Annotated in this window: 38 protein-coding genes (2 of these 38 only partly in view); 14 read left to right on the top strand and 24 right to left on the bottom strand. The window is 40.0% G+C overall.

All coding sequences use genetic code 11. The features are described 5' to 3' along the window. From B9A58_RS16620 to B9A58_RS16600, 5 genes are all read right to left on the bottom strand, one after another. Nucleotides 1-1,443: the 5' portion of a CRTAC1 family protein gene (locus B9A58_RS16620; RefSeq protein WP_084373987.1), read on the bottom strand. It extends 777 nt beyond the left edge of the window; only the first 1,443 of its 2,220 coding nucleotides appear in the window; the start codon lies at nt 1,441-1,443; its stop codon lies off the left edge, out of view. Then, a complete protein-coding gene (locus B9A58_RS16615) occupies nt 1,440-4,739 on the bottom strand; it encodes a VCBS repeat-containing protein (RefSeq protein WP_084373986.1) in 3,300 nt (1,099 codons plus the stop codon). The genes B9A58_RS16620 and B9A58_RS16615 overlap by 4 nt, the downstream gene beginning before the upstream one ends. Before the next feature lie 83 nt (nt 4,740-4,822). Next, nucleotides 4,823-6,337, bottom strand: a complete 1,515-nt coding sequence (locus B9A58_RS16610) for a RagB/SusD family nutrient uptake outer membrane protein (protein ID WP_084373985.1) — start codon at nt 6,335-6,337, stop codon at nt 4,823-4,825. A gap of 21 nt (nt 6,338-6,358) precedes the next feature. After that, the gene (locus B9A58_RS16605; RefSeq protein WP_176214819.1) at nt 6,359-9,478 is read right to left on the bottom strand and encodes a SusC/RagA family TonB-linked outer membrane protein; all 3,120 of its coding nucleotides are present in this window, start codon (nt 9,476-9,478) and stop codon (nt 6,359-6,361) included. Between the two features lie 167 nt (nt 9,479-9,645). Next, on the bottom strand, nt 9,646-13,788 hold the full coding sequence (locus B9A58_RS16600) for a two-component regulator propeller domain-containing protein (protein ID WP_084373983.1): 4,143 nt from the start codon (nt 13,786-13,788) through the stop codon (nt 9,646-9,648). Between the two features lie 165 nt (nt 13,789-13,953). Between B9A58_RS16600 and B9A58_RS16595 the strand changes: the two genes are divergently transcribed. The 3 genes from B9A58_RS16595 to msrA all read left to right on the top strand — a co-directional run bounded on the left by B9A58_RS16595 (nt 13,954) and on the right by msrA (nt 18,695). After that, nucleotides 13,954-16,215 (top strand): glycoside hydrolase family 3 N-terminal domain-containing protein, encoded by a 2,262-nt coding sequence (locus B9A58_RS16595; protein WP_084373982.1) that lies wholly within the window; start codon nt 13,954-13,956, stop codon nt 16,213-16,215. A 162-nt stretch (nt 16,216-16,377) separates the two neighbouring features. Further along, nucleotides 16,378-17,967, top strand: coding sequence for a sodium:solute symporter (locus B9A58_RS16590; protein ID WP_084373981.1), 1,590 nt, complete (start codon nt 16,378-16,380; stop codon nt 17,965-17,967). Between the two features lie 197 nt (nt 17,968-18,164). Continuing rightward, on the top strand, nt 18,165-18,695 hold the full coding sequence (msrA, locus tag B9A58_RS16585; protein ID WP_394334435.1) for a peptide-methionine (S)-S-oxide reductase MsrA: 531 nt from the start codon (nt 18,165-18,167) through the stop codon (nt 18,693-18,695). Nucleotides 18,696-18,899: 204 nt separating this feature from the next. On the opposite strand, the gene B9A58_RS16580 is transcribed toward msrA, so the two are convergent. The 3 genes from B9A58_RS16580 to B9A58_RS16570 form a co-directional block, all read right to left on the bottom strand. Next, nucleotides 18,900-19,949: a S66 peptidase family protein gene (locus tag B9A58_RS16580; protein WP_084373979.1), complete on the bottom strand. Its 1,050-nt coding sequence runs from the start codon at nt 19,947-19,949 to the stop codon at nt 18,900-18,902. 58 nt (nt 19,950-20,007) lie between these two features. Continuing rightward, a complete protein-coding gene (locus B9A58_RS16575) occupies nt 20,008-22,266 on the bottom strand; it encodes a TonB-dependent receptor (RefSeq protein WP_084373978.1) in 2,259 nt (752 codons plus the stop codon). A 120-nt stretch (nt 22,267-22,386) separates the two neighbouring features. Continuing rightward, nucleotides 22,387-22,818 (bottom strand): Fur family transcriptional regulator, encoded by a 432-nt coding sequence (locus B9A58_RS16570; protein WP_221407874.1) that lies wholly within the window; start codon nt 22,816-22,818, stop codon nt 22,387-22,389. 167 nt (nt 22,819-22,985) lie between these two features. Here B9A58_RS16570 and B9A58_RS16565 point away from each other — a divergent pair, with 167 nt between their 5' ends. Both B9A58_RS16565 and B9A58_RS16560 read left to right on the top strand, forming a co-directional pair. Continuing rightward, nucleotides 22,986-23,363, top strand: coding sequence for a BlaI/MecI/CopY family transcriptional regulator (locus B9A58_RS16565; RefSeq protein ID WP_084373976.1), 378 nt, complete (start codon nt 22,986-22,988; stop codon nt 23,361-23,363). Next, nucleotides 23,356-24,606 carry a M56 family metallopeptidase gene (locus tag B9A58_RS16560; protein ID WP_084373975.1) on the top strand — a complete coding sequence of 417 codons (1,251 nt, stop codon included), beginning with the start codon at nt 23,356-23,358 and terminating at the stop codon, nt 24,604-24,606. Before B9A58_RS16565 ends, B9A58_RS16560 begins: the two co-directional genes overlap by 8 nt. A 51-nt stretch (nt 24,607-24,657) precedes the next feature. Here B9A58_RS16560 and B9A58_RS16555 read toward each other — a convergent pair whose 3' ends face one another. Genes B9A58_RS16555 through B9A58_RS16540 form a run of 4 tightly spaced genes read right to left on the bottom strand, consistent with a single transcriptional unit; the run spans nt 24,658 to nt 28,767 of the window. Then, on the bottom strand, nt 24,658-25,365 hold the full coding sequence (locus B9A58_RS16555; protein ID WP_084374028.1) for an N-formylglutamate amidohydrolase: 708 nt from the start codon (nt 25,363-25,365) through the stop codon (nt 24,658-24,660). Continuing rightward, entirely contained in the window at nt 25,344-26,600 is a 1,257-nt protein-coding gene (locus B9A58_RS16550; protein WP_084373974.1) for a carboxylate-amine ligase, read from the bottom strand. Before B9A58_RS16550 ends, B9A58_RS16555 begins: the two co-directional genes overlap by 22 nt. Before the next feature lies 1 nt (nt 26,601). Next, complete coding sequence (locus B9A58_RS16545; RefSeq protein WP_084373973.1) at nt 26,602-28,038, bottom strand: RimK family protein; 1,437 nt, start codon at nt 28,036-28,038, stop codon at nt 26,602-26,604. A 3-nt stretch (nt 28,039-28,041) separates the two neighbouring features. Continuing rightward, nucleotides 28,042-28,767: a C39 family peptidase gene (locus tag B9A58_RS16540; protein WP_221407873.1), complete on the bottom strand. Its 726-nt coding sequence runs from the start codon at nt 28,765-28,767 to the stop codon at nt 28,042-28,044. Between the two features lie 69 nt (nt 28,768-28,836). Here B9A58_RS16540 and B9A58_RS16535 point away from each other — a divergent pair, with 69 nt between their 5' ends. Continuing rightward, complete coding sequence (locus B9A58_RS16535; protein WP_084373972.1) at nt 28,837-29,403, top strand: RNA polymerase sigma factor; 567 nt, start codon at nt 28,837-28,839, stop codon at nt 29,401-29,403. A 1-nt stretch (nt 29,404) separates the two neighbouring features. Here the strand turns inward: B9A58_RS16535 and B9A58_RS16530 are convergent, their stop codons facing one another. Next, the gene (locus tag B9A58_RS16530) at nt 29,405-30,193 is read right to left on the bottom strand and encodes an RMD1 family protein (protein ID WP_221407872.1); all 789 of its coding nucleotides are present in this window, start codon (nt 30,191-30,193) and stop codon (nt 29,405-29,407) included. 91 nt (nt 30,194-30,284) lie between these two features. Between B9A58_RS16530 and B9A58_RS16525 the strand changes: the two genes are divergently transcribed. Next, nucleotides 30,285-31,082 carry a hypothetical protein gene (locus B9A58_RS16525; RefSeq protein ID WP_084373971.1) on the top strand — a complete coding sequence of 266 codons (798 nt, stop codon included), beginning with the start codon at nt 30,285-30,287 and terminating at the stop codon, nt 31,080-31,082. After that, nucleotides 31,072-31,587, top strand: coding sequence for a DUF350 domain-containing protein (locus B9A58_RS16520; RefSeq protein WP_084373970.1), 516 nt, complete (start codon nt 31,072-31,074; stop codon nt 31,585-31,587). Before B9A58_RS16525 ends, B9A58_RS16520 begins: the two co-directional genes overlap by 11 nt. A gap of 776 nt (nt 31,588-32,363) precedes the next feature. Here the strand turns inward: B9A58_RS16520 and B9A58_RS16510 are convergent. The 8 genes from B9A58_RS16510 to infC form a co-directional block, all read right to left on the bottom strand. Next, nucleotides 32,364-33,005 (bottom strand): hypothetical protein, encoded by a 642-nt coding sequence (locus B9A58_RS16510; RefSeq protein WP_084373968.1) that lies wholly within the window; start codon nt 33,003-33,005, stop codon nt 32,364-32,366. 154 nt (nt 33,006-33,159) lie between these two features. Next, the gene (locus B9A58_RS16505) at nt 33,160-34,857 is read right to left on the bottom strand and encodes a hypothetical protein (protein WP_139793942.1); all 1,698 of its coding nucleotides are present in this window, start codon (nt 34,855-34,857) and stop codon (nt 33,160-33,162) included. A gap of 11 nt (nt 34,858-34,868) precedes the next feature. Then, the gene (locus tag B9A58_RS16500; RefSeq protein ID WP_084373966.1) at nt 34,869-35,075 is read right to left on the bottom strand and encodes a response regulator transcription factor; all 207 of its coding nucleotides are present in this window, start codon (nt 35,073-35,075) and stop codon (nt 34,869-34,871) included. Nucleotides 35,076-35,194: 119 nt separating this feature from the next. Next, nucleotides 35,195-35,824, bottom strand: a complete 630-nt coding sequence (locus B9A58_RS16495) for a response regulator (RefSeq protein WP_084373965.1) — start codon at nt 35,822-35,824, stop codon at nt 35,195-35,197. Then, nucleotides 35,824-37,881, bottom strand: coding sequence for a tetratricopeptide repeat-containing sensor histidine kinase (locus B9A58_RS16490; protein WP_084373964.1), 2,058 nt, complete (start codon nt 37,879-37,881; stop codon nt 35,824-35,826). The genes B9A58_RS16495 and B9A58_RS16490 overlap by 1 nt, the downstream gene beginning before the upstream one ends. Before the next feature lie 164 nt (nt 37,882-38,045). Beyond that, entirely contained in the window at nt 38,046-38,390 is a 345-nt protein-coding gene (rplT, locus tag B9A58_RS16485; protein WP_084373963.1) for a 50S ribosomal protein L20, read from the bottom strand. Between the two features lie 100 nt (nt 38,391-38,490). Next, nucleotides 38,491-38,685, bottom strand: a complete 195-nt coding sequence (rpmI, locus tag B9A58_RS16480; protein WP_084373962.1) for a 50S ribosomal protein L35 — start codon at nt 38,683-38,685, stop codon at nt 38,491-38,493. 21 nt (nt 38,686-38,706) lie between these two features. Next, on the bottom strand, nt 38,707-39,267 hold the full coding sequence (infC, locus tag B9A58_RS16475) for a translation initiation factor IF-3 (protein WP_084373961.1): 561 nt from the start codon (nt 39,265-39,267) through the stop codon (nt 38,707-38,709). 314 nt (nt 39,268-39,581) lie between these two features. Here infC and B9A58_RS16470 point away from each other — a divergent pair, with 314 nt between their 5' ends. Genes B9A58_RS16470 through nadE form a run of 4 tightly spaced genes read left to right on the top strand, consistent with a single transcriptional unit; the run spans nt 39,582 to nt 43,724 of the window. Beyond that, entirely contained in the window at nt 39,582-39,818 is a 237-nt protein-coding gene (locus B9A58_RS16470) for an acyl carrier protein (RefSeq protein WP_084373960.1), read from the top strand. 32 nt (nt 39,819-39,850) lie between these two features. Further along, a complete protein-coding gene (fabF, locus tag B9A58_RS16465; RefSeq protein WP_084373959.1) occupies nt 39,851-41,104 on the top strand; it encodes a beta-ketoacyl-ACP synthase II in 1,254 nt (417 codons plus the stop codon). A 24-nt stretch (nt 41,105-41,128) separates the two neighbouring features. Beyond that, nucleotides 41,129-41,845 carry a ribonuclease III gene (gene rnc / locus B9A58_RS16460; protein ID WP_084373958.1) on the top strand — a complete coding sequence of 239 codons (717 nt, stop codon included), beginning with the start codon at nt 41,129-41,131 and terminating at the stop codon, nt 41,843-41,845. 16 nt (nt 41,846-41,861) lie between these two features. Next, a complete protein-coding gene (nadE, locus tag B9A58_RS16455; RefSeq protein ID WP_084373957.1) occupies nt 41,862-43,724 on the top strand; it encodes an NAD(+) synthase in 1,863 nt (620 codons plus the stop codon). Here the strand turns inward: nadE and B9A58_RS16450 are convergent. Next, nucleotides 43,721-44,212 carry a hypothetical protein gene (locus B9A58_RS16450; protein WP_084373956.1) on the bottom strand — a complete coding sequence of 164 codons (492 nt, stop codon included), beginning with the start codon at nt 44,210-44,212 and terminating at the stop codon, nt 43,721-43,723. The genes nadE and B9A58_RS16450 overlap by 4 nt on opposite strands. A 389-nt stretch (nt 44,213-44,601) precedes the next feature. Here B9A58_RS16450 and B9A58_RS16445 point away from each other — a divergent pair, with 389 nt between their 5' ends. Together B9A58_RS16445 and smc are read left to right on the top strand one after the other, a co-directional pair. Continuing rightward, a complete protein-coding gene (locus B9A58_RS16445) occupies nt 44,602-45,747 on the top strand; it encodes a N(5)-(carboxyethyl)ornithine synthase (protein ID WP_084373955.1) in 1,146 nt (381 codons plus the stop codon). Between the two features lie 219 nt (nt 45,748-45,966). Continuing rightward, entirely contained in the window at nt 45,967-49,515 is a 3,549-nt protein-coding gene (gene smc / locus B9A58_RS16440; RefSeq protein WP_084373954.1) for a chromosome segregation protein SMC, read from the top strand. A 75-nt stretch (nt 49,516-49,590) separates the two neighbouring features. Here smc and B9A58_RS16435 read toward each other — a convergent pair whose 3' ends face one another. Together B9A58_RS16435 and priA are read right to left on the bottom strand one after the other, a co-directional pair. Further along, nucleotides 49,591-53,811: a CHAT domain-containing protein gene (locus tag B9A58_RS16435; protein WP_084373953.1), complete on the bottom strand. Its 4,221-nt coding sequence runs from the start codon at nt 53,809-53,811 to the stop codon at nt 49,591-49,593. Between the two features lie 199 nt (nt 53,812-54,010). Beyond that, nucleotides 54,011-55,070, bottom strand: the end of a protein-coding gene (priA, locus tag B9A58_RS16430; protein ID WP_084373952.1) for a replication restart helicase PriA. It continues 1,466 nt past the right edge of the window; the window shows 1,060 of its 2,526 coding nt (coding positions 1,467-2,526); its start codon lies off the right edge, out of view — the gene reads right to left on this strand; it ends in the stop codon at nt 54,011-54,013.

The raw sequence follows: 55,070 nt of genomic DNA, 5'->3' as shown, positions 1-55,070 counted from the left end.
AATTAGATGCGACTCTCGATTGTCATAGCCCATTACCATAATGTCTTGCCAGCCATCTTGATTGTAGTCCCAAAACCAGGTCGGAAAGCTCATTAAGGGTTCATCTACACCCGCTACTTTACTTATCTCTTCAAAAATCCAATTTTTAGCATTGGTTTCTCCTTTATTAACAAAGAGTTTATTGGGTCTCCCATAAATGGAAAGGTACAAATCAGGCCAACCGTCATTATTGATATCTCCCCAAGTGGCTCCTTTTACAAATTGATTGATTTCAAGACCTAATTGCTCGGCAACATCCATAAATGTGCCATCTCCATTATTCATAAACAACTGGGATGGGAAAACTGCTTTGCGGCCAGATGACTCATTGCCCACAAATAAATCTAAGTGGCCATCCAAATTGAAATCAGTCACGGCAACAGTACCTGTTGGTTGTTTTTGATAAATACCAGCAGATCTAGTCTCATCTGAGAAGTACCCTCCTTTATTTAATAACATGGAGTTTGGTACCAGACCATTTCGAGCTAGCCAAGCTCCTCTCATAATATAGATGTCTGTCAGTCCATCATTATTAAAGTCTGCGTGGATATTGTTGAGACCACCCACCATTCCGGTAAGGCCATAGTGCTCAGTACTATCTACAAATCCTCCCATGCCATCATTAAGAAACAAAGTAGACTGCTCACCTAAACTATAGGATGTGGTGAAAATATCGAGTAGACCATCATTATTGAAGTCTTCAATACTTGCTCCTCCTGCATGATTATTTAGATCAACTCCCGTCTCCATACTGATATTAGGAAATACAGGAAATTCTATTTCGGATTGAAATGCTTCAACTGGAATTAGAAATTGCTCTGGAACTGCATCTGGATATTGACCAACTGCCTGATAACACAAATTAAGAAACCATCTGGACTGCATATCAGTAGTGTCATAGGCCAAAAGTTTTTGATAAACATTTAAAGCACTTTCTGCTGAGCCGACCTGTACATGAATGCCTTTTTCTTTGATGGGCATAATACAAGACTGACCCGAGTGATTCTGAATACAATTTTCAATTTCTCCTTTTCGCAAATGAGCCAATGCTTTCATCTTATAGAAATCAACATTGTCTTTGTTGATTTTATCAAAGTGATTGCTATCCAAAAACTTATCGATAACTGCTATACACTTATCATTGTCCCCCTTGAGCATCATCACCAAAACATAATCCAGCCACTGCCCAAACTTCATGGTATACGGCAAGCCATGAACATTGATCTCCAGCTTGTGCAGTAGATTATCTGTAAAATATGGGTAGTTGTTGTTCTTACGAGCCTTCTGCTCCAATGAATCCAACTCCGCTGCCATTTGAATGGTTGAAGCTGTTCTTCTTTCTATGTTGTCATTGCATGAACCTAGAGCGACACAGACCATCAAAACTATAAACCAGTGTCTCATTTTTGTTCTTTGTAAATCACGATGGGCGCATCATTAGAAATGAAAGCTGTCAGGTATGAATCACTGGTTTTCATCCTAGTTATATGTCGAATATCATAAGGAACATAGAGCCCAGTCCGGTTGTACGCCATATACTCAAATTGTCCAGAACCATTGCCTACCAATAACCAGCCGTAACAAGCATCATTTCTTGGAGTTTCTATCTCTGAGTTGAATTGATTACCTCCTGCCAAAATATCCAAATGGCCGTCTCCATTGAAATCGGCTATTTCCATGGTATTGAATGATGAGGTCTGCGCTTCGAATGGCAACGGATTGAATGTGAATTTACCATCTCCACCATTCTCTATATAAAGGCTCGAAAAATCAGATACCTTATAATGTATGCTGTTTTCCAAATTTTGATTTCCATAAATGTCTGCCAACGTAGCCTGAGCAAATGCATTGTATTTGTTCTTGTACTTTTTCTTGATGTCAGGAATCTGCTGAGAACTACATTGCATTCCTCTCACGGGAAACTGTCTTTCATCTTGGTAGTAGCTTAGCACAATATCAATATGGCCATTGGCATCATAATCGCCAACATAGATATCAAATGTCTCCTCAGGAGTCGCCTGATACTTATAGTTTGCTCCAAGGTTGCCTACGACCAAATCTTCATCCCCATCTCGATCAAAATCTGCTCTTTGAATCACATTCCACCAGCCCACTGTTTCACTTAGTCCATAGCTCTCCGTTTCATTAATGAAAATCCCATCCGTCAATGAGAAAACAGAAATTGGCATCCACTCTCCTACGACTACTAGTTTTCCTTCGCTCAGCCAAGTTGCATCTGTCACCATACCTAAGTCATGGAAGGCAGGCTGTTCATTGATTTCAAAATTGACAGAACCTCCTTCTGATTTATTTTCCAACAGGTAACTAGAAACGGGAAGAGGGTATTTTCTTGGTAATTGGCGTCCGCCAATGAATAGGTCTAAATCTCCATCCTGATCAAAATCAACAGGTAGTACGACTCCTCCACTTACCAAATAGTCGGGCAGTACATTGCTTTTTGTAAAAATCCCATCATCATTGATATAGAGTCTGTCCTCATACAATCGAGATGCCTCTTCAGAATCATTGCCTCCACTGACTACAAACAGATCCATATCACTGTCACCATCAACATCAAAAAAAACTGCAGAAACATCTTCATAGACACTGTCGGTAGATAGAAAATAAGAGCTTGAGAATGTGCCATCTACCTGTTGTACAAACAATTTGCTGGGTATCCCTTTTGCACCTCCAACAAATAAATCATCTAAGCCATCTTTGTTGACATCTGCCTTGGCCACAGCTGGCCCCAAACGAGACATTCTATGTGGCAATAAGATCTGATAGTCAAAGTCATCAAAATCGTTTTCTTTGTTTTTATAATCTATAAGTCCTTCTGCTTCTGCAAACAGTTTTGAGTCATCCGTCTCGCTTACCCCAGTGTCTGTGGCTTGGTTTACATCCACAGTTATGGTTGTTCCTGATTTTATGACATTGACGTTTGAAACTTTACCATTAGGCCAAATGACTTCGAGTTTCCTGGGTTGATCATGGCTTTTTAGACCAAAATGAAGGGTAGGCGCCACAGATGACTGATAGCCACGCACGAGAGTCTGTTCCTTATATTGGACACCAGCATCTGTATATAGTCTCACTTTTGCTCCCAATCCCAGTGGATTCTCAGCTGTTCCTTTGAGGTTTATTTTTAGGAAATTCTTGTTGCCATTTTCAACACTTAAGTTCTTGAATATAGAGGCCACTGAATCAATGTTGTTTATTACTAACTCTATATCACCATCATTGTCCAGATCTGCATAGGCTGCTCCATTGGAGAATCCTTCGAATTGAATACCCCAATCTTCATTGGTACGTTCGAACTGCTGCCCATCTAGATTCTTGAATATGTAATTGTCAATTTTCTTGAATGGCAACTTCTCAGTCACATCAGCAAAAGTCAGTTCTTTGTATTTGATTTTCATTTTGATATCCAGACGATCCATCCATTTAAAAAAGTCCTTATTGTTGATATCCCTTCGCGTACCATTGGTGACATATAGGTCATTCAATCCGTCATTATTATAATCAGCAAAGAGACACGCCCAACTCCAGTCCGTTTTGTCGATACCTGACATCTTAGCCACATCTGCAAAAAACGGTTTGCCATCTGGTCTGATTCCTTGGTTCAGCTGTAAGGCATTATACATATATTGATAATGAAATCCGGCATCTACATTTTCCCAAAAGCCATCTATATTCATACTGGCCATGTTGGCTTTAGATCTGAAGTTGTCAGCAGGTGTCATGTCCATTTGAGCAAAGTCCATGAGTCCATCATTGTTGATGTCGGCAGCATCTACCCCCATCCCATAAAAAGATGTGTGTTGGGTAGTTTCTTTAGAAAGGTCTGTAAATGTGCCATCTCCATTGTTGAAGTAGAAGTTGTCTGGCGTATTGAAATCATTGGAGACATAGAGGTCTGTGAGGTTGTCATTATTAAAATCCGAAGCTAAAACGCCAACTGCCAGGCCAAAATTGAGCATACCAGCTGCTTCAGTACCATCTGTGAAATATCCAGTCCCATCATTGATATAAAGGTGATCTGAAGACTTCCATTCTGGGTTGTCAACTTTTTGTTTGTATTGCTGGATCAACGTACCAAAAGACGTTTGCTCATAGTTGGCTACATACATATCAATATCTCCATCCTGATCTGCATCAAAAAAAGCAGTTTGAATAGTAAGTCCTTTGTCAGCCACGCCACGTGCCTCTGCTTCATCTATGAAAGTAGGAATTCCCTGATCATCCAATCCTTGATTGATATAAAGTATATTTTTAGTTGAAGACCAAATACCTGCCACAGACACTGAAATATCCATCAAACCGTCAGCATTTATATCGTGCATGGCAACACCAGTAATCCAGCGATCATCTGCGGTCACTCCAGCTGATATGGTAATATCTTCAAATTGAAGATTGCCTTTGTTTAGATAAAGCTTGTTGGATATCTGATTTCCAGTAAAATAAAGATCCACCAATCCATCATTGTTGATATCACCAGTAGATACACCTCCTCCCATGTAGAAATATCCATATTTGAAGAAGTTAACCGAGTCGCTCACTGTTAATTCATTAGAAAAGGTCACTCCAGATGTTTTAGGAATGATACTTTCAAATATCTTTTTCGTTTTTTCTTGGGTAGTTGTACTACAGGAAGTGATAAAAAAGGTCAATAAGCCAACAAGTGTAAAAATTCTTCTCATAAAAATAGTTTTAAAAACAAAGGCTACCTATATAAGAGGTAGCCTTTGTAAACAACAATTTATTTCATATTAAAAACTTCGGATCAATAGCCGTCGTTTTGTGTCATGTTAGTCGCTGCGGCCAATTCAGAAGCAGGAATAGGGAATACGGAATGTTTTGATGTATATCCTAGGCTTCCAAGCTCTTGATCTGCCAGTCCCCAACGTATCAAGTCAAAGTATCTATGACCTTCGAAAGCCAATTCCAATTGTCTTTCTTTCACGATAGCATTGAATAGGGCATTTCCTGTAACTGTTACATCAGGTAGACCAACTCTGTCTCTTACTTCATTTAATGCCGCCTGAGCTGCTGGTTCATTTCCATCAAAATAATGGGCCTCGGCCAATAACAACAAAATGTCAGCATATCTAATCAGCCTCCAGTTTGTACCATAGTTAAGCTCTGGCGTAGAAGCAGGATCTGTTAAGATAGTTTCTGATACGTAAGGTCCATACTTCAGTCTGAAGTAGCCATCATAATCCCACCACGCACTTGGATCAAACTCAGTATCTCCAGAGATAGTGAGATAATCAGCCTCAGAAAGAATAGTTGCGTTGTATCGTTCTGTATCACCTTCGTCTAAAAAAGCCTGAGCCATCTTAGTAGACGGGTAGTTGAATCCCCAACCGCCAAGCATACCTAGTCCATCTATGTTTCCAGATCTTGGCCCCATCAATTGGATATGAATATTATCTTCATGTCTTACCCCCCAAGGGTAATTGTCCCAATTTGACTTGCCCAGAGAAGAATATGAAGCTTCAAAAATTGACTCTACACCAAACTCACCACTTTCTACAAATATATCTGCATAGTTCGGCTCCAAGCTATACCCTGTCACATTATTGAATGAACTTACCGCTTCAGAGTACTTCTTCTGATACAATTGAGCTTTTCCTAAAATAGAATAGGCCGTTCCTTTAGATACTCTGAACTTATCACCAGCTGCGTATTGAGCCTTAGTTGGCAACTCGGGAATTGCTTCTTTCAAATCCGTTTCAATCTGTGCATATATATCAGCAGCGGGCACTCTTGCTTGATTGTACTCAGCAGGAGTCAACCCTGTCAATACAAGTGGCAAATCACCAAACTGCGTCACAAGCTCCAAATAAAAGAATGCTCTTAAACCTTTAGCTTCAGCAACAATTCTCTTTTTCAAGTCATTCTCAGGAACGATGTTTTCAATCACCATATTGGCACGAAAAACACCATAATAATTGACGTTCCATGTCCCCAACAGTGCGTTGTTTGTCGCATCCCATTCATAATCGTCCAAAGCCTGATAAGGTGGCTGATCTGTATCGTTTGCTCCACCACATGTTCCTTCATCAGAAGGTAAGGTTTTTATAAATGTAGGACTTGCCCATCCCCAGCTGTTTTCGTGCCAGGTCAAAATATCATAGGTGGCAATAATTGCCAACTCAGCATCTTCATCGGTCTGATAGAAAGTCTCGATCGAAGAAACGCCATTTACGTCGGTGTCTAGGAAGTCTGAACATGCTGTAACCACTACAGTCATGATTAATCCTACCATACCTAATATTGCTAATTTCTTATTCATCTTTTTTAATTTTAATAATGATTAAAACTGTACGGTTAAACCAGTAAGGAACGTCTTTGGCACCGGATACGAGCCTCTATCAATTCCAAGACTCGAAGGTGTAGTGCTTCCACCCACTTCAGGGTCAAACCCTTTGTAATCAGTAAAGGTGAAGAAATTGTCCAGTGAAACATAAACTCGAACTTTTGAGACTCCAATGTTTCCAAGCATGGCTTTTGGTAAGTTGTAACCCAACTGTACTTGTCTGATTTTTAGAAAAGAGCCATCAAAAACCATTAGATCACTCGTATATGCTTGGGTAGCCGTTCCAGCTCTAAACCAGCTGTTTGTACTACCTGACTCTGTCCATCTATCTTCATAAAAGAAAGAAGGTTTGTTAGATTCAATTCTATCAGATCTATTAAAGCCCATGATCACGTCATTGCCAAAAGAGCCTTGCGCAAACACCTGAAAATCAAATCCTTTATATTCTAATTTAATTCTAGTGCCTAACATAAAATCTGGATGTGGAGAACCAATCTCAACAAAATCTGCCTCAGAAATGATTCCATCAGTTGCATCTGGCGTACCATCTCCATCTGTATCTACTGTCAGTTGATCTTTAATGATTGGATCGCCTGGTGAAGGGGTATATCCACTCACACCACTGGTATAAGCATCAACTTCAGTTTGATCCTGAAAGATTCCTGCGGTTTCATAACCTCTGAAAAACCAAATTGGTTTGCCTTCCTGCATGGCAGTAGCACTGTTCCAATCAATACCAATATTTGATCCTCGCTCATAAAGTTTATTAGGATCAACCGCAGTCACCTCGTTATTTATTTTAGTAAAGTTGAAATCAATTGCATATTTAAGTGGTCCAGATTCATCTTGGTAGCCTAACTCTATCTCAATACCTTTATTTTCCACAGTACCATTATTGACCAGGCCTGAAGGGTTACCCACAAATGATGGAGGTGTTCCAGGTACAAGCAAATCTTCTGTAGTCTTTATAAAGTAATCAAAAGTACCTGTGAGTTTGTCATCAAAGAAACCAAAGTCCAAACCGATATCGGTTTGCGTGGTAGTCTCCCAAGTCAAATCTGGATTAGCTACTGTAGTTGGTTCTGCTCCGATTTGGAAATTACCCAGGTCATCAGTATAAATAAATCCAGCTGACACTTTTGCCAATGATTCACCAGGGTTCACATTTGATAGACTACCATTGATACCCCAACTTGCTCTTACTTTCAAGAAGTTGAATGGCCCTGCAGAGAAGAAATCTTCGTTGGATACTACCCAACCCCCGGATATTGAAGGGAAGTATCCCCACTGCTTTCCTTCAGCCAACAGTGAAGATCCATCTGCTCTCATGGTTACGCCTAAAAGATACTTGTCGTTAAAATTATACTGAAGTCTACCGAAATAGGAATTCAGAGTTTCCACCTGTGAGTTCCCAGTTGCGATGGTATTGCTTTGTGCATCTGGAATAGCATCTAAATAAGCTAATTCCTCTATTTCATTCAAAAGAGGCGCTCCATAGCCAGAAACATACGAATCTTCCTTGCTATAAATGGAAGTACCTGCCATTACATTGATTTTATGTTCTCCCATCTTAATATCATAGGATGCAAAATTTTCCCATTGGTAATTAATCCTTTCGAACATAGTCTGAGAAACACCATTTGTCCCTATGGCTCTCGGATTAAGGAAATAGGAATTACTCCATGAACGATCTTTTCCGTTACCAATAAACAAACCAATTCTTGAAGTAATATTTAATCCTTTTAATGGACTAATCTTTGCATAACCAGACCCTGAAAAAAGATTTTGGTTTAACCCACCATGAGCCTGATTCATTCGAGCTATCGGATTAGCCATTTCCCCTTGCATAAGCGTAGATACACCATAGTATTTTCCATTTTCATCCATCGGATAGTTTTGATCTCCATAATCAGTGTTGTTTAACACCCATGATGGGATACCATTATTATAAACAACTGGAGTGGCAGGATCCATCAAAATACCACTTTGTACTATACTTCCGAATTCTGTATTTTCTTGAATGGATGAACGATTGAAATGTGCAAAAGAGAACTTATTGCCAATCTCTAACCAATCATTAACCTGATGTTTTACATTGAACCTTAAAGACAAACGATCAAACTTCGCTTTGTCTCCTCCTACTATACCCTCTTGGGTAAAATAGTTGCCTCCGATCAAATAAGTTGTCTTATCCGTACCACCTGAAAATGAAATGGCATGCCTCTGCATTGGCGCTGATTGAAATATTTCATCTACCCAATCCGTTCCTGATGATGGTACTATCTCATTGGCACCTCGATTAATACCAGCCTCGGTATTATATGCCTCAAATTGTTGCAGATTCATTACTTCTAATTTGGAATTGAAGTTTTGAACACCATATTGAAAGTCGTAATTAATCTGGCCTTTACCTTCTTTTCCTTCTTTGGTAGTAACTAAGACTACTCCATTGGCTCCTTCAGCACCATATATAGCTGCAGATGCTGCATCTTTAAGTACCTCTACTGATTGAATTTCAAATGGGTCTAGATAATCCATAAACTCCATTCTCATACCATCTACAATATATAATGGCTGTGTACTACCATTAGATCCTGCACCTCTAATTTTGATATTGAAACCACTTCCTGGCGAACCTGAACTTGGTGTGATTTGCACACCAGACATTCTACCCTGTAATGCCTGATCTATAGATCCAGCGGAATAATTGGCTAAGTCTTCCGCTTTTACACTAGAAATCGCTGCAGTCAATACGCTCTTCTTTTGCTCACCATATCCAACTACTACAATCTCTTCTAACGAAGTGATATCATCATCCATGCTGACATCTATGGTAGACCTGCCTCCAACGGCCATTTCTACCGGCTTCATTCCAATAAAAGAATACACTAGTACATCACTATCTGAATTTACAGAAATAGTATACGAACCTTCGAGGCTAGTAACCGTACCAGTAGATGTACCTTTAATCAGTACACTCACACCTGGGAGAGTTTCCCCAGTAGTGGATGACGTTATCTTACCCGTCACCGTTCTGTTCTGAGCCTGGGCGCTAAATGAAATTAGCGCTACCAGTATCAGAGACATTTTCATCAAACCTTCCAGTCTGATCTTCATTTGTCTAAGTTTTATCATGCCTTTCAATTTTTTTGATTTTAGTGAATAGTTTTAATAAAAATTGAGTCTCAAACTTCTTGAAACTCTGCCCATATTGCGCTGGGCATTTATCACAAAGGCGGATGGTAATTATTTCAAATAGCCATAAAGCAGCTTAAACAGCCATTTTATGATGTTTTTTCCTCTGTATCACTTGCATATTCAGAGGGGTTTACTCCAAACTGTTTTTTGAAGCAATCTCTAAAATACTGCAAATCATTGAAGCCCACCTGATAGGTGATCTCTGAGATGGTGAGTTGGTTTTGTCGGATAAGCTGTGCTGCTCTTTTTAATCTGATAGATCGCACGAATTCATTGGCAGACTGGCCGATCAATCCTTTCAGTTTTCTGTAGAGTTGCATTCTGCTCAATCCTAATTCTCTGCCTAGATCATCTACATAGAATTCAGAATTGGACATATTGTCCTCCACGATCTTTACCGCCTTTTTAATGAAATCCTCATCTCTTGAGGCAATCTTTACATTAGTGGGCTCTATATTTAGCGTCTTTCTGTTAATGATATTATTCTTAATATGGTCATGGATGTTGAGCACATTGCGCACTCTCAGTGCCAACAATTTTGGATTGAATGGTTTGGTAATATAATAATCAGCTCCTTTTTCAAATCCTTCTAAGGCACTGTCGTTGGATGCCTTGGCCGTGAGCAGAATCACTGGGATATGACTTGTCTTGGTATCATTCTTCACTTTTTTACAAACTTCGAATCCATCCAAACCAGGCATCATAATGTCGGAGATGATCAAATCAGGAATACGCTCCAAGGCCAACTCTGACCCATCCATACCATTGTCCGCTTCGATCACCCTGTAGTCTGGCTCTAGAATTTGCTTGATGTACCCTCTAATATCGTTGTTATCTTCAATCACTAGAATCAAGGGTTGCTTTTCCTGATCTTCTAAGCTCTCCAGACTTTCCGTCAATGGCTGTGCGTTGGCTTGTTGGTCAGACTTGAAGAGCTCTTGGTTTTCATATTTGAATTCACTTTCTACATTTGAGAAGTCTTCTGGGTTCAAATGGTCTGTCCCTTTTTTTAGATGTACAATAAAGACCGAACCTTCATTTTCTTTGCTTTCAAGCGCTATCTCTCCCCTATGGAGTTCGACCAATTCTTTGGTCAGAGAAAGACCAATGCCAGTTCCTTTACTTTTTTTGTTTTTCGCATCCCGCACACGATAATAGCGATTGAAGATATATTCCATTTCATCTTCTGGGATACCGATTCCATCATCCTTCACGATCAAAGTCACTTTGTCCTTTGACTCTACCAGTTCGAAATCTACATGACCAAACTCAGCCGTATATTTAAAGGCATTGGATAACAGATTGACCACTATCTTTTCCAATTTCTCCCTATCAAAAAACAAGGCAATCTCCTTCTTTGGAACCGTGACCTTATAGCTGATATTCTTTCTCGCTGCAAATGAAGAAAAGGAGTGAATAACAGGCTTGAGAAATTTACTCACATCTTGCTCTACTGCCTCCAGTCGCATCTTACCTGATTCGAGCTTGGACAATTCCAGCAACTGATTGATGAGGTTGAGCAGGCTCTCAGCATTTCTAATCATCATGCTCACTTGATCTTTAATGTTACTGAATTCCACATTTTCGTACATCGCTTTGAGTGGCCCAAGGATAAGCGTAAGAGGCGAACGAAATTCATGAGAAATATTGGCAAAGAAGCTGGATTTCATTTCATCCAACTCCTGCATTTTTGAAAGCTCCATGTGCTCCACCTGAAGCTGGGTTTGTAGTCTCTCTCTGTTCACAATGGTTTGAATTCCCCAGACCAATAAGGCCGTAATAATCACTATATATATGGAGTACGCCCAGTAGGTATTGTACCATGCTGGTGATATCACTATTTCTACTGCAGATTCATAACTACTCCAAATGCCGTCATTGTTCGTGCCCTTAACTTTAAACACGTAATACCCAGGGGGCACATTGGTATAATAGGCCTCTCTACGATTACCTACCTTTTGCCAGCCCTCGTCATAGTTGACCAACTGATAGGCATATTCATTTTTTGTAGTCTGTGAAAAGCTTAGTACTGCAAATTCAAAACTGAAATCATTTTGATCATAATCCAGATTGATTTTTTCTGTCTTACGGATGTTCTTTTTGAGCGGAGAGGTATCTCCCACTTTGACTGATTGATTGTACAATTTGAAATCACTAAAAAAAACTTTAGGCTCATAGTTGTTCTTCTTGATTTGGTTTGGGCTAAATCTATTGAAGCCATCTACCCCTCCAAAAAGCATCTCTCCTGTACTTAATGTATAGCTTGAATTTTTGAAAAACTCCATACCCTGCAATCCATCCGCTTTGGTGTAATTCTGGATTTCTCCAGATGTAGGGTTGTATTTGGACAAACCTCTATTGGAACTGAGCCAAATGTTCTTTTCTTCATCCTGCTCCATGCCATAAATCACTTCATTGGGCAGTCCTTGTTTTTTACCAATCTTAGTGAATTCCTCTGTTTTTGGATCCAGCCTATCCAAACCAGAGAAAGTTCCCACCCAAATCATGCCTTCATTATCTTGCATCAAAGAAATCACAGTATTACTGGAAATCCCTTTTTCATTCGTTTCATCAATCATATATCGTCTGAAACTATACTGGCCATTCGTTTCAAACATTTGGTTCAAGCCTCCTCCTTCAGTTCCAATCCAAAGCGTGCCATTTTTATCTTCAAGAATAGCTCGTACATAGTCCGAACTGATACTATGCGGATTGCCATGATCGTGATTAAAACCTATGAAAGATCTATCAGATGGATCGTAGGCAAACAGTCCGTCTCTAAAGGCACTGAACCAAATCCGCCCCTTCCTATCCTCGTGAATAGCAAATACATTTTCAAATCCCTGGCTGCCATTCAATGGATGATCTAAAGTGAAACTTTCAAACTTCTCGGAACCTTTTCTTTTCAGGTTTATTCCTCCATCCCAGGTTCCAATCCATAAATTTTCATTGCTATCCAGGAGCAAGGACAGAATGGCATCCTTGGTGAGCGGATTAGACTTGTTTTGTGTGGTAAAGGACTTGAATGTATTTTTTTTCACATTCCAATAATTAAGACCTCCTCCATCAGTACCTATCCAAACATTGTGGAGCTGGTCTTCTACAAAACAGCTCACTGCATTATTGCTCAAGGAATTGGAAAAGTGTGGATTGTGCTGAAAATGCTCAAACTTACTGGCGTTTCTATCAATTTTGAAAATACCCTTATTGAAAGTCCCTACCCAAATGATTCCTGTATTGTCCTGATACAAACTCCAGATAGAATTGTTCTGAAGTGAGTATTCTCTACGAGGGTCAAAAGTGTATAAGATTGAATTTCCTGTTTGTGGACTTATTACATTCAAACCTCCATTTTCAGTGCCAATCCATAGTTGATTGTTGTTGTCTTCCAAAATAGAAAGTATGACGCGCGTACCTGATCTTCCTAATTCTGTATCCAGTTTTTGGTGATGAAACACGAATCTGCCACTTTCATGATATTCCAGCTTGTCCAGGCCTCCGTGTGTACCCAACCAAATATCTCCATTCTTGGTTTTGTATAATTTTCTAATAATGTTGGAAGCGATAGACTCTGGTTTGTCCTTATCATGCTTATAAACAATAAATCTTTGACTGTTGTGGTCAAACAGATTCATACCTCCTCCCCATGTAGATATCCAGAGATTTCCAATATTATCTTTTACAATGCCCGTAATGTGATTGGCTGAAATACTAAAAGGATCATCAAGATTTTTTTGATAGGATTTGATCTCTCCAGTGATCCGGTTATAATAATGAAGACCATACTTCTCTGTACCAAACCAAATGTTTTTATACTCATCTTCTAAAAAGGACTTGACACTAGCCTTTTTTAGGTATTCAGGCATGCCTTTTACTTTAAATCTTTCAAACGAATCCAAATCTTCGTTATAGAGACAGATGCCTCCCCCCATGGTACCAATCCATAATTGATTGCCTGAATCCTCGAAAACCAACCGAATGTAGTCATTGCTCAAACTTGTGCTATCTGACTCATCATATTCGTATGAAATCATATTAACTCCATCGTAACGGTTGAGGCCGTTGCGGGTACCTATCCATAAATAACCATTATGATCCTGAACAATAGAAGCCACTGTATTTTGTGACAACTCTGCTTTGATAGAAATGAACTTACTTCCTCGGCTTTGACCCAAACAAGCAAAACTGTGCCAGACCAGCACCCATACCAGTAACTTATACATTTTCATACCGCTCACATTAATAAGTGTAAATATTTCAATAATATTTTACACCAGCCTACCCCTGATACAATTACCCCTGTTCATTGAGAGATATGCCTAGTGATCTAGGGGATAAATAAATGAGTTTTGTATAGTGACACAACACGTCATTTTTTTAACATATCTGAATCAATGAAGCTTTATCAAATACAAAATTACATCTTTTCAATTCTAGCCATTGGCGTCATCTACGCCTGCAACCCATCTGCAAGACCAAATCAAGGGAAAGATCCTCAGATTCTTGAACTTATGAGCAAGATGTCTGTCGAACAAAAAGCAGGACAGATGACTCAGATCACTTTAAGCAAATTTCATGAAGATGGGAACTTAAATCTCGATCTACTGAGAGAGGCCATTATTGATAAAAATGTAGGTGCTATACTCAATACCAATGGCAGCCCACTCACTGTGGCAGAATGGCACGAATTATTGACTGCCATCCAAGACATTGCAACTAAGGAAACTGAACTTAAAATACCTGTTTTATATGGGATTGATGCTATTCATGGCACTTCTTATACCAAAGGTTCCACGCTCTTCCCTCATAATATTGGCATGGGAGCAAGTAGAAATTCTGATTTGGTAAGTCAAGCAGCTAAAGTTACCGCCAATGAAGTTCGAGCTTCAGGTATTCGCTGGAATTTTGATCCAACCCTCGGCATTGGTCGTCAGCCCCTGTGGTCCAGATTTGAAGAAACTTTCGGAGAGGACGTCTATCTCACTTCTAGCTTAGGAGGATCCGCGATCAAAGCTTACGAAGAAGACGGGTTAAAAAATATCACTGCTGTAGCAAGTTGTATGAAGCACTTTATTGGCTATTCCACACCACAGAGCGGAAAAGACAGAACACCAGCTTATATCCCTGACATTCAGCTCAGGGAGTACTATTTACCACCTTTTGAAACAGCTGTAGCCAATGGCACTTCTACTGTAATGATCAACTCGGGAGAGGTAAATGGTGTACCTGTGCATGCCAGCAAATACTATCTACAAGACATCTTAAGAGGTGAATTGGGATTTGAAGGCTTGGCAGTTTCTGATTGGGAGGATATCATCAGGCTTCATATTCGTCATCAGGTTGCTGCTACACCTAAAGAAGCCGTGAAAATCGCAGTAAATGCTGGAATAGACATGAGTATGGTGCCTACGGACTTTTCATTCTACAACTACCTGGTAGAACTGGTCAATGAAGGAGAGGTAAGCCTGGAGCGTATAGACGAGGCCGTATACAGAATATTGAAACTTAAGTTTGATGTGGGGCTTTTTGACAATGCCTATCCTGAAGCAGAGGCTATTGCCAACTTTGGCAAGCCAGCATACGCAGATGTCGCCTTGAATGCTGCATTAGAATCCATCACGTTATTAAAGAATGAAGATAATGTCTTGCCATTGAGCAAAGATGCAAAAGTATTGTTCACAGGCCCAGGAGCCAATAATATTGGTGCCTTGCATGGTTCGTGGTCATACACTTGGCAAGGCGATAATGAATCTGCTTACAACATAGGCACGCTGACATTGAAAGAGGCAATGATTGAAAAAATTGGCGCAAGCCAAGTCATTTCCAATGCGGTAGCAGACTACAACAATCCTACCAATACAAACACTTCATTTGTGAAAAACAATGCCATAAAAGCAGACGTGATTGTTTTAGCTATTGGGGAAAAAGCATACGCAGAATCACCTGGAGGTATTGATGATTTGACTTTGGACGAAAATCAATTGCAGCTGGTAGAGGCAGCAGTTGCTACAGGCAAGCCTGTTGTTTTGCTTCTAGCCCAAGGACGCCCAAGGATAATCTCATCTGTAGAGCCAGGTGTAAAAGGTATTCTAAATCTCTATAGACCTGCCAGCCAAGGAGCAAAAGCAACTATGGAAATACTATTTGGAGATTACAATCCTAATGGCAGACAGCCATTCACCTATCCTAAAAACACAGGAGATGTCGTGTTGTATGATCGCAAACACTCTGAGAACTACAAAGAATCAGAACCAGACACTTATGGTCTGGGCGGCTTTTCACCCCAGTGGGCTTTTGGTCATGGACTGAGCTATACCACATTTAGCTACAGCGACCTCAAACTTGATAAAACCACGCTCGATGCCAATGGAAAAATCAATGTGTCAGTGACAGTGAGTAATACTGGAAGTAGAGAGGGTAAAGTAGCTGTAGAGTTGTATGTAACTGACTTATATGCTTCTGTAACACCAGGAGAGAAGAGATTGAAAAAATTTAAGAAGGTAGGGATCAAACCAGAAAATTCTACACAGCTAGATTTTCAAATAGCTGCGGCTGATCTGTCATTCATAAATCAGAATAGTGAGAGAGTGACTGAAGAAGGTGAATTCACCTTGATGATTGGGGATCAGCAGGAAAATTTCTTTTATAAGAAATAAGGTCTTAATACCGTTCACGATGTCGCCCCGAAGGCTAAGCCTTAGTTTTTCTAAGGCAGCAAATGACTGATAACGAAAAGGTAGAGGTATTAATTTCTTTAACTTTTCAAATCAATTCATTGGTAGAGGGGCGGCATCTATTTTAAACACTCGATTACCAAAATGCTCGACTTAGAACTATTAGATATAGCCGTCATTGGTGTCTACTTTTTTTGCATCTTCTGGATCGCGATTAGAGTAGCCAGAAAAAACAAGAATGGAGACGATTCCACTGGCTATTTCCTTGGTGGAAAAGACATGGGCTGGTTTGTGATCGGTGCCTCACTTTTTGCCTCCAATATTGGCTCCGAACATTTGATTGGCTTAGCTGGTACTGCCGCTAGCAGTGGCGTAGCCGTTGCGCAGTTCGAATTGTTGGCTGGAATTATACTGCTGCTTTTGGGATGGGTTTTTGTGCCTTTTTATATTCGCAGTGGTGTATTCACCATGCCCGAGTTTCTGGAAAAGCGCTATTCTAAAAACACCAGAGCCTATCTATCTGTCATTTCTATTGTAGCATACATTCTCACCAAAATTTCAGTAACCATTGCAGCAGGTGGTATCATATTTCAAGCCATGGGTATGGATTTCTGGACGGGTGCCGTCATCATTGTTTTAATCACTGGAATCTACACTACTGTTGGCGGGTTGAAGGCCGTCATTTATACAGACATGATTCAGATGTTTGTGCTGATTGCTGGCTCGCTGGTAGTGACTGTAGTAGGACTTTTTCATTTGGGTGGCTGGTCAGCTTTTACTGCTGGGCTTGATGCTAGCTATTTTAGTCTATGGAAGCCCATTTCGAATCCAGATTTTCCCTGGACAGGTATCATTTTTGGCGCACCTATTTTGGGCGTATGGTACTGGTGCACGGATCAGTTTATTGTGCAGCGCGTGCTGGCTGCCAAAAACATCCAACAAGCAAGGAAAGGCAGCATATTTGGAGGCTACCTCAAAATGCTCCCACTGCTTATCTTTGTCATTCCTGGAGTGATCGCTTTGGCTTTGAGCCAAAAAGGTGAATTGCTGCTCAACACGCCAGATGATGCCCTACCTATGCTCATCAAAGTATTGATGCCTGCAGGATTGAAAGGATTGGTGTTGGCCGGGCTATTAGCTGCATTGATGAGTTCGCTCTCTTCTGTATTTAATTCCTGCTCTACCATTTTCACACTCGATATTTATAAAAAGATCAAACCCGAATCCACGGAGAAGCACTTAGTACTGGTTGGAAGAATCGCGACGGTTGGTTTGGTGTTTTTTGGCCTGCTATGGGTGCAGTTTATCGACAATATCTCAGATCAGCTATTTAAGTACTTGCAGAGCGTGCAAGCCTACATTTCACCACCTATAGCTGCGGTATTCCTATTAGGCATCTTCTTCAAGCGTCTCAATTCCAAAGGAGCCATGGCTTCTATGGTGACAGGATTTGTACTAGGGATTGCCAGACTGATAGGTGAAGTGAACAAGACTGACCTACAAGGGGCGTTCTTCTACTTTTGCGATATCAACTTTCTGCATTTTGCCATTTTCCTATTTGTGATCTGTGTGGCAGTTTTGATCTTAGTAAGTCTGCTCACGCAGCGTCCTAACTACGCTCAAATCGAAGGCGTCACCTTCCACAAGATGTCGATGATAGATACGCGACAAGACTTAATCCTCTCAGGTATTCTGGTCTGTATTCTGACTTCTATTTGGATTTACTTTAGTTAATTAGAAAACTCAACAGGTGGTGAAAAGTCGATATGGATTGCCGTATGCGAAATGACGGATTTTATAGAAACAGTGAACCATTTACAATCCAGCCTTGTTAAATTCCCGTATCAGCAACAAACACTCTGATTATGCGTATTCAAATTTTCGTTTTATTATTCATATTTGCTCAATCTCTAACAGCACAAAACAAGAACATGGAAATAGCAACTTTTGGGAATGGTTGCTTCTGGTGTACAGAAGCCATTTTTCAAGAATTAAATGGGGTATCAAAAGCCGTATCTGGCTATATGGGTGGGGAAGTCAAAAACCCAACCTACAAGGAAGTTTGTTCTGGTACTACAGGACATGCAGAAGTACTTCAGATTACTTATGACCCATCAGTTATTACTTTCGATGAACTGCTAGAAGTATTTTGGAAAACTCATGATCCTACCACACTCAACCGACAAGGCAATGACGTAGGCACACAATACCGTTCGGCAGTATTCTATCACAATGCTGATCAAAAAATGCTAGCAAGCGAATACAAAGGGAAACTGGATGCTTCAGGAGCCTGGAGCGACCCGATCGTGACCGAGATCACTGCAGCAGACACTTTTTACCCTGCGGAAGATTACCATCAGGAGTATTTCAATCTGAATGGATCCCAGCCCTATTGCAACTTTGTGATTAGACCAAAAGTGGAGAAGTTTAGAAAGGTGTTTAAGGATAAGTTGAAGGAGTGAACCTTTGCAAGAATTAAAATCACTTCAACCACCAATTCATATTTATAACCTCAAGTCTTCTGCATCAAATGGTCAGTTTATTCTTCCCATTGGCAATGACGAGATAAAACTGAGTATTCTTGAGAGAACTTGGTGTGCTATCAGCCTTGCCTGGTGTCATTAAATGGGGGCGTGACAATTCCTTTTGGATAACAGCTAATCTTTCTACTCCACCCCACTCTCCAGCAACTTCAAACTAGCCTTTTCTACATCCAATTCGGCCTGGATGCCAAAAGGCAGAGTGGCATTATCATCAATGTGCCCGATGGGCAAACCATAAAGTACTGGAATATTGAAATTACTAAATCTGTCTTTTAGTACATTCTCCAAACTGGTAGATAAGGCAAAGTCAGGGTCATCTGGTTTGGTTTCACAACCTTTGAATACCCCTATAGCGATCCCTTTCGCCTGAGAGAGTTTACCCGAGTTGAGTAACTGCGTGAGCATGCGATCCACTCTATAGGGCGACTCGCCTATTTCTTCAATGAAAACTATCTTATCCTTAAAATCAATATCATAAGGTGTCCCCATTAGGGAGCACATCAAACTCAGATTGCCACCCACCAAAGCACCCTCGGCCACTCCTGCTACGATGGGTAAGGTCTGGAAAGCTGGATCTTCAATCTCCTCCCATGCTTTGGGCACGTCAAACTTGGCCGTTTTGCCTTTCATCAAGACACGCTCAAAGCCCTTCTCGGTAAACTCTGAATACTCAGAAGCCCCTACTGGCCCATGAAAACAAACCATGCCCGTTTTTTTGTGAATACCATAAAGTAAGGCTGTAATGTCGCTATATCCCATCAATACTTTTGGGTTGGCCTTGATCAGATCATAGTTGATTTTTGACAGTAATCTACCAGACCCATAGCCTCCTCTGGCACAAACGATACCATCTATGTTTGGATCTTTAAACATCTGATGCAAGTCGTCCAGTCGCTGTTGGTCAGTGCCAGCCAAGAACCCTTTTCGAACGCTCATGTTTTCGCTGTACTTCGCTTCAAAACCCATGCTTTCCAGATTGTCCACTGCCTTTTCAAAAGCCTGCCTTGTCACAGCACTTGCTGGCGTGATTAATCCTATGGTATCACCTTTCTTCAAGGCTTTGGGTTTAATCAATTGTAAACCTTCATTGGTTTGAGCATTGGCCGCACTGATGGTGAGCAGGGAAGCAGCAGAGGCTACAGCAGATTTCTTTACAAAACTTCTTCGATCCATAGGATCGAAAATAAGGAAATGCGTTTAGAAAAAGTGCGATTTGAATTATTAACTAAAGTCAACCACCCCAATTCCAGCGAAGTGAAAAACTAAAATTTCTTCCTGGATTATAAATTCCGTGGCTCTTGAGTCTGGAGAGGTGATCAATGTATTCATTGTCCAGGATGTTATTCACCCCAATTTGCCATACTAAACCTCCTTTTTGAAAAGGAAACTCAATATTGATACCAGCATGAAGCAGACCATAACTATCAGTTGGCGTTTCGTCCAATCCCACCCGATCCTGATCAAATTTATATACATGTTCTATGAAAATATTTTTGAATTCAATCCAGCCATCTTGGTTGAATTCAGCCTTGACTTTGCTACTTAGTCGATTGGCTGGAATAAGTGGTAAGGCATCGCCATTTTCGTCTTCAGCAGTCACACTGCTCCAGCTACTTTCGATATGCAACCAGTGAATTTGATGTGGGTGATAATGCAGACTGATCTCCCCTCCATACAATTTGGCATTGGTTTGATCATAGTCGAATACGGGAAAATCATCAATCACCTGTAAGCCCGGTTGTAAATAAATATACTGATTGATGTAGTTATAAAAAGGACTCAAGCCCACATGAAAGTGCTCTGAATTCAGCTCAAAAGTCAGGTCAGCTTGTACGGCCCTTTCACTGTTCAGCTCACGATTACCTCTTTCGTATCGAAGCGACCCGTGGTGTACGCCATCTGAAAGTAGTTCAGCAGTATTTGGTGGACGAAAGCCAGACGACAGATTCGTTTTCAAGGTCAACTGATTCCAAGTTTTGGACACGCCAAAGGAGCCATTGAATCCAGCAAAAGTTTGGTTGAATTCTGGAATACTCCCATCATGAGTACTCATTGTTTCTGTATCCAGTTTACGGATATCAAACCTTAAACCACCCTGCCATTCGAAATCGTTGGCTGAGCTGTGATTGATTACAGAATAAATTCCTAAGTCAAAGGTATGTGCGTCAGGTATCAGAATTTCTTCTCCAAAATTTTCATTGGTCTGATACATGCCTTGCAGACCAGTAGTAAGGAAGGTTTTATGAGAAGACAGTTCAAATTTGCTTTTCAGGTTGTAGGTAAAAGTGTTTAATAACATCTCCAGCGCCACTTCACCTTCTTCATGCTCCTCATGTTCTTCTTCCTCCTCTTCTTCCTCATGCTCGTGATGCTCTTCAAATTCCTTTCTGCGATTGCTCGTGAAGCCAAGAATGGCACTGATTTCATTTTCTCCCAAATAAAAGGTGTTTTCAAAGCTAATGATATGCTGGCCAATTTCCTGATAAGGAGATTCCATTTCTCGTTCCACTTCACTTGTATATGCCGCCTCTTCAGGGATTCCAATATTATTTTTCAAGAAGCTATATCTGATATTTCCCACCCAGTTTTTTCTATGATAGCCCAGCGCAGATTTAATAGAAATATCATTGAATCGGGTATTGACTACCCTCTGATCATTTGGTATTTGATAATCTGCATGATTGCCATAAGCCCCAAACAAATTCCACTTGATTCGATTTTTGTTCATTTTGAATCCCAAGCTGCTTTTAAGACCTTTTGTATTTGAAGTATATCCTGAGGCAGCAAATCCTTCTATCCTATTTTCCTGGGTGTAGCGCTCATCAATCAAATAAAGCACACCTCCTAGTGCATCTGCGCCATATAGTAGTGAGGCTGGCCCTTTTACCACCTCTACCCTTTCTATACCCAAGGCATTTTCTCCCAGCCCATGTTCGCCACCAAACTGCTGATTTTCTAAACGCGTATTTTGTGAATAAACCACGATGCGGTTTCCCGTAAGGCCTCGAATTACTGGTTTTCCTATTCCAGAACCCGTACTGATTTGCTCCACACCAGGTATTTGGGTGATGGCCATGGCCAAAGTAGGTGGAGAGCTAAAATTCAAATCCACCATAGACTGTTGCTCAATGCTGACGACATTTTCACTGCCCAGTTTGCCACCAGGTACGGCCACTACTACCTCATCCAGCTGCAAATGGGAAGGCTCAAGTAGAAATAAATTGTTTTCCAGATTCTCAATATCTACGTGCTGAACCAATGTCTGATATCCCATGTACGATATCTGTAAAGTCATTTTGGTAAGAATAGAAACATCTACCTTGAAATATCCAGATTCATTCGTACGGGTACCACTCTGAGTTTCTTCTATGTACACATTGGCATAGGCAATAGGCTCATCCGTATCTGCATTTTTGACCTGACCCTTGAAGGTCTGTCCCAAGGCTATGGAGGAGTAAAAGAATATTAGGGTAAAAAAAAGCTTATTCATGTCGTTTATTAAATGCAATGATGTTGCAAATATAAGATTGAAATTTATTTATGCAACATCATTGCATAAATAAATATGTGGGTTTTGATGGATGGCAATCTATTACATTCGAATGGTGAACTATTTGGATGTGAGGCTGCAATTGCCACACAAGCCGTTGACAATGATATCAACAGACTGCGCTTTATAATTCTTTGGCAGATTGAAAGCTGGTAAGTGTATATGCTCCTCTACACACTCCAGTTGGCCACAGGAGGTACATTTAAAATGAACATGATCATGCTGATGTGAATCTGGGCTACAAGTATCAAAGCATATACCATAAGAAGCAATGCCGTTATCATTGGGGATCTTATGCAAGACCCCGCTGTCTATAAAACTATGAAGCGTACGATAAAGAGTCACTCGATCATAAGTTGTTAGCGCATCTTCCAGATCCTTCTGAGACAAAGCTCTTTCGTGCTTAATAAAATAGTCCAACACCTCTAGCCTACAATCGGTAATCCGAAGGCTATGCTTCTTAAGAATCTCTTGTCTTTTCATTGCTTCCATAAGTGCAAAACTAACCATAACGCAATAAAGTTGCATTATGGTTAGTTTGCTGAAAATTGCCTTTCAGGCAAATCAAGCTAATAAAAAGAATTTTACAGTTAAATAATTATCATTTTAGTTTTACAACTAATTATTTAGTTATAACATTACGTTACAATTTGAGCATTATGAAAGAACTAACAAAAGCAGAAGAACAAGTGATGAAGGCCTTATGGCAAATAGAGCGTGGGGTGGTGCACGACATCATTGCCAAACTGCCTGACCCAAAGCCCGCCTATAACACGGTATCTACTATTGTGAGAATTTTGGAAACAAAAGAGTTTGTTTCACACAAAGCATACGGCAAGACCTACGAGTACTTCCCAATCATTGCCAAAAAAGACTACTCCAAGTTTTATTTATCCAACTTCATGGACGGCTATTTTGGCGGATCTTTTAAAAATCTCGTCTCCTTTTTTGCCGAGGAAAACAATTTGGATGTGAACGAATTGAATGAATTGATAACCATTGCCAAAAAAGACTCAAACCCCACTGGTCATGAATAGTATTTTCAATTATTTATTAGAATCAGGCTTTGCGCTAGGTGCTTTCAGTCTATTCTATCTACTGGCACTCAAACAAGAAAAAGCCTTTGTGTTCAATCGTTTTTACTTACTGGGCAGTGTTTTTCTGTCACTCCTATTGCCCATGATACAATTCAGGGTAGCAGGTGTTCCTTCCAATCTGGTAGCAGGAACCATCATATTAGAAACATTAGAGCTAAATGCTACAGAAGCAGCTTCAATTTTCATTCCTTATGCCCTTTGGCTATATGTCTATATAGTTATTGTGGCACTTTTACTATTCAGAATCGTAAGAAAAGCAGTTCCCCTATTAATTGCGCGCAGGCAATCCATTACCCAGCAAGGCTACCATTTGTATTCGCTCAAAAATAGCTCTGAGGCCTACACCTTTTGGGATACCATCTACCTAGGGGATCAATTGGATGAGGGTGAGAGAGATATAATTCTATCACATGAGGTGATCCATGCGAGGGAAAAACATTCGCTGGATATTCTGATTCTTGAAATCCTAAGTGTCATTCTATGGATCAATCCCATTTTTCTACTAGTAAAAAAACTGGCAAGAACTAATCATGAATATTTGGCCGACGCCAAAGCCATTAACCTCATGAACAAAAAAACTTATGTGCAAACCTTAGCGAGCCATGCAATCAAAAAGAGTGGTTTCGTACTGGCACATGCCTTTTATACATCATCAACACTTAAAAGAATTAAAATGATAAATCAACAAAACAATCAAATTATGAAAATCAAACAAATTGTACCCTTCGTGCTTGGACTGGCACTCGTGATAGTATTTGGATGTGAAGATGCCGCCGAACAGCTCAGTAGCATGGATGATCAAGCAGCCGCTACAGCTATCGCTCAGGCCCAAACTTCCTCAGTAAAAAAAGCAGAAGGCATGGATGGCGTTTATGACATGGTGGATGTACAACCTGGTCCTAATGGTGGGATGACTGCCTTTTATCAATGGGTAGCAGAAACCATGGAATACCCTACTCAGGCCAGAAAAGATGGCATTGAGGGGCGCGTTTTTGTGCAGTTCATTGTCAATGAAAAAGGTGACATCACAGACGTGAAATCCATAAAAGGGATTGGGGCTGGTTGTGATGCCGAGGCAGTTAGGGTAATGAAAACAGCAGCTAAATGGACGCCAGGATTAGTAGACGACAAGCCTGTAAAAGTCAGAATGATTATGCCAGTTTCTTTTAAACTCAGAGGCTAATCCCTTCACTTCATAAACAATAGGCATTGATCCATGCTATGCCTATTGTTCTTATTCCTCCACCAGATCCTCTGAAATAATCAAGCTATTGGATAGTGCGGATCTGACAATTGACATCTCCTCCTGACCTACGTACTTCTGGTTGATCTCTATCTCGATTCCCAAATATTTATCGGCAGGAAACTGGTTTCTCAAATAAGTAGTAAATCCATCATCTGCCCCATTATAAGGTACGTTGACCATCACCAATTTTTGTGGGAGTAGCTGCTCAATCTGTCTTTTCCACATTTGACAAAATTCCATTTCAGACCATCGAGATTCATCACAGAGCAAACCTATATCCACCTGCCGCTCTACACCATTGAGCACTGGAGTAAAGCTATGTACTGACAAGTGCAACACCAGTTGCCCTTCTGCAATACATCTATTAATATTCTTTTCTATCGCATGGCGATAGGGATGGTAGTATTTGCTCAGGATATATTTTCTGATGGGTTTTTCCAATTCTCTGGAATATTGAGAAAATAGCTCTTCATTGTGAAGTGATCTATTGGACTCTACCAAAAGCCTTGACACGCGCTGATAGGAAAGCGGTGCTGGAATGTGCCTGGACATATATTTAGCTACTTCTAAAGCCCCAATATCCCACCCCCTATGAGAATTTAACTCCTTTTCATGTTTTATAAACAAATACCTAAACTCACGAGGAATATAGTTTCCACCATGCTCACACGTGATTATAATTTTTCTTTTACGCATGACTCAAAAATTTCATTGTTAGACAAACAATCTGTAAGCTCATTATACACGAGTTTGATATTCTCTTCAGTATAAATACCATCCAAAGCTGTCATGATTCTTGTAGCCAATGTCCCTGCCTCAAGTATTTCATGCAGTACATCAAGCCAAGGTCCAATAAAAATCGGATGATGCACTTTCACCAACTCCAACAAATGACCCCAAAGTTCTTTGGCTGTCATTTGTTCTTTATCTAATCCAAATACCTTCAAGTAGTCAGAATTAGTAATCACAGTATTTTCTGCGGTCACTATCATCTGCTGGAACATTCTGTTCAAAGCAGCAGCAGTCCAGCTTTGCTGATCATGAAAACTCGAAACCTTCTCTGCAGTCAATACCTTTAGTATCCCTATAATCAAGGCCACAATCGCCATATCGGCCTTTGGACATTCCTGAATATCCAACAATCTGATTTCGATAGAGCCTCTGTCGAATCGTGCGATGGCACCTCGCGAATTGAGCCATACGGGCTCTAAAATATGCTCGTCATCAAAAGGTGCAACAGCCAATTGGATCGGATCATAAATCATCTTGTGATAATGCCTTTTAGAAAAAGCTCTTTCTGGAATCACCTTGCCAGTAATCTCAGGGATCACTTTTTGGTTGGATTGATAATAATCCAAGCGCTTGTCCAAATATCCTGTAGGCTGCCCATCCAATATAGGTGAACTGGCCGCTATTCCAGGTAGAATTGGTAATATCAAACGAATGGCTGCATGTAAACGGGCAAACTCCTCGTCGTCGTAAAACGGCAAATTGAGGTGTGTACTTTGTAGATTTGACCAGCCATGTCCTTTACAGTTGAAAATGCGATTGTAGATGTCATAAATTTCATTGTTGTCATGAGGCCACAAGAACGTCTCCTTCTCTGGATTCATCAATGGATGAGCCGCACTCGGCATCAACTTAGCATTGTAGGCCAATAGCTTTTGGTTGATGTCTTTAATGTTCTCTTTAAAACCTTCAGTAAGCGCGACAAGATCAGCTTCAGGCTTGGAGCATTTCAATTCGAGGACATGAAGCACCAGTTCATTACTCCAAGTCACAAGTCCACGGTCTACTTCATTACTATACTCTCCTAGTACGCTTTTGATCAAATCGTCCGTGATTGGCCTAATGGCCAAAGTATCAATATCTACGATCATATATTCCAGCTCTATCCCATAGCGCTGAAACAGGTGCATTCTTGTATTCATATCAATTCAATCTTTCTAAATACGCATCCATTATTCTGGCATACAACTCATTTTTGAGGACTTTGTCCTCTACCCCAGCATCTATACTGGGGTTGTCATTTACTTCAATGACGCAAAAAACCCCGTCTATTTCTTTGACATCTACACCATAGAGTCCCTTGCCTATAAGCGAGGTGGCTTTTATGGCTGTTTCAATCAATTGAGCAGGCGCATCTTCTACCTTGATGGTCTCACTTTTGCCTTCTCTATGCTCACCATTCTTCTTCCAATCTACGATCTGCCAGTGGTTCTGTGCCATGAAATATTTACACACATACAGTGGCTTTCCGTCAATAACCCCCACCCGCCAATCATAAGAAGTAGGCACAAACTCCTGCAAAATCAACAGCTCTGATTTACTAAAGAGCTCCTTGAGCGCAGGTTTCAGTTCCTCTTCATTGGCAATCTTTTTCACGCCTTTCGAAAAGGAACCATCAGGCTGCTTGATCACCAAAGGATAGTTGAACTCGCCTGGTATTTCCTGATGATCCTTTCTCAAGATATGCGACTTAGGCACCTTGATCTTGTTAGCTACTAGCAACTCATGTAAATACACTTTGTTTGTGCATTTCAATATTGAATTGGGATCGTCAAATACCACCAACCCTTCTGATTCCGCCTTTTTCGCGAAGCGATAGGTATAATGGTTTACATTGGTAGTCACCCGAATGAGCAAGGCATCAAACTGCACCAGTTTGCCAATATCGTTTTTGGTGATGATCTCCACATTGAAGCCTTTCTTTTCAGCAGCAGAAATAAATTTCTGAATGGCCTTTGGACAAGAGGGTGGGGTCTGATCCTCTGGGCTCAGCAATATTGCCAAATCATATTTCTTGCGCGCATACTTCTTGCGTACTACATTTTTGCCCATCACATAAAAGTGAAGTGCCCTTTGCAACATGGGAAAATCACTTTCTCCAATCTCATTCAGATGCAAGGTCTTCAAAGACTGCAACTGCCATTTACCTTTCTTTACAAACACTGCCTGAACAATTGGCACCTGATATAAATTAAATATCAAAGCCCCCAAGCGACTAAAAGCCGATTCCCCTGTATGACCAAAATACACCTTCAATTCAAATTTTGATTCCTGAATATTTTTCAAACTTTCGTTGATCATGTCCTCAAAATCTTCAGCATCATCCTTAATCAAAGATGGGAATCTAAAATCTTGGAGTGTGGCTATTTCAGGTATTACCTTGTGTCCACGCGCCTCTGCCAAAAGCGAAACGTAGTAACCGACACTTTGATATTGGTGTGATTTGCACAAGTTGATGATCTTGAATTTCTTAGATTGATATTCAGCTTCTCCAAAATAAATCGTGGGAGTCACCACGGTTACACCATCAAAATTCAAGTCCCATTTTTCAGGGTTTTCGGTTATAATAAGTTTTGCCATGCGTTAGTTTAGTTTTGGAGTGACCATCAATAAGTTGGCATCATAAGTCACTACGCCAAGCATGATAGAGGTAATCATTTTCTGATAGCTGACCTTATAATACTGATGGTCACTAATAGGATTATACTTTAAAGGGTCTGCAATATAAACCTGACGGCTGTCAGGATCATAGCCATTCACAATCACAAAATGACCACTAGGTTCGCCTTTGATATCATCATATACTACGTCAAATTCGCCATATTCTCTAGGGCTATCATACAGATAGGTCGCACTTAAGCCTGAAAGAATGGGTATGTCTTTTGCCAAATAAGATCTCATTAAAGCAGGTGTAAGTGCTTCATATTTGATGGTCCCGCCCAAAGACAAAAAGTCGAGATATGCCTGGCTAGCTGCCTTTAATACTTCGTTGTCTGCTTTGGCCTCCATTTGTGCTTTTAGCTTGGCTACTAAATCCACCTTTCCTTTAAACCAAGAGGGGTCAAACACATGGAGATTGAAGGTGTAAATGGTGGCTTCATAACCTCTTTGGAGTGCATGAATGCCTAACAGAACCGCCAAAGTACCACCTGTGGATAATGAACTGACTTGCTGAATAACCTCTTTTAAGGGAATGACATCTCCGTAGTAGTTGTAAACACCATGCAGACAGGTGGGACCACAAGTCACATCGTTTGGTTGTGCTTTTATATCTACGTCTAGTATCTTTTCTTTGATTGTAGTTTGCATTTTATGCTATTACTTTATCTATATTTCACCATTGGACGCAGGGTTTAGAAAAAGTCACCAAGGTCATTCATGATAGACAAAAATATTTCTGACGAAGAGTTGATTGCGATCCTTCAGTCTGAAGGGAACCTCTCCTATTTCTCAATTTTGACGGAACGACATGAAAAAGGCATTCTCAAGAAGTGCAAGAGTTATGTAAAGGACGAGGACACAGCTGAAGATCTTTGCCAGGAGGTGCTGATTAAAGTCTTTTTGAAACTCAAATATTTCCGAGGGGAAGCAAGATTCTCCACCTGGCTTTTTGCTATTGTACACAACACCTGCATGGACTACCTGAGAAAAAACAAAAAAAGTCAGGTGCTCAAAGTCATTACAGAAAAAATGGCCGATGAGATAGCAGAAATGATAGAGGGTGTAGATGAAATACCCGAGGAACTCTCCTTTCAAATACTAGAAGAGCTCCTGGAGGTCATTTCGCCAGAAGAAAAGATGCTATTACTCCTGAAGTATAAGGAAAAGCACTCCATCAAAGATATCCAAACAAGTTTGGGACTGTCCGAAAGTGCTGTCAAAATGAGACTCAAAAGAGCACGCACTCATGTAAACGAACTCTATCAAAAACTCAGAAAGAAATAGATCAAAGCATCTTGGAAATAAAAGTATCCAACACTTCGACCAAGATCAAAATGATAATGATCCACTCTAGTTTGCTACTCTCCTTGTGGTGATACAAATCCAAGTAGGCAGACAGATTATCCTTAATGATCTTGAAGGTGCTATCAATGGATCGATACCTTGCACTGAGCTCGAAATGCTTAGAAAGTGTCAGGTTTACCTTTTCCAAATATTCATTTTCCCAAGTCACAGCAGGCGCATCAAAAATGTAAAGATTTTCTGCTATTCTGTTTTGAGTATTCAGTGCCTTGCCTACGAATTTAAGAATGCTCCTTTGACCAATCCTTAATCTACCTCTCGTCTCTAGTTCTCCAGTAAAGCCTCTGATACTGGTGAGCAAGTCTTGAGAAACTGTGTCATAATATTTTAGCGCCAAGCTTTGCCCTAAGTTCAGCATGGCAATCCGGATCACTTCCTCATTGATTTCTGGTAAGCTGATGTAATGGAAATTGATTTTATAATCTCCTTCAGATTGTCTAATACCAAAGTCATCAGAATAATATTCTAATTCATTGACATCTTTTACAATGGCCAGTTCCATAAATATTTTGGAAATCACTTCTTGTGTGCATCCATAGAAGACTACCACACCATAATTGAATATCCGACCGTATTTTCCTTCACCAAGAGAAAAGAATAAATCCATCGAACTGGTTTCTGCGACCATGGTTGATAGAGTTGCTTTGCATTCCTTTAAGTTGATGGCATGCTGGACGTGAAAAGCTCTAAGCGTATTTATTGAATCAGGCATTGTATAACAGTTTTTCGAAGTTGGACGTAGCTTTTCAAAAAAGTCACTACAACTTGTTAATCATTCCTTTTGAATACTTATCATTGGCCTTGTGAAAGGATGGAAAATTCTCGCATGGGTATTGGTGATACTGTTTATTAATAAATCAGTGATTATCTCACTGTGGCAAGAATCCCATGCATATCACATTGAATCTTGTGATGAATTCAGCCAAGTAGAAAATGCATCTGTGATTCATCAAAGGGCATGGAAAGACCTTAAATACCACGCAGACTATTGTCTATCCTATGAAATGGACGAAGCAACCAGTAAAAGAGCTTCACTATTCAAAAACAAAATATCTAATCCCAAGGCCTACTCCTACCCTGAATTTTGGGGAAAGGTGTACAGACAACTGGCTGAAGCAGATCAGCCATATATGAAGAAAGTTGTAGATTCTCTTGATCATATATCAAAAGTTGACTCCTTGAGCTACGCTGCATTTGCCCATGCAGTAGTCAAAATGATTCAGGACATACCTTATCAATATATTTTGTCAGAGGCTTGCACCAGTGACTATAGTGATCATCCCTGCTACGGCAATCAGCGCTATGGGATCACCTCTCCTGTAGAGTTTTTATATACTTTGAAAGGGGACTGCGATTCTCGAACAGTATTGATTTATGCCATCCTTAGACATTTCAATTATGACCCAGTGGTACTCATCAGCAAGGAGTACCGACATTCCATGTTGGCACTGAATATTCCTGCTGCAGGTGAGTACTTAACGATTGCTGGTGAAAAATACTACTTTTGGGAAACCACAGCTACTGGTTGGGAGCCTGGCATCATTCCTCCAGGAATGGATAATAAAAAATATTGGGATATAGCACTAAAGCATGAACTCTAACGTCTTTTTTCTTGGTATCATCGAAATTCTATCAGCCATCAGTATGGGGCTGGTGATACTTTCTACTACTTACAAAATTCTAAAATGGTATGGCAAAAAACGATTTGACATTGGCCATAATAATGTAGCCTATAGCATTTTTATTGCTAGTGTTTTATTTGGTATGGGACTGATGGTGAGTGGTACAATCGAGCCTATAGTTTCTTCTTTCAGGCTATTGTCCAATGCTGAAGAAAGTGCCTCGGATTTATTTCTTTCATTTTTGTTTCGTGGGGGTATTTATATTTTCATTGCCTACTCAGCAGGTTTGGGTATTAGCCTAATCGGAATATTGATTTACTCCAAGTTGACTCCTATTGATGAATTCGTGGAAATGAAAAACAACAACATAGGCGTAGCGATCATATCTGGGGCAATCATTATTACTTTGATACTACTGACAAAAGATGGCGTGGCTTTAGTCATAGAATCTTTGATCCCATATCCAGAGTTGCCACCTAGGTAGCTCCATTTGTGTGCTTGCTAAGGCCTTTGACCATTAGCGACACCAATCCAGCTTGGTTGACAATGGTCAAAGATCTGGTCAATCCGAGGTAGATATCGCAGGTCAATCAAATATTTATTCAGATCTCTTTCTATTTGAATTTCTTCATGAAATTTGACATAGTCTTCTTCGCCTCCGAACCAACTGATAACTTCCTTTCGCCTAAGCTTGGTTGTCCCTTGGCTAAATGACTTTGATAGGAAGAATGTGAATACTTTCGGAAGTCATTAATAATTCCATGCTGTGCTGGATTTTGATGTATGTACGAAACCAATCTGGAAAAATAAACTTCAGAATCAACTAGCACTCGACGAAATGGTTTTTCAAACAATGCTCCCGTTCTATGCATCTCTGAATTAAAAAGTTGTGCATAGCTATTGAATAAATGCGCAAATTGTCTACTTAAAAAAAAAGCTCACGTCATCAATGGACTTTGTGGGGTATTTAACTTTAGCCGCCCTTCTAATTTCGTCGTCTGACTTCACTTGAATCAGAAAATGAAAATGATTTCCAAGTAGGCAATACGCATAGGTATTTACAAATAAGGAAAGGTAATGAGAGTATTTTTCTATGAAAATTCTATAATGTCGGTCTTCTTTAAGAATCGTGCAACTATCAATACCACGATTGTAAACGTGGTAATAATTATCTGGTATAAGTGTAGCTATATTAGATTCACGACAGGGCATTGGCTAAGTCTAAAGCTTGCTAAGGTCTTCAACCATTAGCAACTTTGGCTAATTTTGTTGATCAATAAACAATAGCGTATCAGAAAATATATTATTCTGGATCAACTCTTGGAATTCCTCAGTGGTCCATCTCACTTCGAAGTAATCTTCTTCTGAATTGGACAATATGGGCTTTATTTTATTTGACATCAGCAGGTCAACATTCGGATAAGTGACAACTACTTTTTTTTGATCAGTAACACCCATCAAAAACAATTCCCACCACTCGTTTTCTCCCTTCACATTGAGAGCAAATTGATCTCCTACCTGTCTCAAAAAAGCCCTTTTACCCAATTGCACTTCGAGAATATCTCTGGTTGAGTAATGAATAGAATCATTACGAATCTCAAAAGACTGACTCGTCCCCATGATCTGTTGACGAAGAGAGTCATACGGGTACACTTTATTGTTTTTAAAAATGGCATAAGCAGTAGTGTCTGCTTTTGTATATGGTATCGATAGGTTTTTATATTCAATATTCGAAAAATAGAATTTCCCAACAATCAGCGAGTCTCTTCCGTCCGTCCAAATACCGCGAAACGGCTCCGGGAACGCATAGATATTTTGACCATCCACAGGTTGGGGCTGATCAAAATAATGCTGACTGCAGGCAGACAATAAGAAAAGCAGAATAAGTATTTTATAGTGCATGGTCAGTCAGGTTTAGGTATTGATCTGTTTCTAAGAAAGTTAGAACATCTAGCCCAGACTCACAAAGTCCCACTACAAACAAAGCAACCACTCACCTACTGATGAGTGGTTTTTCTTAATTCAATTACGATTAGCCCTCTATTTGACTTTACTTCTACAGTTTCGAAGGATCCATTTTGCCAAGCCATATTTGGCGGCCCTTTGTTCCACCATTGCCTATATAAATTTTCTTAGTTCCATTTTCTATCGCAATCGAGGGCGTTCCAATCGCAGGAATATTGTAAAGTGTAAATTCACCATCGCCAAACTCCTTTACCTCATCTATGCTACCACTGGCCACATCAAACTTAGCTATGGCTCCAGTGAGCCTTGGAATCCATGTGGTTTGGGTATATTCATAATTACCAGAAGTCCAAGAACTTACATATTTATCCACTCTATTTACTCCGTAGATATTCCAGTACATGGCTCCTCCCTTTCCCTGAAATACTTCGCCATTGTCAGGATAAAATCTTGGATCAGTATTTGGATCCACAGCGCCAGCCAGACCTGATTTATCTTTGACAGATTCAATGCCATACAAACGCTTGAATGAACCATCTTTGCCGAAGTGAAACATGAAGAAGTCCTTGTAAAGTGGCATAGTGGTACGGGCATCCTTGCTGTAATCTTGAGCACTAATGAACATATCGCCATTCGTGGCAAAGTTGAAATTTCTAAACTCCACCTTTCGTCCATCATATTCAATGATCTTCTTCTGATTAGCTGGTTTTGAAGCTACAGCATTCATAGCATCCAGCGTAGGGCCAGCTACAAAATCCGTTTTGTTGCCCGTCACCTTTAGAATTTGAAATGCATCCTGCTTACCTGTGCCAATGATAGCCATTAATTTTTGATGCTCTTCATTTACACCCTTTGTTTCTCCTGGACCATAGACGTAGACTGAGCCATCTTTGAGCACGGCCCCTAAAATATTCCAATTATTCACTTTGGTTTGAAAGGATGCCCTGCCTTTAATCTTTCCGTTTGGCCCTAACCGCACAAAGGTCCATTCGTTCGCATTAGGTGATTGGTTGTTTTTTGGTTTATATACACCTTTTCCACCAGCAGCAGCAAAGATCAATATCTTATCCTGTAGACCTTCTTCATTGGTAATAAAGCCGCCATCAAAGAATTTTTGATAATAGCTGAATTCGATCATATCCACATCAGTTTTTTCCAAATCAGGTGTCACTCTACTGATCTTAAAGCCTGTCGTAGAAAAAGTCTTCTCTATTACCCCATTGACATAAATTAAATCTCCAGTTAAAGGATTATTGTAGTGCGTGGTGTATGGATTGTACATGACCTTACCAAAGAGCGTCTTCGCCTTCACCTCTTCCAACACCTTCACTTTTGAATTGTACTGACCAGAAGTCCAATCATAATCCATGGTTACCTCTGTTTTTTCCAGTTTATAAGTACTTGCGAGGGTGGTGGTCAGCTGCAAACTGGTTTGTACTATATGTTCTCCCCTAAAATTTGGATTGGACTTGGCTATTTCCACAGATGGCCCATCTTCGGCAGTGCCAGACATATCTATTTCATCCTTAATTGTTGTAAGATGATTGAGATCATAGTCAAAAACAATCCTATTCTTTACCAAATACTTTTTCTTTGCTTTAGTCACATAGACTAGTTCAAATTGTTTTTTGACATCATCCACCACAATGTCATTTGGATAACCATTGATAGCCGCAGTTCCAGCCTCCCTTTTATCCAAGTCGAATACCACCTCTTTTTCCAGAATTTGTGCATGCACCACTACACTCAGTAGCATTAGAATGCACAATATGTAATTTCTCGTTTTCATGATTGTAATATTTAGTTGATTCTAATAATTTTTGATTGAATGACGAACTTCACCAAGCCAACAATCGTCTTGGTTCCAGTTTTGAGATAAATACTCTTTCTATGACTCTCCACAGTCTTTTCACTAATTTCTAATTGCTCAGCAATGGCGGCATTTGACATTTCTGCCAGAATTAGTTTTAGAACCTGATTTTCTCTTTTGGTTAATGAATTGTGCATGTCAAGAACATTTATTCAAAGTTCATTGATCATAGAAGGGAGTTCATCAGGGTAATACCTGATTTTCAACTAGGGGAATACCCTTAGTCACTTTCGATTAGTGGGATGCGTTTAGCTAATCAGACCAGATTATATGATAGCGCGAATTTGGTAAGTCCAACTGCTGAGCTACAATTGGTTTTGCGAAAGATATTTCTTTTGTGTGTTTCAACTGTTTTCTCACTGATACAAAGCTCATCGCCTATTTGGCGGTTGGTCTTTTCCTGAACGATGAGTTTGATGATTTCAATTTCTCTTTCGCTCAAATGATCAATTACAGTTGGATGCTTGATCTCATCTACAAGCATCTGAGTAATAGCTTCACTTACAAAAGCTTGATTGGCCATTACTGCTGTGATCGCATCTATTAATTCGTTGTGTGTAGACCGTTTTAAAACATAACCATCGGCTCCTGCTTTCAGCACCTCTTTGATCACGTGTTTTTCTTCGTGCATGCTCAAGACAACTACTTTAAGCGCTGAACGGATAGCCTTCAGTTTTGGAATTAATTCTGATCCTTTAATGTCTGGCATATTTAGATCACAAATAGCCACATCTACTTGATGGTTTTCTACCAATTCTAAAGCTCTCTGAAATCCCGAAGCCGTCCCAACCACATGAAAAGCCGCATGGTTTTTGAGCAATTCTACTACACCATCAATTAATATCTGATGATCGTCAATAATGATAATATTCGTTCTTTTTATCATCAGGCCACTCTCTTTGCTTCAGATAAATAAGGGATGACTATGGAGACAGTAGAATTGGGTTGCCCTTCCACACTATCTACTTCGAATGTACCATTCATAAGGTCTAGTCGTGAAGCAATATTACGCCATCCATTGCCCTTGCTTAAGGTTAATGCCTTCGTATCGAAACCCCTGCCATTATCTTCAATCATGATATTCAGTTCATTGTCCAGACCAGTCAGGCTAATACCAACTTTTGAAGCGGAAGCATACTTCATGATATTGTTTAATACTTCTTGCAATATCCTATACAACTCCACTTTATTAGGAGCGATAGCCAACTCGTCGACTTCAAAGGCTCGAACTTGAACATCCATAGACCCTAACTGATTCAATTGATCACAAAGTTCATCAACGGCATCTACCAGGCCTCGTTCTACCAAGGTCTGTGGCATTAGATTGAAAGCTATATTCTTTAGAGAGAGATACATCTTGTCCAGCATTTGATTAGTCTCCATATCTTTATCAGAATTTTGATTCACCTTCAGGCGCAAGGCTGAAATCAATTGACCAAAATCATCATGTAAATCCATGGCAAATCGCGTGCGTTCTGCCTCCTGAGATTGGATCACTGCTTTGATTTGATCAGATTTTGCTTGATTCTGTTGGGTTTTCATCGCAATTCTTTGATGGTAAACCTTTCTCTTGTAAGTCATAAAAATCCAAGAAATTAATAATACACTACATGTGCCGATTGCCAAAAAGAGGAATTCATTTCGCTCTATCATAGCAGCCTGCAACTGAGTTTCATGATTCAACACATCAATTTGACGCAGATACTTTTCGTTTTGATATTTAGCCTCCAGTTCCGCTACCTTTTCCTTGGTTTTTACATCGTTTATGCTATCCGATAGCGTTAAATGTTTATCTAAGTAATTATAAGCACGATTGTTGTCACCTATTCCGCGATAAGCTTTTGCTAGAGATTTATAACTATCTATCAGTACAATCGCATAAGAGAGTTTATTGGCACGACGGTTGGCCTGTTGCAAATTTTCAATTGCACTTTTATATTTTTCTTGAATCAAATCCAATTTACCTAATCCATTGAAAGCCAATGATTTATACCAATCGTCATCCAGTTTATGTGCTATCAAAAGTCCCAAATTATAATACTGTCTACTACTATCTGTTTGATTTTTATTCAAATACAAAGCACCAATGTTAATACTACATTCGGCTATTCCAATTTCATCTCCTATTTCCTGAGCTATCTGAAGGCTAGCTAAGTATTTCGTTTTCGATTCTTCAAACTGACCAAGTTCCTTTAAAGTGCCAGCCAAATTACCCATACTAATGGCTAACCCTTGTTTGTTATCAATTAAACTGTCTATGGTAATACTAGCCTGATAGTACTTTTTAGCCTCCTCAAACTCATCTATGGAGAACAACATATCGCCAATATTGGCATAGTCAATACCTAGATTCATAGAATCCCCTAGAACTTCGTCTATCCCCACCACAGTCATGAAATTTTCCATGGCTAATTCATATTGCCCCATGGCAATATATATATTGCCTAACGACGTATATTTCCCAGACATTCTCAAGCTATCCTTCCGTTGTATATCCATGAGCAGACCTGTTTGTGCAAAATACAGTGCTGAATCATTGTTGCCTCTAGCTTTTTCTAGATTGGCCAGGTTTAGATATGCGGTTGAAATTTGTGAGGTGTCGGACAATTTTCGCCAAATATTCAATGCTCTAGAGTAATACCATTTGCTCGAATCATATTTCCCTTGTTTTCGGTAAATGACGCCAATTGTATTGTACGTAAACCCCTGGCCTTTTACATATTTACTATCTAATGCCAATTGACTTGCCAATCTGGCAAACTTCATGGCCATAGCATAATCACGATACATGTATGCCCATGCAGAATCTTCTACAATTTTGATTTGTTTCGAAATGGAACTGTCTTTAATCTGCGCTAGCAATGGTTTGAATTCTTGACAAAACGCTGAACAATTCAAACTAAATAGCAGTCCAATGATTAGATGAAGTTGCTTGGTAGTCATTGAGTAGATATTTATGTCTTGGTTTCATAATATCTTACTTTTTAATGAATAATCAAATTGATCAAGACTACTGATGATCGACAGATATTCTCTTGGGCAAAAATTAGGCACAAAAAAACCCTGACGAAATCGTCAGGGTCTCCATATCTATAAAGCAAATCAGTTTATTTCAACTGATCTATTACTGCTTTGAAAGCTTCCGGGTGATTCATTGCTAAATCAGCCAATACTTTTCTGTTCAATTCAACGTCAGAGGCAGACAATTTGCCCATGAACTGAGAATAAGACAAGCCGTGCTCTCTTGCACCAGCGTTGATTCTCTGAATCCATAATTTTCTGAATTCTCTTTTCTTAACTTTTCTGTCTCTATAAGCGTAGTTAAGACCTTTTTCAACGGCATTTTTAGCTACCGTCCATACATTCTTTCTTCTTCCGAAATAACCCTTGGCTAATTTCAGAACCTTTTTTCTGCGAGCTCTACTCGCTACTGTGTTTACCGATCTTGGCATAATTTTTAACTTTTTTGATTATTGGCGTCCTAGCTCTCGCTCGATACTTACTAACCAATACTCTGGTGAAAATTTGAACCTAATTCCGATCTTATCGGAATTAAATGTTGAGCATTTCTTTAACATTAGCTACATCTGACTTATGGACTAAGCCCATTTTAGTCAAGTTTCGCTTCTGCTTGGTTTCTTTCTTGGTCAAGATGTGGCTTTTGAAAGCATGCTTTCTTTTGATTTTACCAGATCCTGTCAGCTTAAACCTTTTCTTAGCTCCTGCTTTAGTTTTAACTTTTGGCATTTGTATATATTGATAAAAAAATTAATTCTTCTTTTGAACTTTAGGAGAAAGCATCAAGAACATTCGTTTCCCTTCTAATTTAGGAAGCTGTTCCACTTTTGCATGTTCCTCTAGAGATTGAGCAAATTTCAATAACAAAATTTCTCCTCTATCTTTAAACACAATGGTACGCCCTACGAAATGCACATAAGCTTTCACTTTTGCTCCTTCTTTTAAAAACTTGATGGCATGATTTAGTTTAAAATTAAAATCATGGTCATCCGTATTAGGACCAAACCTGATCTCCTTCAGCACACTTTTATGCGCCTTGGATTTGATCTCCTTTTGTTTCTTCTTTTGCTCGTACTTAAACTTCGAGTAATCGGTAATCTTACAAACCGGAGGATCTGCATTAGGAGATATCTCCACTAAGTCCAACCCTTGATCTTTGGCCATATTAATGGCTTGTGAAGTCTGATATACATCGACCTTTACGTTTTCACCTACTACCCTAACTTCTCTGGCAGTAATTCGATCATTTACTTTGTAGGGTTCTTCGACACGACCTCTAAAGCCACGTCTTTGGAATCTTTGTTTAGCGATTTTTACTTAAGTTTTAGATTAACAAAAAATTTCGAGCTGCAAATATCGACATTATTTATAGAAAAACAATAATGGAGTGCCGTAATAGCACATTTTATTTACACCACATTCGCTCATTTCGAGCTAGAATTCAAAGTTAATGACTCTTCAGAGATACACCTTATTATATAGTGTAAATAATTGAAAGTTTAAAACATAAAAAATAGCGGAATTCCACCCCCTTTTTGCCACTTTTTGAGATTGCTAAAATTAGTTTGGCATTCAGAGTTTTAATATCTTTCTTTGCACAGATTTTTAAACCAAACAATAATAAAATGTCTGATATAGCACAAAAAGTTAAATCAATTATTATCGACAAATTAGGAGTAGAAGAGTCTGAAGTAAGCAATGAAGCAAGCTTCACAAACGACTTGGGTGCTGACTCTTTGGACACTGTCGAATTGATTATGGAATTTGAAAAGGAATTCAACATTTCTATTCCAGACGATCAAGCTGAAAATATCGGTACTGTAGGACAGGCTATCGAATACCTAGAAGCGAACGCAAAATAATTTAAACATACCTAAACAGGGAACTAGCATTTATGCAATTAAAGCGAGTTGTAGTTACCGGCATTGGAGCTCTCACACCTATAGGAAATAACGCAGCCGAATATTGGCAAGGACTTTCTAAAGGTGTGAGCGGCGCTGCTCCCATCACCCGTTTCGACGCGGAAAAATTCAAAACCCAGTTTGCATGTGAATTGAAAAATTACGATCCTAATGATCATTTTGATCGCAAGGATGCCCGCAAGATGGATCTCTTCACACAGTTTGCTCATATTGTGGCAGACGAAGCTGTTTTAGACTCTGGACTCAATTTAGAGAAACTAGACGGTAATAGAGCTGGGGTGATATGGGGTGCTGGTATTGGTGGATTAAAAACTTTCCAAGACGAAGTGATGAACTTCGCTAGTGGAGATGGTACTCCCAGATACAATCCCTTCTTCATTCCGAAGATGATTGCTGATATTGCCCCTGGTATGATTTCTATTAAATATGGATTCAGAGGACCTAACTTCACTACTGTAAGTGCATGTGCCTCAGGAACCAATGCAATCATTGATTCATACAACTACATTCGATTGGGAATGGCAGATGTATTTATTACCGGCGGATCAGAAGCCGCAGTATGCGAATCTGGTGTCGGCGGATTCAATGCCCTAAAGGCATTGTCTGAAAGAAATGACTCTCCAGAAACGGCCTCAAGACCATTCGACAAAGACAGAAATGGATTTGTATTGGGCGAAGGTGCTGCTTCATTAATATTGGAGGACTACGACCACGCCATAGCGCGTGGCGCAAAAATTTATGCCGAGCTAATCGGAAGCGGTATGTCAGCTGATGCGTATCACATGACTGCCCCACACCCAGAGGGAATTGGCGCAACTAATGTGATGATTAATGCACTAAAGGACGCCAATTTGAAGCCTGAAGACGTTGACTATATCAATGTCCATGGTACTTCTACTCCACTCGGAGATGTGAGTGAATCTATGGCTATCCAAAATGTATTTAAGGATCACGCCTACAACTTAAACATATCATCAACAAAATCGATGACTGGTCACCTACTCGGTGCGGCTGGTGCTATCGAGGCAGCAGCATGTGTGATGGCCATCCAAAATGGAGAAGTTCCTCCTACCATCAACCATTTCACCGACGATGACGCATTTGATCCTAAGTTGAATTTCACATTTAACCAATCCCAAAAAAGAGACATTAAGGTTGCGCTAAGCAATACCTTCGGATTTGGAGGCCACAATACTTCCATCATTTTCCGTAAATTTGAAGGGTAATTTGTGAAACTAATATAAAAGTCGCTGCTGTTATTCAGAAACGCTAAAGACCGGAAGTTTGCCGTTTTATTAAAACGAATCATTGGATTTAATCCGTCCAATCTGGAGCTGTATGCCCTCGCCATGAGGCACAGTTCGGCAGCAGAGGAAAGCCGCAAAGGCTTCTTAGAGTCCAACGAACGCTTAGAATACCTAGGTGATGCCGTATTAGGCATGGCAGTGGCCGAATACTTATTCAACAAGTATCCGTTCAAAGACGAGGGATTTCTGACCGAAGTAAGGTCTAGAATAGTGAATCGAGAACATCTGAATCAGTTGGCACGAAAAATAGGCTTGGCCGATGTGATTAAATACAATGGTCAACTCAAAGCCAATGGACAATCGTTTAAATCCATTTACGGCGACGCGCTAGAAGCATTGGTTGGTGCTGTATATCTGGACAAAGGTTTTGTGGCAACGAAGTCATTCATCTTCAAAATGCTAATCATTCCTCATATTGATTTGGATGAAATCATCAACAACAACACCAACTTCAAAAGTAAAATTATAGAATGGTCACAAAAAGAAAACAAAGACCTGCGATTCGAAGTAGAAGAACAAGACAATCAAAAGCATTTTAAGAAATTCGAAGCCAGGGTATTTGTTGGCAAGAAAGAAATCAGTGTAGGCCATGGCCTAAGCAAGAAAAAAGCCGAGCAGAATGCTGCAGAGAAGTCATGCCAAGTGTTAAAAATAGAATAACTTTCTAAAACCTCAGATGAGCCAAATCCGAATCGCTGGCGCCTGCCTCAATCAAACACCAATCGATTGGAATAACAACATTTCCAATATTAGAAATGCCATAACAGAGGCCAGAAAGGAGAATGTAAAAATTCTATGTTTACCCGAACTTTGTATAACTGCCTATGGCTGCCAAGATTTATTTTTGAGCGAATGGTTAATTGAAGAGGCCATCAAACAGTTGCTTTCTATTGTGCCTATTTGCGAAGACATTGCCGTGGCAGTTGGATTACCTATTCGTCACAAAGGCCAAATCTACAATTCGACTTGCCTCATTCAAAATGGAGAAATTCTTGGTTTTTATGCAAAACAAATTTTGGCCAATGATGGCATTCACTATGAGCACAGATGGTTTTCGCCATGGCCAAGTAAATTAGTAGAATCCATTACCATCAAAGGCAGTACTTATCCTATTGGTGATTTGACTTTTCAAATTGAAGGTACTCATGTTGGATTTGAAATCTGCGAAGATGCCTGGAATGAAGTCAGACCCGCATGCCGACTTTACGAAAAGGGAGTTGAATTGATTCTTAACCCAAGTGCAAGCCACTTTGCCTTTGGCAAGCACAAAATCAGAGAAAAACTCATCGTATCAAGCAGTGAAAAATTTGAATGCCATTATCTCTACGTCAATCAATTAGGCAATGAATCTGGTCGCGTCATTTATGATGGAGATATCATTTTGGCCAGTCATGGGCAGCTGCTTACCACAAATAAGAGACTGTCATTTTCACTCTATCAATTGCTTCCATTTGATATTGATATCAAAAAGAAACGCTACTCCCAATCCGACCACGTAGATGACCTTGATAATAACCGGGATTTTGCAAAAGCAGCTTCACTAGGATTATTCGATTATCTAAGAAAAAGTAAAGCCAAGGGTTACACCTTATCGTTAAGTGGTGGTGCCGACTCCTCGTCCATTGCTGTTTTAGTTGCGGAACTGGTTAGAAATGGAGTCCAGGAATTAGGAGTAGAAAAGTTCCTCGAAGCGCTACAACTGTCTGCTAGCTTGAGTGACGGCCTAGAGGAAATAGAAGTAATAAAAGAAATTGTTAATAAAATCCTCATTACTGCCTATCAGGGCACTAGAAATTCTTCTGATGACACATTGAATTCAGCCAAAGCTTTGGCAACGTCTATTGGCGCCCAATTCAAGCATTGGGAAGTGGATGATGTCGTGAGTACCAACCATGAGATCATTGAGAAAGCCATAGGTCGAAAGTTGACATGGGAACAGGATGATATCGCCATGCAAAACATCCAAGCTCGATCCAGGTCTCCTTTGATATGGATGATAGCTAATATCACAGGAACTATTCTACTCACCACGTCGAATCGTAGTGAAGGTGATGTAGGGTATACAACGATGGATGGAGATACCAGTGGAAGTCTGGCTCCAATCGCAGGTGTGGACAAGCCATTTTTACTGCAATGGCTCAAATACGCAGAAAAGGAATTGGGATATTCGGGATTGTCTTACGTGAATAGCCTGACTCCTACTGCCGAATTGCGTCCAAAAGAGTTTACCCAAACTGACGAAGATGACTTGATGCCTTACCCAATCTTAGTTCAAATCGAGCGCCTGGGTATTTTTCAACGAAAATCTCCATTGGAAGTCTATCAACACCTGAATCAAGAATTGAAAATTGATTCTGAATTACTTAAGAGCTATATCAGAAAATTTTATAGGCTCTGGTCTATCAACCAATGGAAACGTGAGCGCTTGGCTCCTTCCTTTCATTTGGATGATTTTAATGTGGATCCAAAAACATGGTGTAGGTTTCCCATTTTGTCAGGCAGTTTTGTTGAAGAATTGAAAGCGCTGGATCAGGCTTAGTATTTTCGATCAAATACTTCCTTCAAAACCAAAGCCTTCCGAACACCATCATAATCAGAAAGCATTTCTTCAATACCTTCTGCCATTTCGTTTTCCTCCTCTTCTACTTCGAAATGTGAATCTCTCATAAACTCTATTTTTTTGCGCTCCATAGGCTTATGAGGCACAATATCGATCAGGTCATCTTTATCTAGGGCTTCAACATTCTTACTTTGATAATCTACCAAGTCAGTAGCTAAAATTGGCTCAGGGGCAGGTGGTAATGGCTCCTCTTTTTGCCTTTTGGTAAAAACTGGCGTTTCCTCTCCCGTCAGTTCCTTTAGAATATCCTCAAAAGTAGGTGTGGGCTTTTTCGTTGGCCTGTGCGTTTCAATTTCTTCATACTCTTCCAGTTCAGCTGGAACGTCTTGATTTTTCTTCTTTTTAAAGAGTTTTGACAAAACATAAATGGCTCCTAAAACCAGATAGTATAGCATTGAATCATCCATATTTCAAATGTAAGTAAAACCGACACATTCTTTTATTTTATCCTCTGCTTAGTACATTTTTTCTTTATAAAAACTTAATTCTGATCAAAAGAATCAGATAGCAGGTTCAATTAAATAGCTCTCTTTTCCTAGCCATGCTGTTATAACCAGCATACTGGAATAGCAAAAAACACTACCTTTGTACTGGATTGTTATCCGTTATCATTAATCATTTGCTCTTATGGCCAGTACTATTTGGCTAGGATTTTTCAAATCTACGTTGATTGATGAAGCATCAAGGATCACTTAATGTATGATCCCTGACAAGTAACCCGTCTACTTTTAATCTATTCTGCAAATCGCCTAATTCATTGCTCTGCGATTCGCTTCCATTCTAAAATTAGAATCACATGAAATTATTAACCATGGGTGTAATAGGCACGTCTAAAAAACAAGATGAACGTCGAGTACCCATCCATCCTGAACACCTCAGCAGGTTACCAGAACACATTCGTCGTCAACTTATTTTTGAAAAAGGCTACGGCGCACCTTTCAATATCACAGATAAAGAAATCAGCGCAAAAACAGGCGGAATAGCCTCCAGAAGCGAAATACTCTCAGATATTGGCTCCGCCATCATAGCAAAACCCGTACAATCAGACCTTGAAGAAATGAAATCAGGAGGTGTACTATGGGGTTACCCTCACTGTGCCCAGCAGCCATCCATCACCCAATCGGCCATTGATAAAAAACTAACCTTAATTGCCTTTGAGGATATGTACGTATGGCATCCTTCCGGGCAAATCGGCAGGCACACGTTCTACAAAAACAACGAAATGGCAGGCTATAGTGCTGTCATCCATGCACTCCAACTCAAGGGAATTGATGGGCACTATGGCAATCAAAGAAAAGTGATCATCTTTAGTTTTGGTGCGGTAAGCCGTGGAGCCATTTATGCACTGAAAGCACATGGCTTCAGAGACATTACGATCTGCATCCAGCGACCAGACCATGAGGTAAGAGAAGAAGTGCTCGACGTGCATTACACTCGAATAAGAAAAGGTAAGGCAGGCGAACCTCGCCTGATCGTAGTAGAACATGATGGTTCCGAACGCCCTCTTCTGGAGTTGATCAGAGAGTCTGAAATCATCATCAATGGCACGTATCAGGATACAGACGCCCCTATAGACTATGTCCTGGAGGAAGAAAAAGAGCATCTAAATCCGGGTACATTAATCGTAGACGTGAGCTGCGACGAGGGTATGGGTTTTTATTTCGCAAAACCCACCACGTTCAAAAAACCGATTATCTCCCTAAATAAAATAGATTACTACGCGGTAGATCACACACCAAGTTATTACTGGGAGAGTGCCTCTCGCTCCATATCTGGTGCGCTAGTCGTGCATTTACCCTCAGTGATAGAAGGCCGTACCAGTTGGATGAAAAATAAAACCATTCAAAACGCCATTAATATTGATAAAGGGGTAATCGTAAAAGACCACATCTTGAGATTTCAAGATCGGCAAACGGACTACCCTCATGTTGTAAAGAGTTAGCAGATCAAAGCACCTTGTGTCTGGCATCAGAATTGACGCCAGACACAAGGTGCAACAAGTCATTCACTGCTGATTAGAATACTGCCACTCAGATTGGTGAAATTAAAAATCCACACGCATTCTAATTGTGGTTTAATTGTTAATAAGTTTGATATTTCGCCCGGTTGCGCTTTCAGAAATAATTCTAAATTTGTTGGTTCTGAAAAAAGTGTTTACTGCATGCAACTGACCAAGTTAGAGATTAAAGGATTCAAAAGTTTTGGTGACAAGGTGGTCATCAATTTTGATGAGGGCATTACGGGAATTGTGGGGCCAAACGGCTGCGGAAAGTCTAATGTAGTAGACTCTATCCGCTGGGTTCTAGGGGAGCAAAAAGTGAAGTCTCTCCGATCTGAAAAGATGGACAACATCATCTTTAACGGAACTAAAAACCGCAAACCTACCCAACTAGCAGAAGTATCACTTTCTTTCAAAAACACAAAAAATCTCCTCCCTACAGAATATTCTAATGTCACCATTACCAGACGCTATTACCGTTCTGGTGAAAGTGGATATCAACTCAACGGGGTAACTTGTAGATTGAAAGACATCACAAGTCTGTTCCTGGATACAGGTATAGCTTCCAACAGTTACGCCATCATTGAGCTGGGCATGGTGGACAATATCCTTAACGATAAAGACAATTCGAGAAGAGGACTATTTGAAGAAGCAGCAGGCATTTCAAAATTTAAGATTCGTAAAAAGGAAACCTTGAGGAAGCTGAATGATACAGATGCTGATTTGGATCGGGTCGAGGATTTGCTTTTTGAAATAGATAAAAACCTTAAATCACTCGAGCGGCAAGCTAAGCAAGCTAAGAAGTATTATCAGGTCAAGGAAGACTACAAAATCTACAGTGTAGAGCTCGCTAAATCTACCTTACAGCAACAAAAGGAAAAACTTGAAAACCTCAAAAAAGCCACTGAATCTAATAACGACAAGAAGATCAGTCTCAATAAACAATTAGCTGAAAAGGAAGCCCAAGCCGAAAAGGCTAAGGCAGATTTGGTAAGCAAAGAAAAAACACTCGCCACTCGTCAAAAAACACTCAACGAGCATGTCAATAAAATCAGACAATACGAGAGCGAGAAGAAAATCAAAAACGAACGCCTGCGTTTTTTGAATGACCGAAGTGATAGCCTAAAGGAGACGATCGAGCAAGACAGAAAGAGTAGCGAGCGCTCTTCATTTTCAATTTCAGGTTTGAGCAATGAAAAGCTATCTTCTGAGAAAATCCTAAGTGAAGTGTTTCATAAACTTGAAACACTGAAGCAGGATTTTGAACAGGAAAAAGCAAAGAATGAAGCACTCAAAAATGAAGGGGAAGAACTAAATCAGAACTTCATCAACAAAAAGGAAGAAGTTTATCAATTGATTAAATCGCTTGAAATCAAATCCATTCAGGTCAGCTCATTAAAACAAGAACTCGAAAAGGCAGCCACAGATACCTCATCCAAGACTGAGAATCTCCAAAACTTTGAAAAGCGAATTGCTGAAATAGAACTGGAGAAAAAAGAAAAGCAAGAGCAATACGATTACCTCAAATCAAAAGACGAAGAACTAAAAAATCGAATTACTCATTCTGAAAAAACGATTGAGGTCATTAAAGAGGAACTAACCCAAGTCAACCGAAAACTAGACGCCTCACAAAACGAATACAACCTGACCAAATCGTTGGTCGACAATCTTGAGGGCTTTCCCGAAGCCATCAAGTTCCTTAAAAAAGAAGCCACCTGGAGCAAAAATGCCCCCCTGCTTTCTGATATTCTAACCTGTCCCGAGGAGTATCGTGTAACTGTAGAAAACTACTTGGAGTCGTATATGAATTACTACATAGTCGACACTGAGGCTGAGGCTTTCAAAGCCATCAACATCTTGAGTGACGCCTCCAAGGGGAAGGCACATTTCTTTATTCTGGATCGATTTGAGAAATTCAAATCCACTCAGACTGAGATCATGGAAAATGCAGTACCTGCTACTGAGGTAGTGGAGTACGAGCCCAAGTACAAAAAACTAATTGGGTACATTCTCGACAATGTTTATATCAGCAATTTCAATGACCCTGAGGGAGTTGATCATAGAGACACGGTCCTTATCACCAAAAACGGAAAGGTGATCGACAGACAGTTTAGCATCTCTGGGGGATCTGTAGGACTATTTGAAGGCAAGAGGATTGGCCGAGCCAAGAACTTGGAAAAACTCTCAGCATCAATCAAAAAATTAACCACCAAACTCAATGAGGTTAAATCCAATCTAGAAGAAAAGGTTTCAGATCTAAATCGCCTGAAAGAAAACAACTACGAAGAGCAGCTAGAACAAGTACAGGTAGAGCTCACTCAGATCAAAGAAGAATACGTTTCGTTCACAACCAAACAGGAGCAGTTTTCAAATTTACTTACTGAAAATACCAACAAAAGCGAGGACATACTTGAGAACATCAATGTGCTCAATGAAGAGATAGCTGAGCTTACACCAAAGAAAGAAACCGAACAAAAACTGCTCGATGAACTTGAATTAAAAAACACCAGTTTCAAAGCAGAGTTGAGTTCATACAACGAACAACTCAATGAAAAGTCTACTGTTTTCAATCAGGAAAACATCCATTATCATCAGCAGCAAAACAAGGTAGCAAGCATTGATCAGGAGATTTCTCACAAGCAAGCCAACCTGGATTCTGCCAAAGAGCGAATTGAAAAAAATCAGTCCGAACTCAAACAAACGGATGAAGAGATTCGACAGTTGATTGAAAAATCAGATTCGAATGATGATCAACTCATTGGAATGTATGAGGAGAAAGATTCGATAGAAAAAGCTGTAAACGAGGCTGAAAAGGATTATTACGCTGAAAGAGAGCTGATAGAAGTAGTCGAAAAAGAAGCGCGAGAGGTCCAAAGAGAACGTGAACAAACTGACATGAATACCATGGAGGTTCAAAACGAGCTTAACGAAACACGCCTACAGCTTTCTAGCGTAAAAGAAAGGCTTTCCGTCGAATTCAATATCGACATTGACCAACTGCTGATTGATGGCAACGAGGACGAAGAAAAAACTGCCGCGCTCAAGGACATGAGAGAGGAAGAACTCAGAGCGCATGTAGAAAAATTGAAAAGCCGTATGGATACCATGGGGCCCATCAATCCCATGGCCATGGAAGCTTATGAAGAAATCAAGGAAAGGCACGATTTCATTATTGCTCAAAAAGACGACTTACTGAAGGCCAAAGAATCTCTTATGGAAACCATCAGTGAAATTGATGCCGTGGCTAAAGAGACATTTGTAGAAGCATTCGAAAACATCAAAACCAATTTCATCCGAGTTTTCCGTTCGCTATTTACAGAAGAGGATCAGTGCGATTTGCGCTTGTCTAACCCAGAGGATCCTTTAGAGTCAACCATCGAAATCATGGCAAAGCCAAAGGGCAAACGACCGCTGAGTATTAATCAATTGTCAGGTGGAGAAAAAACTCTAACTGCAACTGCACTACTTTTTGCGATCTACTTGATCAAACCTGCACCGTTCTGTATTTTTGATGAGGTAGATGCTCCATTGGATGATGCCAATATTGACAAATTCAATAATATCATTAGGGAATTTTCGAGTGAATCACAGTTCATCATTGTGACACACAACAAGCGCACCATGATCTCTACTGATGTGATCTATGGAGTCACCATGGTAGAGCAGGGCGTTTCTAGAGTGGTGCCAGTGGATTTAAAGGAGTTGGCATAAGTCCCCAACTCATTAACACAAAAAAAGGCCATCCGAACAACTATTTCAGACGGCCTTTTTATAAGCTTGCTTACTTTAATCCAATCCAATCATAATGAATGGTCCCCAGAAGATTGGATCCTTGTACTCATCACGAATTTCTTGCTTGGCCTGAATAAACGAAGCTCTCTTGTCTCCTGTCTCTAACCACTTGGAGTAGAATTTCACCATAAGCTTTTGAGTGGCTTCATCCGATACTTTAAACAAACTCATGATGATAGTACGCGCACCAGCCACCAGGAAGGCTCTTTGTAAACCATAAACCCCCTCACCCGCTTGAATCTCTCCCAGTCCGGTTTCACAAGCTGAAAGCACCACTAAGTCGGTCTTATCCAAATTCAGGTTCATGGCTTCGTAGGCCGTAAGAATACCATCATTTAAGTTGAAGTTTGATGTGGTTTCGTTTAGGATATCACCAGCACCACTCATGAGCAATCCCGTTTTCAATAGTGGATTTTGAGCCGCGAGATTTTCATTCATCGCAATATCCTCAGCACTCAAATCTGCATCTGGTTGGAAAAATCCATGCGTGGCAATGTGGAAAATTTTCGGATTGTCCATTGCTTTGATGGCTTGCTCTGTGGCTTCTCTTTCTTTATGATCGGTCGTTACCCATCCATCTTTCCTGAGCAAATCTTTCAGTTCGGTCACCTCCTTTTCTGTTCCTGGCAATTGGCCAATCACATCTGGGTTGCCTCCCCTCATAGTCGCCCGTCCAGTCCAATTCCCTGGCTTGGAAGATACATAATAGGTAGGGTTCCCAAACATTTCGGCAGTATTTGCTTCTTGTACTACGTTTGTTGTGATTTTATCAAAGAACAAATCTTTTGTATTACTTACCAGGATAATATTGGATCTATCCAGAACATAACTACCATCCTCAAGCTTAATCGCCTCTAAATTCAGCTGGTTGTACACCCCATCAGCTGACACGTAAATTCGACCAGGATTGCCCACAACATCTTGAATAGGTCTCCAAAAATTGTCATAAGACTTCTGATCATCAATTCTAAACTTGATACTATTTCTATAGAGTTTTAAGTATTTAGACTCCATGTCTTTACCATTCTTCAATAAGATCAGACCTGGTGTACTTTTCTTCTCATTCTTCACGTACATCACTGCGTACATGATGGAGTCTTTAGAAAAGCTATGATCAAATACTCTAAACCTAACCATCTCTAGCGCCACCTCGTTAGGGTTCAATGACCGCTGCACATCCTCCCAAGTCACAGCCTTGGCTTCAAAACCAGAACTAAAATCCTCTGATTGCTGACTGAGTTGCTTTTCTAAGTCTTCTACTTCTACTTGTAATATATTGCCATCTATTCCGGCTTGCGCCAGTTGATCGGTACTCATAGAGAGCACCTGAGTCAGGGTTTCCTTTTTAGCTTCCCATTCGCGATAGGTCGAAATCAAATTTTCATCTCCTGATGAAAGGATTCGCTGCCTTATCTTGATAGATGAACTTAGCAACAATGCTTTTGTTAGCAATGCATTATTGTAAAGTGAACCTATCAACTCACTATTCTTGCCACTGTAATTGATTACAATCGTGTTGTAAAACTCATAGTCCTGCTTGATAGTATTCCAGAATTTAGCCTTTTCCCTTTCAGATAATGAAGGGAAATAATCTTTGATGAACACAGAATAATTAGCAAGTACCTCCTCGATCGATTCCTGAGACTTTTTGATATCACCCTGCATGAAGTAAGTCTTACTCATTTTCGAAAGTACCTTCACATACTCAGGGTGCGATTTGCTGAAAAAGCTTTCATACAGACTTTTGGCTTTGCCATAATAATTTTCTGCCTCGCCATACTGTCGTTGATTGTAATAGATATCACCACGAAGGATATTAATAGTCGCTGCATTGATGTTGTTTCTTCTTCCAATTCTTCTATCCCAAATGTTAGCCGCATCTTCCAAGTAAACAAAAGCCTCATCAAATCTTAGTTCGGCCACATACACGATGGCAAGATTTTTTAGTACTTCAGCATAATGAGGGTTTGATCCACCTAATTTTTTCCCAATAATTCTTTCCGCACGTAAGAAAAGATCTTCTACTTCTAGCGTAGGTGCGTCATTATAAAATCTAACAAGCGCTAAATCTGATACTGCCCTGGCTACATCTATATGATCTCGTCCAAATTGCTTTTCGCGAATTTCTATCACCCGTTCCAGCTGCGTCTCCGCAGCATCATAGTCACCAATGGTGGTGTTGATTTTAGCTAGGGTAACCAGACTTGGCGTAATTTTAGAAGAACCCTCTCCGAAAATGTCATAGGTGATATTATAAGCTCTATTCGCGATTTTTTCGGCCAAGGTATAATCCCCCAGAATCATTTTGAGCCGAGCTTTTAAGATCAATGGATCATTCAAATGACGACTAGTAGGGCCAAATCTGCTTTCCTTTTTCTTCAAATCTCCCTCAATCAACTTTTCAGCATCTCGGTACCTGCCAATATCAACATATACCTCAGCCAATTCATCCTCGATTTCGATTCCTGAGGTTTCGACAGTTCTGATTCCTGATTTTTGAAGTTTCTCTGATTTGTTGATATTGCCTTCTGACTCGTCATACTCACCTTTAATGGCAAATAGCGTAGCTTGAGTAATCAAGGACTGTGCATAATACCCTCCAGCCAACTCCTTATCCGCCTTTTCTAAAATCCTTAAGGCTTCATTGATATTGTTTTCAGCTTCAGCATATTGCCCTATTTTAAATTGAAGATTAGCTATTTTGTCTAGTTCTATAGCGTACTCGACATCTTCGTTGTCGTACTTTCTTCGTGAAGCCTCCAGCGCTACATCAAGTATTTCTGATGCTCTTTCGTATTGATCGTTCTCTTCATAAAAGATCGCTTGGTGATCTAAAATATCTACATAGTCCAAATGGCCTTCATGAATTTCTTTTTTCACAATCTGATCCCAACTGGTGTTGTAGATTTCTAAAGCCTCAGCAAATTTCTCTGTGTAGTCCACATAGTAATTAGCCATTTTGACTTTAGACAAGTTGTATTCAGGAGATTCCACTCCATAGAGCTTCTCTTTTATGTCCAATATTTGTGTTAAATACTGGTAGGAGTTATCATGCCGGCCATTGATCACAGCTACACTATTGGCAAACTCCAACATATCAATACGCTTAGGGTGGTATTTTGGAATTACCGACTCAGCCCCTAGCATTTCTGACACATCATTTTCCAGACCTACATCCTTTCCGCCCAGCAGGACGTCATAGTCTAGTGTTTCAAGCACGATACTGTACAGACTATTCTTCTCATAGTTTTGCTTGATAACCTTCCTGAACTCAGTCATGTGATTATTAAGCTTGGCCTTATTGCCATTTCTGATATAGCTTTTGATTAAGCGTTCACGAATTCTGATAGTAACATAATGTTGCGGTAAGTATTTCCTGACGGTATGAACAAAAGCACCCTCATAAAGATCCACAACAGCATCTATTTCTAACCCATTTTCTTCCAGCAGTAAAGTGTTCAAATACTGGGCTTCGCTGTAGAGAATATCAGCTTTACCTAAATTATCCTTTACCCAATCAATGGAATAAACAAATGCTGAGTCAGCACTTAAATAATTTCCCATCTTGCGATAAGCATCACCCTTGAACATCATCATTCGTGCAAACTCTCGCTTACGTTCCCGTTCCACACTTCTTTTGGCTCCGTCATCCAGCAATGCTCTTCCCTGGTAGAAGTCCATCTTGCCATTGATCAACTCAATGGCTTCCGTATAATACCCTCGCCCTACCTTGATTTGAGCTTCCAACACATCTACAGCAGCAGCTAAGTTCTCATCCATACCTGCCTCTTCTAAAATCGGACGGGCTTTATCTAAATATTCTTTGGCTTTAACATAGTCACCATATAGAGTCATCACCTCAGTAGACTCTTTGAGTAGCAAGGCGTGTACTTCTGAATCTGGCCCATTAACCACTTCGCTCATCTCTAGTCCTTCTGCTACAGACTGATGAACACCTCCAACAATACCCAAGGCCACGTCGTATTTTGCTTCTTTGATTCGAGCAATAGGCAAAAACTCATTGACTCCACCTATTTTTTTTGTAGACTGCTTTTTGATCTTTTCTATTTCAGATCTGGCCTTTTCGTAATCACCAATTTCATAGGCTTCATCCGCCTTTTCCATCTTCTTGTCATACTTGGTCTGAGCTGATACGTCTAAAACAATAAAGGAAAGTAATACTATGCCTAAGATTCTAAGTTGTCCGTTTTTCATGTTTGATTAGTTTTAACCTTGACGAGCCAGCGTAGTCACAGGCTCATCGTGCATCACACTTCTTTGTATAAAATTAATTAAATTTTATACAACTACTGAGACGAGAAATTCTGAATTATTCAAACTCAAATTATTATTCGACGAAATGGTGGTGAGATAAGCCAAACATCTGCTATTAACCCACTTATGTGGGATAATTCTATACTGGATCAACGTCAAAATAAAGTCGAAGCGTCTTATAATCTCTGTGCTGCTTTACATCTAAGCCCAGCTTGTAAGCCAGTTCTTTCACTTTATTGACGTTGATTTTCTTTTTTTCAATCTTGATGTAGATCTCTTCTATGTATAGATTTCGAATCCTTGAAATCACAGGTTGCTGCGGGCCAAGCACTCTTTGTCGACCTAACTCTCCAATCAGCCTACCGGCATAATGTTTGGAGGCTTGCTGCAAGATATTTTTCTCTTTATGCTTTAAGATTACCTTAATCAAGCGGTAAAAAGGTGGATACTGAAAATTTTGTCTTTCTAATATTTCTGTTTGAAAAAAAGACTTATAGTCTCCTGTTCTTATTTTATAAAGCAAGGGCTCATCAGGTTCTCCGGTTTGCAAAATCACTTTCCCCTGATCGTCTTTTCGCCCTGCTCTCCCACTTACTTGTGTAATGAGTTGAAAAGCTCGTTCGTGAGACCTAAAGTCAGGAAAATGCACGATTCGATCATAGTCAAATACGCCTACCAAGGAGACTTTATCAAAATCCAACCCTTTACTTAGCATTTGGGTACCTACCAAAATATCAGTTTCGCCTCTTTCAAAACGATCGATAATATGCTGATAACTATACTTACTTCGCGTTGTATCCTGATCCATTCGCTGAATGTGAGCTTCAGGAAATAATATCTTGAGGTCTTCTTCCAGTTTTTCTGTACCAAATCCGACAGTTCGAATAGCCGTAGAACCACAGGCATCACAAATGGCTGGCACAGACTCCTTGTGTCCACAATAGTGGCAAATGAGCACGTTGTTGTGCATGTGATAAGTCAAACTCACATCACAGCTTTGGCACTTTGGTACGTGATTGCAATCGTGACAAATCAGGTAAGGAGAATAGCCTCTTCTGTTTTGAAATAAAATGACTTGTTCCTTCTTTTCCAGAGTATGTTTGATACCTTCAAGCAGTTCAGGGGTAAAATCACCCTTCATTCTTTTGCTCTTGCGGGAGGTGAGAATATTGGCCAGCTCGAATTCTGGCAATTTCCCT

This window comes from Reichenbachiella faecimaris (assembly GCF_900176375.1).
GTDB classification, from domain to species: Bacteria; Bacteroidota; Bacteroidia; order Cytophagales; family Cyclobacteriaceae; genus Reichenbachiella; species Reichenbachiella faecimaris.
The sequence above is the reverse complement of the archived record's forward strand: the minus strand, read 5'-3'. Positions and strand labels throughout refer to the sequence as shown.

What these genes read in the sequence shown, in the direction of transcription:
- B9A58_RS16560 (WP_084373975.1), top strand. Translation starts at nt 23,356, where the DNA reads ATGAATAGTATTTTCAATTATTTATTAGAATCAGGCTTTGCGCTAGGT.
- B9A58_RS16520 (WP_084373970.1), top strand. Translation starts at nt 31,072, where the DNA reads ATGAACTCTAACGTCTTTTTTCTTGGTATCATCGAAATTCTATCAGCC.
- B9A58_RS16505 (WP_139793942.1), bottom strand. Translation starts at nt 34,857, where the DNA reads ATGAAAACGAGAAATTACATATTGTGCATTCTAATGCTACTGAGTGTA.
- B9A58_RS16565 (WP_084373976.1), top strand. Translation starts at nt 22,986, where the DNA reads ATGAAAGAACTAACAAAAGCAGAAGAACAAGTGATGAAGGCCTTATGG.
- B9A58_RS16540 (WP_221407873.1), bottom strand. Translation starts at nt 28,767, where the DNA reads ATGCAAACTACAATCAAAGAAAAGATACTAGACGTAGATATAAAAGCA.
- nadE (WP_084373957.1), top strand. Translation starts at nt 41,862, where the DNA reads ATGAGCCAAATCCGAATCGCTGGCGCCTGCCTCAATCAAACACCAATC.
- smc (WP_084373954.1), top strand. Translation starts at nt 45,967, where the DNA reads ATGCAACTGACCAAGTTAGAGATTAAAGGATTCAAAAGTTTTGGTGAC.
- rpmI (WP_084373962.1), bottom strand. Translation starts at nt 38,685, where the DNA reads ATGCCAAAAGTTAAAACTAAAGCAGGAGCTAAGAAAAGGTTTAAGCTG.
- B9A58_RS16535 (WP_084373972.1), top strand. Translation starts at nt 28,837, where the DNA reads ATGATAGACAAAAATATTTCTGACGAAGAGTTGATTGCGATCCTTCAG.
- B9A58_RS16490 (WP_084373964.1), bottom strand. Translation starts at nt 37,881, where the DNA reads ATGACTACCAAGCAACTTCATCTAATCATTGGACTGCTATTTAGTTTG.
- B9A58_RS16555 (WP_084374028.1), bottom strand. Translation starts at nt 25,365, where the DNA reads ATGCGTAAAAGAAAAATTATAATCACGTGTGAGCATGGTGGAAACTAT.
- B9A58_RS16545 (WP_084373973.1), bottom strand. Translation starts at nt 28,038, where the DNA reads ATGGCAAAACTTATTATAACCGAAAACCCTGAAAAATGGGACTTGAAT.
- B9A58_RS16445 (WP_084373955.1), top strand. Translation starts at nt 44,602, where the DNA reads ATGAAATTATTAACCATGGGTGTAATAGGCACGTCTAAAAAACAAGAT.
- B9A58_RS16500 (WP_084373966.1), bottom strand. Translation starts at nt 35,075, where the DNA reads ATGCACAATTCATTAACCAAAAGAGAAAATCAGGTTCTAAAACTAATT.
- B9A58_RS16495 (WP_084373965.1), bottom strand. Translation starts at nt 35,824, where the DNA reads ATGATAAAAAGAACGAATATTATCATTATTGACGATCATCAGATATTA.
- B9A58_RS16600 (WP_084373983.1), bottom strand. Translation starts at nt 13,788, where the DNA reads ATGAAAATGTATAAGTTACTGGTATGGGTGCTGGTCTGGCACAGTTTT.
- B9A58_RS16435 (WP_084373953.1), bottom strand. Translation starts at nt 53,811, where the DNA reads ATGAAAAACGGACAACTTAGAATCTTAGGCATAGTATTACTTTCCTTT.
- B9A58_RS16610 (WP_084373985.1), bottom strand. Translation starts at nt 6,337, where the DNA reads ATGAATAAGAAATTAGCAATATTAGGTATGGTAGGATTAATCATGACT.
- rplT (WP_084373963.1), bottom strand. Translation starts at nt 38,390, where the DNA reads ATGCCAAGATCGGTAAACACAGTAGCGAGTAGAGCTCGCAGAAAAAAG.
- B9A58_RS16580 (WP_084373979.1), bottom strand. Translation starts at nt 19,949, where the DNA reads ATGGATCGAAGAAGTTTTGTAAAGAAATCTGCTGTAGCCTCTGCTGCT.
- B9A58_RS16530 (WP_221407872.1), bottom strand. Translation starts at nt 30,193, where the DNA reads ATGCCTGATTCAATAAATACGCTTAGAGCTTTTCACGTCCAGCATGCC.
- B9A58_RS16550 (WP_084373974.1), bottom strand. Translation starts at nt 26,600, where the DNA reads ATGAATACAAGAATGCACCTGTTTCAGCGCTATGGGATAGAGCTGGAA.
- B9A58_RS16615 (WP_084373986.1), bottom strand. Translation starts at nt 4,739, where the DNA reads ATGAGAAGAATTTTTACACTTGTTGGCTTATTGACCTTTTTTATCACT.
- B9A58_RS16575 (WP_084373978.1), bottom strand. Translation starts at nt 22,266, where the DNA reads ATGAATAAGCTTTTTTTTACCCTAATATTCTTTTACTCCTCCATAGCC.
- msrA (WP_394334435.1), top strand. Translation starts at nt 18,165, where the DNA reads ATGGAAATAGCAACTTTTGGGAATGGTTGCTTCTGGTGTACAGAAGCC.
- B9A58_RS16595 (WP_084373982.1), top strand. Translation starts at nt 13,954, where the DNA reads ATGAAGCTTTATCAAATACAAAATTACATCTTTTCAATTCTAGCCATT.
- B9A58_RS16590 (WP_084373981.1), top strand. Translation starts at nt 16,378, where the DNA reads ATGCTCGACTTAGAACTATTAGATATAGCCGTCATTGGTGTCTACTTT.
- B9A58_RS16605 (WP_176214819.1), bottom strand. Translation starts at nt 9,478, where the DNA reads ATGAAGATCAGACTGGAAGGTTTGATGAAAATGTCTCTGATACTGGTA.
- B9A58_RS16510 (WP_084373968.1), bottom strand. Translation starts at nt 33,005, where the DNA reads ATGCACTATAAAATACTTATTCTGCTTTTCTTATTGTCTGCCTGCAGT.
- B9A58_RS16570 (WP_221407874.1), bottom strand. Translation starts at nt 22,818, where the DNA reads ATGGAAGCAATGAAAAGACAAGAGATTCTTAAGAAGCATAGCCTTCGG.
- B9A58_RS16450 (WP_084373956.1), bottom strand. Translation starts at nt 44,212, where the DNA reads ATGGATGATTCAATGCTATACTATCTGGTTTTAGGAGCCATTTATGTT.
- fabF (WP_084373959.1), top strand. Translation starts at nt 39,851, where the DNA reads ATGCAATTAAAGCGAGTTGTAGTTACCGGCATTGGAGCTCTCACACCT.
- B9A58_RS16470 (WP_084373960.1), top strand. Translation starts at nt 39,582, where the DNA reads ATGTCTGATATAGCACAAAAAGTTAAATCAATTATTATCGACAAATTA.